Here is a 56,535-nt window from a genome sequence, read left to right as displayed (position 1 = left end):
GCTGCTTTAACTTTCGATCCCCGACTGATTTGGGATAACACGGAGTCGGATGACGACCATGAGTGACCTGCCAACGGCTAAAACCCGCCCAGCTTCGAACTGGTCGGCCATCTGGATACTGCCTTTGATCGCCTTGATGATCGGTGGCTGGCTGGCCTGGCAGGCTTACCGTGATGCCGGGGTGGAAATTGAAGTCCGCTTCGAGTCGGGTGAGGGGATCGTCGCCAACAAGACCGAGGTTATCTACAAGGGCATGCCGGTTGGCAAGGTGACCCGTCTGGTCCTGGACGCCAAGGGCGAGAACCAGGGGGTGATCGCCACCATCGAGATGAACAAGGCTGCCGAGCCCCACCTGACCAAGGGCACGCGCTTCTGGCTGGTGAAGCCAAGTGTCAGCCTGGCGGGTATTTCCGGTCTTGAGACATTGGTGTCAGGCAATTACATCGCCGTCAGCCCGGGGGAGGGTGAACGTACCAAGCGCTTCACCGCGTTGAAAGTGGCACCGCCGCTATCGGACACCGAGCCAGGCCTGCACCTGACCCTCAAGGCCGACCGGCTGGGCTCGCTCAACCGTGACAGCCCGGTGTTCTACAAGCAGATCCAGGTCGGCCGGGTGAAAAGCTATCGCCTTTCCGACGACCAGAGCACCGTCGAAATCAAAGTTTTCATCGAGCCGGCATACGCCAGCCTGGTGCGTAAGCACACACGGTTCTGGAACGCCAGCGGCGTCAGCATCGATGCGTCGCTTTCGGGGGTGAAGGTGCGCAGCGAGTCGCTGTCCAGCATCGTCGCCGGTGGCATCGCCTTTGCCACGCCGGAACACCGCAAGGACAGCCCGCCCACCGACTCCAGCCTGCCGTTTCGCCTGTATGAAGACTTCGACGCGGCCCAGGCCGGTATCCGGGTGAAGCTGAAGCTGAGCGACTATGAAGGCCTGCAGGCGGGTCGTACGCCCGTGATGTACAAGGGTATCCAGGTCGGTTCGCTGAAAACCCTGAAGATGGAAGACAACCTGGCCAGTGCATCGGCCGAATTGACGCTGGACCCATTGACCGAGGACTACCTGGTCGAGGGCACGCAGTTCTGGGTGGTCAAACCATCGATTTCGCTGGCGGGCATCACCGGCCTGGAAGCGCTGGTCAAAGGCAACTACATCGCTATCCGACCCGGCGAGAAAGGCGCACGGCCCGAGCGTGAGTTCGAGGCCCGTGCCAAGGCCCCGCCACTCGATCTGAAGGCGCCTGGCCTACACATGGTGTTGTTCGCCGACACCCTGGGCTCGCTGGAGATCGGTAGCCCGGTGATGTATCGCCAGGTGAAGGTGGGTAGCGTGCAGAGCTACCAGTTTGCGCGTAACAGCAACCGCATCCTGATTGGTGTGCATATCGAGAAGGAATACGAAAAGCTGGTCAACGGCTCGTCGCGCTTCTGGAACGTCAGTGGTATCACGCTGAGCGGCGGCCTGTCCGGCATCAAGATCAAGAGTGAGTCGCTGCAGACGCTGATGGCCGGTGGTATTGCCTTCGACACGCCGCGACCCGATGTGGCGCTCAAACGCCATATTCCGCGCTTCCGTCTGCATGACAGCCAGGAAGCAGCCAACCGCGCGGGTACGTTGGTCACCATCCGCGTCGACCGTGCCGATGGTTTGAAGCCGGGTACGGCTATCCGCTTCCGTGGCCTGGATGTAGGCAGCATCGAGAGCGTCGACCTCACGGATGACCTGCAGGCGGTATTGCTGCGGGCACGTATTACCGAAGCCGCAGACCGTATTGCCCGGGTCGGCACGCAGTTCTGGGTGGTCAAGCCGGCCTTTGGCCTGGTGCGCACCCAGAATCTCGACACCCTGGTAGGCGGGCAATACCTGGAAGTGCAGCCGGCAGCCAAGGATCGTGGCCCGCAGCGTGACTTCATTGCACTGGCCGAGGCCCCGCAAGTGGCTGGACCGGAAGTGGGTCTGCCGTTGACGCTAAGCGCGCCGCGCCGTGGCTCGATCAAGCCGGGCGTGCCGGTGACCTACCGCGAAGTCACGGTGGGCAAGGTGACAGGCTTCGAACTGGGCCAGAGTGCGGACCGCGTGCTGATTCATATCCTGATCGAACCGCGCTATGCGGCACTGGTGCGCAGTGGCAGTCGCTTCTGGAACAGCAGTGGCTTCGGTTTCGACTGGGGGCTGTTCAAGGGGGCTACGGTGCGTACCGAGTCGGTGGAGACGCTGATCGACGGCGGTATCGCCTTTGCCACGCCGGATGGCGAACAGATGGGGAGCCCGGCGCGGCCACAGCAGACCTTTGCCCTGTTCGACCAGGCCGAGGAAGAATGGCTGAAGTGGGCGCCGAAGATTCAGATAGCCAAGTAATGCCGGCAAGCACTGGCTTGCTTCTTTGTAGGAGTGGCAGTGTGTCGCGAACGGGCTGCAACGCAGCCCGATCGCAACGCAAGGCCGCACCTGCGAGAAACGGTGCGGCGATGGGGTAGTGCTGAAGCATAAATCGCAGGCAACAAAAAACCGACCCTAGGGTCGGTTTTTCGACTAGCGCGTCGCTTAGGCAGCTGCAGCTTCTTTCAGCGCCTTGATGTGGCCATTCAGACGGCCTTTGTGACGAGCAGCCTTGTTCTTGTGGATGATGCCCTTGTCGGCCATACGGTCGATTACAGGCACAGCCAGAACGTAAGCGGCTTGCGCTTTTTCGGCGTCTTTTGCGTCGATGGCTTTGACTACATTCTTGATGTAGGTGCGGACCATGGAACGCAGGCTGGCGTTGTGGCTGCGACGCTTCTCAGCCTGTTTTGCACGTTTCTTGGCGGAAGGTGTGTTGGCCACCGTCGAGCTCCTCGAAAGACTTTAGGTAAATAGCAAACAAAATAGGCCGCGAATCATGCCGATCAGTCGAACGGATGTCAAGGCCACCTGCAAGGTTCCGCCGAGCGGTGCGCCAACAGGATGGAAAGATTCCTTTCTGCTGCGCGACCTGTAAACTCGGGAATTTTTGGCTCCCCTGCGAAGGCGCGGGAGTATCGCACATTCGGACGCTGTCTGGCAGCGTCCTCTGCCCCTGGCGTGAATCTTTTCGATGAACCTGCTCAAATCCCTGGCTGCGGTAAGCTCGATCACCATGATTTCGCGGGTGCTGGGCTTTGTCCGCGACACTATCCTGGCGCGTATCTTTGGTGCCGGCATCGCCACCGATGCCTTCTTCATCGCGTTCAAACTGCCCAACCTGCTGCGGCGCATTTTCGCCGAAGGCGCATTTTCCCAGGCCTTCGTGCCGATCCTGGCGGAATACAAGACCCAGCAAGGCGAGGAGGCCACCCGAACCTTCGTCGCCTACGTCAGCGGCCTGCTGACCCTGGTCCTGGCGCTGGTGACCGCCATCGGCATCCTGGCTGCGCCGTGGGTGGTCTGGGCCACCGCGCCAGGCTTTGTCGACAGTGCCGAAAAGTACCAGCTGACCACCGCCCTGTTGCGGGTGACATTTCCTTATATATTGCTGATCTCGCTGTCTTCGCTGGTCGGGGCCATCCTCAATACCTGGAACCGCTTCTCGGTACCGGCCTTCACCCCGACCCTGTTGAACGTGGCGATGATCGCCTTCGCCGTGCTGCTCACGCCGTACTTCGACCCGCCGATCATGGCCCTGGCCTGGGGTGTGCTGGCCGGAGGCCTGGCGCAGCTGCTGTACCAGCTGCCAGCGCTGAAGCGGATCGGCATGCTCGTGCTGCCGCGCCTGAACCTGCGCGACACCGGAGTGTGGCGGGTGCTCAAGCAGATGCTGCCGGCGATCCTCGGGGTGTCGGTGAGCCAGATCTCGCTGATCATCAACACCATCTTCGCCTCGTTCCTGGTGGCCGGTTCGGTGTCGTGGATGTACTACGCCGACCGCCTCATGGAGCTGCCTTCAGGTGTGCTGGGCGTGGCCTTGGGTACCATCCTCCTGCCGACCCTGGCCAAGACTTACGCCAACAAGGACCGCGAAGAGTACTCGCGGATCCTCGACTGGGGCCTGCGCCTGTGTTTCCTGCTGGTACTACCTTGCACCCTGGCCCTGGCCATCCTCGCCGAGCCGCTGACCGTGGCGCTGTTCCAGTACGGCAAGTTTACCGCCACCGACGCGGCCATGACCCAGCGGGCGTTGATTGCCTATTCGGTGGGCCTGCTGGCGATCATTCTGGTCAAGGTACTGGCCCCGGGCTTCTATGCGCAGCAGAATATCCGCACGCCGGTGAGGATCGCGGTGTTCACCCTGGTCTGCACCCAGCTGTTCAACCTGGCCCTGATCGGCCCGCTGGCTCATGCCGGCCTGGCACTGGCGATCAGCCTGGGAGCCTGCCTGAATGCCGGCCTGCTGTTCTGGAAGCTGCGTAGCCAGCAACTGTTCCAGCCGCAGCCAGGCTGGGCGATGTTCCTGTTCAAGCTGCTGCTGGCAGTAGGGCTGATGTCGGCGGTGTTGCTGGCTGGCATGCACTTCCTGCCGGCCTGGGAGCAAGGCAGCATGCTGGAGCGCCTGGTACGCCTGGGCGTGCTGGTACTGGCCGGCGTCGTGAGCTACTTCGGCTGCCTGTACCTGTGCGGCTTCCGGCCCCGGCATTTCGCCCGCAAGGCCTTGCACTGAGGCAGCGGGTGGGTCAGGCGTCGGTTTTTCGCATTCCATGCCGCCCTTGGGCGCTGCTGCCTGTCACCGGCGCCCGGGTGTGGTTATAATCGGCCACTTTATGAGCAAGAAGCGCGTTATGCAGCTGGTTCGAGGTCTTCACAACCTGCGCCCCGAGCACCGGGGCTGTGTCGCCACCATTGGCAACTTCGACGGGGTTCACCGCGGCCACCAGGCGATCCTGGCGCGCCTGCGCGAGCGCGGCCAGGCCTTGGGCCTGCCAACCTGCGTGGTGATCTTCGAACCCCAACCACGCGAGTTCTTCGCCCCCGACACCGCGCCGGCACGCCTGGCCCGCCTGCGCGACAAGATCGAGCTACTGGCAGCCGAAGGCATCGACCTGGTGCTGTGCCTGGCATTCAACCAGCGCCTGAGCCAGCTCGGCGCCGATGCCTTCGTCAAGGCCATCCTCGTCGACGGCCTGGGGGTACACCACCTCGAAGTGGGCGATGACTTCCGCTTTGGCTGCGATCGCGCTGGCGACTTTGCCTTCCTGGTCGATGCCGGCAAGCAGTACGGTTTCACCGTCGAGGCTGCCAACACGGTGATCCAGGACGGCCTGCGGGTCAGCAGCACCGAAGTGCGCAAGGCGCTGTCCGAAGGCAACTTCGAACTCGCCGAGCACCTGCTGGGCCGCCCGTACCGCATCAGCGGCCGCGTGCTGCACGGCCAGAAGCTGGCCCGCCAGCTCGGTACACCGACGGCCAACATCCAGCTCAAGCGCCGCCGCGTGCCGCTGTCCGGGGTCTACCTGGCCAGCATCGAGATCGACGGCAAGGCCTGGCCGGGTGTCGGCAATATCGGCGTGCGCCCCACCGTTGCCGGTGACGGGCGCCCGCACCTGGAGATTCATCTGCTGGATTATGCCGGCGACCTGTATGGCCGGCGCCTGACGGTGGAGTTCCACCACAAGCTGCGCGAAGAGCAGCGTTTCGCCTCCCTGGAGGCGCTGAAGTCGGCGATCGATGCGGATATCGCCGCCGCACGTGCACATTGGCACGCTCAACCGCTAACGAAGAGCCTGAAATGACCGACTACAAAGCCACGCTAAACCTTCCGGACACCGCCTTCCCCATGAAGGCCGGCCTGCCTCAGCGCGAACCGCAGATCCTGCAGCGCTGGGACAGCATTGGCCTGTACCAGAAGCTGCGCGAAATTGGCAAGGATCGTCCCAAGTTCGTCCTGCACGACGGCCCGCCCTATGCCAACGGCAAGATTCACATCGGTCATGCGCTGAACAAGATCCTCAAGGACATGATCGTCCGTTCCAAGACCCTGGCCGGCTTCGATGCGCCGTATGTACCGGGCTGGGACTGCCATGGCCTGCCGATCGAGCACAAGGTCGAGGTCACCCATGGCAAGCACCTGTCTGCCGACCGCACCCGCGAGCTGTGCCGCGAGTATGCCGCCGAGCAGATCGAAGGGCAGAAGACCGAGTTCATCCGCCTGGGTGTGCTGGGTGACTGGGACAACCCGTACAAGACCATGAACTTTGCCAACGAGGCCGGTGAAATCCGCGCCCTGGCCGAGATGGTCAAGCAAGGCTTCGTGTTCAAGGGCCTGAAACCGGTGAACTGGTGCTTCGATTGCGGTTCGGCGCTGGCCGAAGCCGAAGTCGAGTACGCCGACAAGAAATCGCAGACCATCGATGTGGCCTTCCCGGTTGCCGATGAGGCCAAGCTGGCTGCCGCGTTCGGCCTTGATGCGCTGGCCAAGCCGGCCGCCATCGTGATCTGGACCACCACCCCGTGGACCATCCCGGCCAACCAGGCGCTGAACATCCACCCGGAGTTCAAGTACGCCCTGGTGGATACCGGTGAACGCCTGCTGGTGCTGGCCGAAGAACTGGTCGAATCGTGCCTGAAGCGCTACAACCTGGAAGGCTCGGTCATCGCCACCGCCCAGGGTTCGGCGCTGGAGCTGATCAACTTCCGTCACCCGTTCTACGACCGCCTGTCGCCGGTGTACCTGGCCGACTACGTCGAGCTGGGCGCCGGTACCGGCGTGGTGCACTCCTCGCCAGCATATGGTGAAGACGACTTCGTAACCTGCAAGCGCTACGGCATGGTCAACGACGACATCCTCACCCCGGTGCAGAGCAACGGCGTGTATGTGGATTCGCTGCCATTCTTCGGCGGCCAGTTCATCTGGAAGGCCAACCCGGCCATCGTCGACAAGCTGAGCGAAGTCGGTGCGCTGATGCACACCGAAACCATCAGCCACAGCTACATGCACTGCTGGCGCCACAAGACCCCGTTGATCTACCGCGCCACCGCGCAGTGGTTCGTGGGCATGGACAAGCAGCCGTCCACTGGCGAGCCGCTGCGTGAGCGCGCGCTGAAGGCCATCGAGGACACCAAGTTCGTACCCGCCTGGGGCCAGGCGCGCCTGCACGCGATGATCGCCAACCGCCCGGACTGGTGCATCTCGCGTCAGCGCAACTGGGGCGTGCCGATCCCGTTCTTCCTGCACAAGCAGACCGGCGAACTGCACCCGCGCACCGTCGAGCTGATGGAAGAAGTGGCCAAGCGCGTCGAGCAGCAAGGTATCGAGGCCTGGTTCAAGCTGGACGCTGCCGAACTGCTGGGCGCCGAGGCCGAGCAATACGACAAGATCGCCGACACCCTCGACGTGTGGTTCGACTCGGGGACCACCCACTGGCATGTGCTGCGTGGTTCGCACGACATCGGCCACGCCACCGGCCCACGTGCCGACCTGTACCTGGAAGGTTCCGACCAGCACCGCGGCTGGTTCCACTCGTCCTTGCTGACCGGCTGCGCCATCGACGGCCATGCGCCGTACCGCGAACTGCTGACCCACGGCTTCACCGTCGACGAGAACGGCCGCAAGATGTCCAAGTCGCTGGGTAACACCATCGAGCCGGAAAAGGTCAACAACACCCTGGGTGCCGACATCCTGCGCCTGTGGGTCGCTGCCACCGACTACTCCGGTGAGATGGCCGTTTCCGAGCAGATCCTGCAGCGTAGCGCCGACGCCTACCGTCGTATCCGCAATACCGCACGCTTCCTGCTGTCCAACCTGTCCGGCTTCGACCCGGCGCGCGACCTGCTGGCCCCGCAAGACATGCTGGCGCTGGACCGCTGGGCAGTCGACCGCACCCTGCTGCTGCAGCGCGAGCTGGAAGAGCACTACAGCGAGTACCGTTTCTGGAACGTGTATTCCAAGGTGCACAACTTCTGCGTGCAGGAACTTGGCGGCTTCTACCTCGACATCATCAAGGACCGCCAGTACACCACCGGCGCCAACAGTGTCGCTCGCCGTTCCTGCCAGACCGCGCTGTACCACATCAGCGAGGCGCTGGTGCGCTGGATCGCCCCGATCCTGGCGTTTACCGCTGACGAAATCTGGCAGTACCTGCCGGGTGAGCGCAACGAGTCGGTGATGCTCAATGGCTGGTACGAGGGCCTGAGCGAGTTGCCGGAAGGCACCGAGCTGGACCGCGCCTACTGGGACCGCGTGATGGCAGTGAAGGCATCGGTCAACAAGGAGCTGGAAAACCAGCGTACCGCCAAGGTCATCGGCGGCAACCTGCAGGCCGAAGTCACCCTGTACGCCGACGAAGGCCTGAGCGCCGACCTGGGCAAGCTGGGCGACGAACTGCGCTTCGTGCTGATCACTTCGGCCGCCAGCGTGGTGCCGTTCGCCCAGGCGCCGGCCGAAGCCGTGGCCACCGAAGTCGAAGGCCTCAAGCTGAAGGTGGTCAAGTCCGGCCACGCCAAGTGCGGCCGGTGCTGGCACTTCCGCGCCGACGTCGGCAGCCATCCGGAGCACCCGGAAATCTGCAGCCGTTGCGTCGACAACCTGAGCGGTTCGGGTGAGGTGCGCCACTATGCCTAACCCTGCAGCGGGGCGCTTCGGGCGCCTTGCATGGCTTTGGTTGAGCCTGCTGGTCCTGGTCCTCGACCAGGCCACCAAGCTGTATTTCAACAATGCCCTGAGCATGTACCAGCAGATCGTCGTGATTCCCGACTACTTCAGCTGGACCCTGGCCTACAACACCGGCGCGGCCTTCAGCTTCCTGGCGGAAAGCTCCGGCTGGCAGCGCTGGCTGTTCGCCCTGATCGCCGTGGTGGTCAGCGCTGTGCTGGTGGTGTGGCTCAAGCGCCTGGGGCGCAACGAGACCTGGCTGGCGGTGGCGCTGGCGCTGGTACTGGGTGGTGCGATCGGCAACCTGTACGACCGGGTGGTGCTCGGCCATGTGGTCGACTTCATCCTGGTGCACTGGCAGAACCGCCATTACTTCCCGGCCTTCAACCTGGCCGACAGCGCCATCACCGTTGGTGCGGTGATGCTGGCGCTGGATATGTTCAAGAGCAAGAAGTCCGAGGATCCGGTCCATGACTGACACCCGTATCGGCCAGAACACCGAAGTCACCTTGCACTTCGCGCTGCACCTGGAAAACGGCGACACTGTCGACAGCACGTTCGACAAGGCCCCGGCCACCTTCAAGGTGGGCGATGGCAACCTGCTGCCAGGTTTCGAGAACGCCCTGTTCGGCTTCAAGGCCGGTGACAAGCGCAACGTGGTAGTGGCCCCGGAGAACGCCTTCGGCCAGCCCAACCCACAGAACGTGCAAGTCATGCCGCGGTCCCAGTTCGAGGGCATGGAACTGTCCGAAGGATTGCTGATCATCTTCAACGATGCCGCCAACACCGAGCTGCCGGGGGTGGTCAAAGCGTTCGATGATGACCAGGTGACCATCGACTTCAATCACCCACTGGCTGGCAAGACCCTGACCTTCGAGGTGGAGATCCTCGAGGTCAAGGCCCTGTAAGCCTGGAGCCGAGCATGCAAATCAAACTCGCCAACCCTCGCGGCTTCTGCGCGGGGGTCGACCGGGCGATCGAGATCGTCAACCGCGCGCTGGAAGTCTTCGGCCCGCCGATCTATGTGCGTCACGAAGTGGTGCACAACAAGTTCGTGGTGGAAGACCTGCGCAACCGTGGAGCCATCTTCGTCGAGGAACTGGACCAGGTGCCGGACGACGTCATTGTCATCTTCAGCGCCCACGGGGTTTCCCAGGCCGTGCGCCAGGAAGCCGCTGGCCGTGGCCTGAAAGTGTTCGACGCCACCTGCCCGCTGGTGACCAAGGTACACATCGAAGTGGCCAAGTACAGCCGCGATGGCCGTGAGTGCATCCTCATCGGCCACGAAGGGCACCCGGAGGTCGAAGGCACCATGGGCCAGTACGACGCCAGCAACGGTGGCGCCATCTATCTCGTCGAGGACGAGGAGGATGTTGCCAACCTGCAGGTGAAAGACCCGGACCACCTGGCCTTCGTCACCCAGACCACGCTGTCGATGGACGACACCAGCCGCGTCATCGACGCCCTGCGCGCACGTTTCCCGAACATCGGCGGCCCGCGCAAGGACGACATCTGCTACGCCACCCAGAACCGCCAGGATGCGGTGAAGCAACTGGCGGACGAGTGCGACGTGGTACTGGTGGTCGGCAGCCCGAACAGCTCCAACTCCAACCGCCTGCGCGAACTGGCCGAGCGCATGGGCACCCCGGCCTACCTGATCGACGGCGCCGAAGACCTGCAACGTGGCTGGTTCGAGCAGAAGGCGCGAATCGGCATTACCGCCGGCGCTTCGGCCCCGGAAGTGCTGGTGCGTGGCGTGATCGAGCAGCTCAAGGCCTGGGGCGCTACGGGCGCCGAAGAGCTGGATGGGCGGGAAGAGAACATCACCTTCTCCATGCCCAAAGAGCTGCGGGTTCGTTCGCTGATCTGACGTGACCCTGTCCCGTCCTCATCGCTGGCAGGCCAGCCCCCACGGGTAGCGCACAAGCCTTGGACGCTGTGGCTGCCGGTGGGGGCTAGCTTGCCGGCAATAGGTGGCTACGACCGGTTCAGCGCTGGGCAGCCGGACACTGGGTGTCCGGGCCGGCCTCTGTATCCAGCCTGATTCTGCCGGTCGATGCCAGCACCACCTTATAGCGGCTATCGCCTGACGACCGTTCACAAACACGCAGCGTGGCAGCCAGCAACTGGTTGCCTGGGCCCAGCGGAACCCCCAGCGCGCTGAATTTCACCTGCCCGTCACGATTGCCAGCAATCTCCAGCGGCCGTGAAAGACGCTGTTCACGCAGCACTTGCTGGTTATGTTCCAGCAGCACCCGCCAACCGTTCCCCCACTTACCGTCCAACGGCTGCACCAGCACCGGCTGGCTTTGCAACATGGCATGGCTGCGCGCACTGCGCAGGGCCTGCGCCAGGTCGCGGGCGGCAGCTGCCCTGTGCAAGTCATCGCTCAACCGGGCGTAGGCCGGCATGCCGAGCTGGGTCAGCAGAGCTGCCACTGCCAAGGCCGACAACATTTGAATCAGTGTTACGCCGCGTTGCTTCACCGTGCATTCCTCCCTGGAAGTGCTTGGCTATAGCTTCTCGGTCGTTGGACAGGAGCACCAGTCGCCCGAGTTCAAGGTGATTGCAGGAAAAGTCTCAGGAGGTGCAGGGATGCACGCAGTTCAACGCGGCATGACACTGCTGGAGGTGCTTTTGGCGGTGGTGGTAGTGGCAGTGGGCCTGTTCGCAGCGGCAAGCCTGCAACTGCAGGCATTGCAGACGGTGGAAGGCGCGCGCCGCGATGGGCAGGGAGCAATGGCGGCGCACAGCGAGCAAGAACGGAGGCGGCAGTGAAGCGCATCCAGCGTGGGTTTGGTCTGCATGAGGTGATGATGGCCCTGGCGCTCGGCCTGATGCTGCTGGCGGCGGCTAGCCAGGTCTTCGTCTCGGCACATCAGAGCTGGCAACTGCAGAGTACGGCAGCTCACATGCAGGACGAGGCGCGCTTGGCACTGCTGCGCATGGCGCAGGATATCCGCATGGCGGGCATGTTCGGCTGCTTGCGTCTGCAGCCTGGTGATTTCGGCGATGTGGCAGCACGGCAGGCATTCGCCCGCCCGCTGGAAATCGAAGGCACCACCCTCAGCCTGGTGGTGGCAGAGTTGCCCGGCCAGGCCGGGGCGCCAGACTGGTTCTTGCATACCGACTGTCTCAGCACAGTGTTCGTGGAGGCGCAGCGAAAGGCGGGCTATCCAGTGGTGCATCCAGTCAGCAGGTATACCTATCAGCTGCAAGGCACCAAGCTGAGGTTCAAGCGCGGTGAAAGCGCGTTCCAGCCGCTGCTCGAGAACGTGCAGGCGATGCGTCTCGAGCGTGTGCAAATGCCGAAGGGAGAGCGGATAGACATTGCCCTGACGCTGTACGAACCGAAGCTCGGGCTCGAACAGCGGCATGAGCTGAGCGTGGCAATCCGCAACCCGGTGCCTGCCTCATGAACCGCCAGCGTGGCCTGGTCCTGTTGCTGGCACTGCTATTGAGCATGCTGTCAGGCCTGCTGGCAACTTCTGCCCTGCGCGCGGCGCTGGTGGAAACACGAATGGCCGGCTACCTGAGCGATGGCCTGCTGGCGCTGGAGCAGGCCGAGGAAACCTTGCTGGCAGGGGAGGGCGAGGTGCATCGGGCGCCGCCTGCCCCTTGTGATGCGTGCTCGCCCCCGGTCCGCCCGCATGATCTGGCTGGGCAATGGCAGCGCACGCGCATGGGCTATTTCCAGTTGCAGAATCTTGGGCCGAGCAGCCGCGCTGCGCACATGCCGGAAGGGCAGCAGGTCGTCCTGTTCAGGGTTACCGCTGTCAGCCTGCAGGCCCAGCCACGCTATGTACTGGAGGCGGTCTACGCCGTGGCCGGCGACAGCGCACGGCGCATTGCCTGGCGGCAAAGATTGCAAGGAGACTGACATGCAGCAAGGCTTGAGCCTGATTGAGTTGTTGATTGTGCTGGCGGTCACCGGCATTCTGGCAGCCATTGCCTACCCCAGTTACAACGACCAGCTCCGGCGCGCTGCACGCAGCGAGGTAGTCGGCCTGCTGCACGATGCCGCCCTGCGCCTGGAGCGCCATCGCGTGCTCACCGGCCAGTACGCCGAGGGCGAGCCGGCCTTGCCCGTGGGTAACCGCTACTACCGCCTGCAGGTCCAGCGCGACAGCGACACTTTCAAGCTGCGCGCCCGGCGGCTGCCGGGCGCACTGATGGCGCAGGATCGCTGTGGTGATTTCCAGCTCGACCAGGCCGGTGTGCGGAGCAATCCGGGCGCCGTTGGCGACAGCGAACACTGCTGGGGAAGCTGAAGGTTGAATGATGCCGAGTGCATCGCGTAATTACTTCAGATGTTGGATCGACAGATGAGCAAGCGAGTAGTGGTGGTCGGCGGCGGGGTGATCGGCCTGCTGACGGCGTTCAACCTGGCCGCGAAGGTCGGGCAGGTGGTGGTGTGTGACCAGGGCGAGGTCGGCCGCGAGTCGTCCTGGGCCGGTGGAGGCATCGTTTCGCCTTTGTACCCGTGGCGCTACAGCCCGGCAGTGACGGCCCTGGCGCACTGGTCTCAGGACTTTTATCCACAGCTGGGCGAGCGTCTGTTCGCCAGTACTGGCGTCGACCCTGAAGTGCATACCACCGGCCTGTACTGGCTCGACCTCGACGACGAAGCCGAAGCGCTGGCCTGGGCCGCGCGCGAACAGCGGCCGCTGAGTGCGGTGGACATTTCTGCGGCCTATGATGCGGTACCGGTACTGGGCCCAGGCTTCTGCCGGGCCATCTACATGGCCGGCGTGGCCAACGTGCGCAATCCGCGCCTGGTGAAGTCACTCAAGGCGGCATTGCTGGCGCTGCCCAACGTGACCTTGCGTGAGCATTGCCAGATTACCGGCTTCGTCGAGCGCGACGGGCGGGTGACCGGTGTGCAGACGGGCGACGACGTGCTGGCGGCGGATGAGGTGGTACTCAGCGCCGGGGCCTGGAGTGGCGAGCTGCTGCGCACGCTTGGCCTCGCACTGCCGGTGGAGCCGGTGAAAGGACAGATGATCCTGTTCAAGTGTGCCGAAGACTTCCTGCCGAGCATGGTGCTGGCCAAAGGGCGCTATGCGATTCCGCGGCGTGACGGGCATATTCTGGTCGGCAGCACGCTGGAGCATGCCGGTTATGACAAGACCCCCACCGTTGACGCCCTGGAAAGCCTGCGGGCGTCGGCCGTGGAATTGTTGCCAGGGCTCGAAGGGGCAGAGGTGGTGGCGCATTGGGCTGGGCTGCGACCGGGTTCTCCGGAAGGCATCCCGTATATCGGGCCGGTGCCCGGGCATGCAGGGTTGTGGCTGAACTGCGGGCATTACCGTAATGGCCTGGTGCTGGCGCCAGCCTCGTGCCAGTTGTTCACCGATCTGCTAACCGGGGCCGAGCCGATCATCGACCCGGCGCCGTATGCGCCAGCGGGGCGGTTGGGCTGACATTATCGGGGCTGCCCCGGCCCCTGCTGCAGGTGCGCCTGGCTGCAGTACCACTCGTTGTCCCGCTGCAGTGCCCGGTCATTGGGCAGGTGCACACCGCAATGGGCGCAGCGCACCATCTTCAGCGGTGCATCCAGCTTGGCCTCGGGGTGCGACTGCTGGCTGACTTTGAATTTGCGCCACAGCCAGAACGCGGCGGCGATCAGGGCGATCCAGAAAAGTAGGCGAACCATGGTGTCCAGCTTGTCGGTTGAAGAAGTCGACAGTCTAGGACGCGGCCAATAAAAAAGGGAGGCCCAAGGCCTCCCTTTCACCTACCGCAGCAGATCAGTCGAACAGGCCAAAGGTCATGTAGCTGAACCACGAGCGGTCTTGCTCGGCTTCTTTCGGCCCTTCCGGCACGATCGGGTCGCCATTCTCGTCCTTCGGCAGCAGCTCTTGCGGCATCTCGTCGCGCGCGTCCTGGAACTGCTTGACCACATCCTGGTTGGCGCGGGTTTCGCCCGGCGGCAGCGGGGTGTCGGTTTCGATCAGGCCCAAGGTGGCTTTGGACAGCCAGCCGCGGCCGTCGGACTCGGTCTGCTTGGGCTGGAACTCACCATCCACCAGGCTCGGGTGGTCCGGGTAGTTGAGCTTGAGGGTTTCCAGGCTGGTAGCCGCCAGTTCGTCCAGGTGCATCTTCTGGTACGACTCCACCATCACCGCCAGGCCATCACCGACCGACGGGGTTTCCTGGAAGTTTTCCACCACGTAGCGGCCACGGTTGGCAGCGGCGACATAGGCCTGGCGGCTCAGGTAGTAGTCGGCCACATGGATTTCGTACGCGGCCAGCAGGTTGCGCAGGTAGATCATGCGCTGCTTGGCATCAGGCGCGTAGCGGCTGTTGGGGAAACGGCTGGTCAGCTGGGCGAACTCGTTGTACGAGTCGCGGGCGGCACCCGGGTCACGCTTGGTCATGTCCAGCGGCAGGAAGCGCGCCAGCAGGCCACGGTCCTGGTCGAACGAGGTCAGGCCCTTGAGGTAGTAGGCGTAGTCGACGTTCGGGTGCTGCGGGTGCAGGCGGATGAAGCGCTCGGCGGCCGACTTGGCGGCCTCGGGCTCCGAGTTCTTGTAGTTGGCGTAGATCAGCTCGAGCTGCGCCTGGTCGGCATAGCGGCCGAACGGGTAGCGCGACTCCAGGGCCTTGAGCTTGTTCACGGCGCTGGTGTAGCTGGAGTTGTCCAGGTCAGCCTGCGCCTGCTGGTACAGCTCGGCTTCGCTGAGGTTCTCGTCAATGACTTCCTTATTGGAGGAACAGGCCGCGGTGAGCCCGAGGATGGCGATCAGCAGCAGGTGTTTCACTTGCATGGCGGCTTGCGTCCCTTTGACGGCCGCTGTCTTGGGCGGTGCCGTCCTGTTATGATGAGCGCCCCGGCCAACCCCGGGACAAAAGAAGCCGTATTTAACCACAAGCTCGCAGCCGAAACCAAAGGCTGTGCGCCCGCCGAATCGAGCATGTCCGAGATCATTCAACTTAGCGCAGAGGTGCCGTCCGAACTGGGCGGTCAACGCCTCGACCAGGTCGCCGCCCAATTGTTCGCCGAGTACTCGCGTTCGCGGCTAACTTCGTGGATCAAAGAGGGCCGCCTGACGGTCGATGGCGCGGTGGTGCGCCCTCGAGACCTCGTCCATGGTGGCTCGCAGCTTATCCTGGAGGCCGAGCAAGAGGCCCAGGGTGAGTGGGTCGCAGAAGATATCGAACTGGATATCGTCTACGAGGACGACCACATCATGGTGATCAACAAGCCTGCCGGGCTGGTTGTGCACCCAGCCGCCGGGCATGCCAGTGGCACCCTGCTCAATGCCTTGCTGCACCACGTGCCGGACATCGTCAACGTACCGCGCGCCGGTATCGTTCACCGCCTGGACAAGGACACCACCGGCCTGATGGTGGTGGCCAAGACCTTGCAGGCGCAGACCAGGCTGGTCGAGCAGATGCAGGCGCGCAAGGTCAGCCGCATCTACGAGTGCATCGTGATTGGCGTGGTGACAGCTGGCGGCAAGATCGATGCCCCGATCGGTCGCCATGGCGGCATGCGCCAGCGCATGGCCGTCACCGACGGCGGCAAGCCAGCGGTCAGCCACTACCGTGTGCTCAAGCGCTTCCGCTCGCACACCCACGTGCGGGTCAAGCTGGAAACCGGTCGTACCCACCAGATTCGCGTGCATATGGCGCATGTGGGTTTCCCGCTGGTCGGCGACCAGACGTACGGTGGCCGCTTCCGTATTCCGCCGGCTGCCAGCCCTACCATGGTCGAGGCAGTGAAAACCTTCCCGCGTCAGGCGCTGCATGCGCGCTTCCTCGCATTGGCCCACCCGATTACCGGTGAAGTCATGAAGTGGGAATCGCCACTGCCGGACGACTTCGTCTGGTTGCTGTCGCTGCTGAACCAGGACCGCGAGAGCTTTATCGGATGAGTGGCCTGACGCAGACGCTGCTGTTTCCCGACTGGCCGGCCCCGGCCTCGGTGCGGGCCTGCGTCACCACTCGCCAGGGCGGCGTCAGCCTGCCGCCCTATGAAACCTTCAACCTTGGCGACCACGTTGGCGATGACCCGGCTGCTGTGGCCGAGAACCGTCGCCGCCTGAGCGACGAGTTCGCCATCCAGCCGGCCTGGCTCAAGCAGGTACATGGCCGGGTGGTGGCCGATGCCGACCCGGCCGTGGTGGCCGAGGCCGACGCCAGCTGGACCGACCAGCCGGGCATTGCCTGCTCGGTGATGACTGCCGATTGCCTGCCGGCGCTGTTCTGCGACCGTGCCGGTACCCGCGTGGCGGCGGCGCATGCCGGCTGGCGCGGGCTGGCCGGGGGTGTACTGGAAGCCACGCTCGACCGCCTGGCATTGCCGCCTGAAGAGGTGCTGGTGTGGTTGGGGCCGGCAATCGGGCCGCAGGCCTTCGAAGTTGGCCTGGAGGTGCGCGATGCCTTTACCGCGGTGCACCCCGAAGCGGCGCGGGCTTTTGTCGCTGGCGAGCGGCCGGGCAAGCTGATGGCCGACATCTATGAGCTGGCGCGCATTCGCCTGGCGGGGCGTGGGGTAACGGCCGTTTATGGCGGTGGCTGGTGCACGGTCAGCGACGAGCGGTTCTTCTCTTATCGGCGCACCCCGCAGGGTGGGCGCTTCGCCTCGCTGGTCTGGCTGGACCCACGTTAGCCTGGCCTCTGGCGGATAAATCCGCTCCTACAAGGGAGCGCGAAACCTGTAGGAGCGGATTTATCCGCGATTGCCCCACCACCAATCCAACAGGTTGACTTTGGTCAACCCCGCTACGCTTGAATCTTCCACAATCAGCCTTATCTATAAGGTCATCTCAGGCAGGTTTCTTCATCAACAGGCGCTGTCCATCGCTCCGACCTGCCCTTTAAAGGAAGGTATCCCATGCGAATAGACCGTTTGACCAGCAAGCTGCAGCTTGCCATATCCGATGCCCAGTCCCTGGCCGTTGGCATGGACCACCCAGCCATCGAGCCCGTGCACCTGCTGCAGGCGCTGCTCGAGCAGCAGGGTGGTTCGATCAAGCCGCTGCTGATGCAGGTAGGCTTCGACATCAACAGCCTGCGCCAGGCACTGGTGAAAGAACTCGACCATCTACCGAAAATCCAGAACCCGACCGGCGACGTGAACATGTCGCAGGACCTGGCGCGTCTGCTCAACCAGGCCGACCGCCTGGCCCAGCAGAAGGGTGACCAATTCATTTCCAGCGAGCTGGTGTTGCTGGCTGCCATGGACGAGAACAGCAAGCTCGGCAAGTTGCTGCTCGGCCAGGGCGTCAGCAAGAAGGCCCTGGAAAACGCCATCAACAACCTGCGCGGCGGTGCGGCAGTCAACGATGCCAACGCCGAGGAATCGCGCCAGGCGCTGGACAAGTACACCGTCGACCTGACCAAGCGCGCCGAGGAAGGCAAGCTGGACCCGGTGATCGGCCGTGACGACGAGATCCGCCGTACCGTGCAGGTGCTGCAACGCCGGACCAAGAACAACCCGGTGCTGATCGGCGAACCTGGCGTCGGCAAGACCGCCATCGCCGAAGGCCTGGCACAGCGCATCATCAACGGTGAAGTGCCTGACGGCCTCAAGGGCAAGCGCCTGCTGGCGCTGGACATGGGCGCGCTGATCGCCGGTGCCAAATACCGCGGCGAGTTCGAAGAGCGCCTCAAAGGCCTGCTCAATGAACTGTCCAAGCAGGAAGGCCAGATCATCCTGTTCATCGACGAACTGCACACCATGGTCGGTGCTGGCAAGGGCGAGGGCGCCATGGACGCCGGCAACATGCTCAAGCCGGCCCTGGCGCGTGGCGAACTGCACTGTGTGGGCGCCACCACGCTCAACGAGTACCGCCAGTTCATCGAGAAGGACGCTGCCCTGGAGCGGCGCTTCCAGAAGGTGCTGGTCGAGGAACCGAGCGAGGAAGACACCATCGCCATCCTGCGTGGGCTGAAGGAGCGCTATGAGGTGCACCACAAGGTGGCCATCACCGACGGCGCCATCATCGCTGCGGCCAAGCTCAGCCACCGCTACATCACCGACCGCCAGCTGCCGGACAAGGCCATCGACCTGATCGACGAAGCGGCCAGCCGTATCCGCATGGAAATCGACTCCAAGCCGGAAGTGCTAGACCGCCTCGACCGTCGCCTGATCCAGCTCAAGGTGGAATCGCAGGCGCTGAAGAAGGAAGAAGACGAAGCCGCGAAAAAACGCCTGGAGAAGCTCACCGAGGAAATTACCCGGCTGGAGCGTGAATACGCCGACCTGGAAGAAATCTGGGCGTCCGAGAAGGCCGAGGTGCAGGGCTCGGCGCAGATCCAGCAAAAGATCGAGCAGGCCCGCCAGGAACTGGAAGCAGCCCGTCGCAAAGGCGACCTGAGCCGCATGGCCGAGCTGCAGTACGGGGTGATCCCGGACCTGGAGCGTAGCCTGCAGATGGTCGACCAGCATGGCAAGGCCGACAACCAATTGCTGCGCAACAAGGTGACCGAGGAAGAAATTGCCGAAGTGGTGTCCAAGTGGACCGGCATCCCGGTGGCCAAGATGCTCGAAGGCGAGCGTGAGAAGCTGCTGAAGATGGAAGAGCTGCTGCACCAGCGCGTGATTGGCCAGGGCGAGGCGGTAACCGCCGTGTCCAACGCCGTGCGCCGCTCGCGTGCCGGGCTGTCCGACCCGAACCGGCCCAGTGGCTCGTTCCTGTTCCTCGGCCCGACCGGTGTGGGCAAGACCGAGCTGTGCAAGGCGCTGGCCGAGTTCCTGTTCGACACCGAAGAGGCCATGGTGCGTATCGACATGTCTGAATTCATGGAGAAGCACTCCGTGGCTCGCCTGATCGGTGCCCCGCCAGGCTATGTCGGCTATGAAGAGGGCGGTTACCTGACCGAGGCGGTACGGCGCAAGCCTTACTCGGTGGTGCTGCTGGACGAGGTGGAAAAGGCTCACCCGGATGTGTTCAACGTGCTGCTGCAGGTGCTGGAAGACGGCCGCCTGACCGACAGCCACGGACGCACCGTGGACTTCCGCAACACGGTGATCGTGATGACGTCCAACCTGGGCTCGGCGCAGATCCAGGAACTGGTGGGTGACCGCGAGGCACAGCGTGCAGCGGTGATGGATGCGGTGGGTTCGCACTTCCGCCCGGAATTCATCAACCGTATCGACGAAGTGGTGGTGTTCGAGCCGCTGGGCCGCGAGCAGATTGCCGGTATTACCGAAATCCAGCTGGGCCGCCTGCGCAGCCGCCTGCAGGAGCGCGAACTGTCGCTGAGCCTGAGCACGGAAGCCCTCGACAAGCTGATTGCCGTGGGTTACGACCCGGTGTATGGCGCACGGCCGCTGAAGCGCGCCATCCAGCGCTGGATCGAGAACCCGCTGGCGCAGCTGATCCTGGCAGGCAAGTTCATGCCTGGTACGGCGATTACCGCCAAGGTGGAAGGCGAGGAGATCGTCTTCGCCTGACCCGAAAGCCCCGCTACGGCGGGGCTTTTTTCATCCCGGCGCAGGTGCGGTGATAAGTTTCTGAAAATTTTGAAATTTTTGCTTGCATCTAAAATCGAGTGCCCCTAATATACGCCGCGTTGTCAGGCACTAAGCGAATCACCAGCAACATCGGGGATCGCAAAACAACTTACAAATCAGTAAGTTGAACGAAAAAAAGTGGTTGACAAGCAAAACGAAGAATGTAGAATAGCCGGCCTCAGCAGCGACAACGCGAAAGCGGATAGCCAAAGAGACCGAAGCTAACACAAGCTTCGAAGTAGTAAAGGTTGTACCGAAGTTCAGTTCCGCGATAGCTCAGTCGGTAGAGCAAATGACTGTTAATCATTGGGTCCCTGGTTCGAGTCCAGGTCGCGGAGCCAATCTCGGGGTGTAGCGCAGTCCGGTAGCGCGCCTGCTTTGGGAGCAGGATGTCAGGAGTTCGAATCCCCTCACCCCGACCATTTTCCGGGTCGTTAGCTCAGTTGGTAGAGCAGTTGGCTTTTAACCAATTGGTCGTAGGTTCGAATCCTACACGACCCACCATGTAAAAAGGGCATCTCGAATGAGATGCCCTTTTTCTTTTGCCTTGAATTTTTCTCCAGCGTATCGGCTGTCCGGTTCATCTCGACGATTGCCTTGTGAGAGGGCTACCGGCGCTATCGCCGGCAAGCCAGCTACCACAGGTACAGCACAGGACTCGGCGTCCGTGAGTACATTGTGGCAGCCGGCTTGCCGGCGATGGGGCTAGTACAGGCAACCGTTATGGCATGCCTGTCAGTGCAACTTCAGGCGCGGCTCGGTACCGCGGCCAATCTTGCTGCCGAGCATCATCAGCGCAGTGCGGAAGAAACCGTACAGCGCCATCTGGTGCATCCGGTACAACGACACATAGAACATGCGCGCCAGCCAGCCCTCCAGTTTCACGCTGCCCATCAGGTTACCCATCAGGTTGCCCACCGCCGAGAAGCGCGACAGCGACACCAGCGAACCGTAGTCCTTGTACGCGTAGGTCGGCAGCGCCTTGTTCTCCAGCCGCGCCTTCAGGCTCTGCGCCAGCATCGAAGCCTGCTGGTGCGCGGCCTGCGCCCGTGGCGGCACGTTGCGGTCGCTGCCAGGTTGCGGGCAGGCGGCGCAGTCGCCGAAGGCAAAGATGTTGTCGTCGCGCGTGGTCTGCAGCGTCGGGCGTACCACCAGCTGATTGATGCGGTTGGTTTCCAGGCCATCGATGTCCTTGAGGAAGGCAGGTGCACGGATACCCGCCGCCCACACCTTCAGGCTGGCCTTGATCACTTCGCCATCCTTGGTCTTCAGGCCATCTTCGGTCACTTCACTGACGGCGGCATTGGTCATCACCTTGACCCCGAGTTTTTCCAGGGTCTTGTGCACTGGCACGCTGATGCGCTCGGGCAGTGCCGGCAGCACGCGCGGGCCTGCTTCGATCAGGGTGATGTGCATGTCCTTGGGCTGGATACGGTCCAGGCCATAGGCTGCCAGTTCGTGGGCCGCGTGGTGCAGCTCGGCCGCCAGCTCCACACCGGTGGCACCCGCGCCGACGATGGCCACGCTGATTTTCTCGCTGGCCACGTCACCGGCATGGGCACGCAGGTAGTGGTTGAGCAATTGCTGGTGGAAACGCTCGGCCTGCTTGCGGGTGTCGAGAAACAGGCAGTGCTGCGCTGCGCCCAGGGTGCCGAAGTCGTTGGTATTGGAACCCACGGCAATCACCAGGGTGTCGTAGCCCAAGGTACGCGCAGGCAGCAGCTCGCGGCCCTCTTCGTCGAGGGTGGCGGCCAGCTGGATCTGTTTGCCTTCACGGTCCAGGCCGCTCATGCGCCCCAGCTGGAAGTTGAAGTGGTTCCACTTGGCCTGGGCCACGTAGTTCAGTTCGTCTTCCGAGGAGTTCAGCGAGCCGGCGGCCACTTCGTGCAGCAGCGGTTTCCAGATATGCGTGAGGTTGGCGTCGACCAGGGTGATCTCGGCCTGCTTGCGCTTGCCCAGGCTTTTACCCAGGCGGGTCGCCAGTTCCAGGCCGCCGGCGCCGCCGCCGACAATCACGATGCGATGAGTCATGGGAATATCTCATAAGGTTTACGGAATTCGTGGCCCAAGGGGCCTGCCGCAAACTGCGCGAGGGGAGGGCGAGCGCGAAGCAGCTCATAGCACCAGCCCACTCAGCAGGCGGCTGATGAGGCCCAACCCGATGGTCACGGCCACCACCAGCACAAGGAGCAGCCACGGCCGGAAGGGCCTGCGCTCGACTTGGTGCTGGGGGGCTCGCAGATACTCATCGACACGACGCTGATCTTCCGGATTCAGGCGGCTGGTCATGGTGGGGCCTCGTCAGGTAGACGTTTGTGACTGCGCAAACGCTACAGCGTTCACGTAGGCGCTTGAAACAAATGATAATGCTTTCTATCTCTGACGCCGAGTGTACGCCATCGCAAACACTCGCTGCACTGGATCAAAGACTGATGCCCACGTCGAACACGATGCTGCGCCCCAGGTTGCCGCGCAGGAAGTCCGGCGCATCGGGGTGAGCGAACAGCACCCGGGCGAAGGTTGGCCCGACCAGCGACAGCGAGCGCCAGCCCTGGCGCAGGTATTCGGTGGGTGGCGGGAAGTGCGTGTTGAGGTCGAGCACTTCGCGCTTGAGGCTGGCGAAGGCGATGATGTCCAGCTCGTTCAGCTCCAGCCCGCGTTCGCGGTAGTTGTGTGCCTTCTTGCGCAAGGTCGGCGCCAGGCGCCCCAGCAGTTCGCTGGCACTGATGCGCCGCGGGCGCGCTTCGCGGCGCACCAGTTGCGCCAGGGAAAACGCACTGCGGCGGCGCTGCAGCTCTTCGCGCCATTCATCGTTCAACCGGCGGCCCTCGTCGAGCACGAAAAAGACCTCGAAGGCGGCATCGCGAAACAGCACATCCGGCGGCTCCTGGCCGGCCGGGGTGAAGTCCTCGCTGCGATAGGGGATGTTCAGCCCCTGCAACAGGCGTTGGCACACCCAACGCTCCCGTTCCCACTTGCGGGCGTTGGAGAGAAAGGCATTGGCTTGTTCGGCCTGGATAGTAAGCAGGCGCAGGTAGTCTGAGTCATCCATGGGACAAGCTTAGACGCTAATCGATGACGGTAAGATGCTGTTTGTGCGTATAAATCAGCGCAGCATTGGCCCCTGCTGCACGCCCTGCGAATTCACCAGGCCAAAGCCCCGCGCGGCGCTGATGGCGAGGAGCGTTGCTGCCCGCAGCCGAATGAAATGGAGAATAGGTGTAGACTCGGCCTTGTCCACAGGAAGCCAGGGGGCATTGTTCAGGTGATCAGCGCGCAGGTATTGTCCGGCACCACCCTTACCCTTGGCTGGCTGGGTTACGTACCGTTGCTGACCTGGGCAGCCAGCCAGGTGCGCTGGGTAGAGCTGTTCACCGACCGGCGCCGCCAGCACCTGCTGTTCGGCACGGTGTTCTGCCTGTTCGCCCTGTGGCTGGTAAGGCGCGATTTCGATACTGGCGTGTCGTACCACTTCATCGGCATGACGGCGGTGACGTTGTTGCTCGACTGGCCGCTGGCCGTGCTGGGCGGTTTCATGGCTCAGATCGGCTTGCTGATACTCGGGCGCCAGGACCTGGCCGCGCTGGGGATCAATGGCTTGTTGCTGGTTGGCTTGCCGGTACTGGTTGCCGAGGCGTGTGCGATAGGGGTCGAGCGTGCCCAACCCAGAAACCTGTTCGTGTATATCTTCTGTTCCGGCTTCTTTCCCGCAGCGCTGACGGTACTGGCCTGCCTGTCGGCCGGGTTGGGCTTGCTGTGGCTGAACGGGCGCTTCGCCATGCCGGAGTGGCTTGGCGACTTTGTTGGCTACCTGTGGCTGATGATGTTCCCCGAGGCATTCATCAACGGCACGGTGATCAGTGCGTTGGTGGTGTTCTGCCCGGAGTGGCTGGAAACCTTCAACCGCACGCGGTATCTGCAGGCGCCGTGGAAGGAGGACGAGCGATAGCTTAACCAGGCCTGCGCAACCCGCCCCCTGTAGGAGCAGTCGGCAGGCTCAGTGCCGCGGCTCCAGATCCCCCGAATACAGCTCATCCTCGGACTCATCCGAACCCGGGATCTTGTGTTCCTCCGCCGCCCAGGCGCCCAGGTCGATCAGCTTGCAACGGTCCGAGCAAAACGGCCGGAACGGGCTTTTCTCGTTCCATTCCACAGGTGCGCCACAGGTCGGGCAATCGACGGTCAATGGCTGGCTCATGGCTGGCCTCCTCGTAAAGTCAGGTAAAAGTGGTGCAGGCGGTCAATCTGTTCATGCAACGCGGCGAGGTCGCCGTCGTTGACCACCACATCGTCGGCATGGCGCAGGCGCTCCTCACGCGCCAGCTGGGCCTTGAGTATGGCCTGCACCTGCTCGGTGCTGGCGTTGTCCCGTGCCAGGGTTCGCGCCATCTGCAGCTCCTGTGGCGCATCGATTACCAGCACCCGTTGGGTTTTCTGGTATTGCCCCGATTCGATCAACAGCGGTGAGACATACACCGCATACGGCGACTCGGCCTTGGCCAGGTAGCTGAAGATCTCCTGGCCGATCAGCGGGTGCAGCAATTGTTCCAGCCATTTGCGTTGCGCCGGGTCGGCGAAGATCAGCTGGCGCAGGGCCGAGCGGTCGAGCTGGCCGTCCGCTTGCAGCACACCAGGGCCGAAGCGCTCGACGATGCTGGCCAGCGCCGGGCGGCCAGGTTCGACCACCCAGCGCGCCGCCTGGTCGGCATCGACCAGGTGCACGCCAAGCTCGACGAAGCGCTCGGCAGCGGCGCTCTTGCCGCTGCCGATGCCGCCGGTCAGGCCGAGAATCCAGGGGGTAAAGGCCGCAGTGGTCATCAGAATCCAAGCAGTTGCAGGTATGAGGCGTATATTTCATCACCCCAGAGCACGGCAATCCACCCCGCAATCGCCAGATAGGGCCCAAACGGCATCGCCGTGCCCAAGCCATGCCGGCGCAAGCGCAGCAAACACAGCCCCACCAGCGCCCCGACCAGCGACGACAGCAGCAGCGTCAACGGCAATACCTGCCAGCCACCCCAGGCCCCGATCAGCGCCATCAGCTTGAAGTCGCCATAGCCCATGCCCTCCTTGCCGGTGACCAGCTTGAACAGCCAGTACACCGTCCACAGGCTGAGGTAGCCGACCACCGCCCCCCACAACGCACTGGGCAGGGGGACATAGAGGCCGAAGGCGTTGACGATCAGCCCCAGCCACAGCATCGGCAGCACCAGCACATCCGGCAACAGCTGATGCCTGGCATCGATCAGGCTCAGGGCCAGCAGGCACCAGGTCAGCGGCAGCGCCAGCAAGGCCTCGGGCGAAGTGCCAAGATGCCAGGCCACCCCCAGCGAAAGCAGCGCGCTGGCGACCTCCACCAACGGATAGCGCGGGCTGATGCGGGTTTTGCAGGCTGAACAACGGCCGCGCAAGGCCAGGTAGCTGATGACCGGAATGTTCTCCCATGCGCGGATTCGATGTCCGCAATGCGGACAACGCGAGGCCGGTAGCCACAGGTCGAAGCGCTCGTGCGCCGTGGTCGGCAGCCCCAGTACCTCCTGCGCCTCACGCTGCCATTGCTGCTCCAGCATGATCGGCAGGCGGTACACCAGCACATTGAGGAAACTGCCCACCAGCAGGCCGAGCAGCGTGGCCAGGGTGAGGAAGTAGGCTGGCTGCTCCGCCAGCAAAGTCCATGAAGTCATGTTCAGATCAAGCTACCCAACTGGAAGATCGGCAGGTACATCGCCACCACCAGGCCGCCTACCAGCACGCCCAGGATCAGCACGATGGCTGGCTCCAGCAGGCTGGTCAACTGGTCCAGCGCCTGGCTGACCTGTTCCTCGTAATGGCTGGCGGCTTTCTCCAGCATCTGGTCCAGCGTACCGCTGTTTTCACCGATCGCCGTCAGTTGCACCAGCAACGGCGGAAACAGCGGCTCGGCGGCCATCGCCTGGTGCAACCCCTGACCATTGGCCATGCCCTGGCGCAACCGCAAAACTGCCTGTTCGTGCAAGTCGCCACCACTCACCCGCGCCACCGTACCCAATGCATCCAGCAACGGCACTCCGGCCGCATAGGCCGTAGCCAGGCTGCGGGCAAACCGCGCCAGCGCCGCCTGCCCCAGCAACCTGCCGAACACCGGCAAGCCCAGCACTTGTCGGGATAGCCACAGGCGCGTTGGCGCATGCTGCCGGTAAAGCCGGCGCATGGCGAAACCGAGCGCAGCGCTCAGCACCACCAACAGCGGCGCAAACCGGCTCAGCAGCGTGGACAAGTCGATCACCCATTGAGTGTACGCTGGCAGTGCCGCGCCCATGCCTGAAAACAGCTTCTCGAATTCGGGTATCACCTCCAGCAGCAGAATCGCCGACACCCCCAACCCGGTCAGCAACAGCAGCAGCGGGTAGATCATCGCCTTGCGCACCTTCCTGTGCAGCGCCTGGCGTTGTTCCAGCATGGTTGCCAACTGTTCCAGCTGCCGGTCGAGCGTGCCGGATTGCTCACCCACCCGCACCAGGTTGCAGTACAGCGCGTCGAACCAGCCTGGGTGGCGCTGCAACGCGTCCGCCAGCCCGAGGCCCGAGGCCACATCCTGTTTCAATCTGTCCAGCAGCGCCGCCTGTGCCGCATCGCAGCCACTGCGCCCCATCACCTCGAACGCCTGCAGCAGCGCTACCCCGGCCTTGAGCAAGGTCGCCAATTGCCGGCTGAATCCCGCCGAGTCGGCTTTCACCTGGCGTTTCGGCAAGCTGAAGGCCAGCCCGCCGGCGGGCCGCAAACCTGCCACCTTGATGCCCTGGCGAATCAATCCGGCCCGCACATGGGCCGGGCTGCGCCCAGGCGTCTGGCCGCTGACCGGCTGGCCGTTGGCGTCGGTGCCATGCCAGGTGTAGAGAGGGGGCGATGGGTTCATGCGAAGGTCCTTTTTTCTGCCCGTGCGACAAGCTTCGAAACAGCTTGCCGCGTCCATGCCAGGGCGTGCGTCCATGATGCTCACTAGAGTAGTTCAGCGAAGATGACGCCCAAGCGGGCAGGGGTGACAAAAGGTGTCTGTTCAGGCCTACTGCGCCGCTGCCGGTTGGGGCGAGACAGACCTCAACGAGTACGCGTATCAAAAAGGAAAACGTTCATGAAAGGGCAACGCGGTATCACCCTGATCGAACTGATGATCGTCGTCGCGATCATCGGCATTCTGGCGACCATCGCCTTACCGATGTACACCAACCACCAGTCCCGCTCGAAGGCTGCGGCCGGGTTGCTGGAGATCAGCGCGCTGAAGACGGCGATGGACTTGCGCCTGAATGACGGCAAGGACGTGGCGACGGTGGCCGAGCTGGGTGGGCAGCCGGCTACGGCGCATTGTGCGATCACGGCCAGCGGCAAGGCGGCGGACGGTACCGGGAGCATCGTTTGTACCCTGGTGGATGCGCCGGCTACCGTGCTCGGCAAGGCCATTACCCTGACGCGCGCGGCGGCTGGCTGGGCGTGTACGACCGACATTGAAGAAGACCTGGCACCGAAGGGGTGCAAGGCGCCTTGAGGGCGGGGTAATAAGGTAGGCGAAACAGGGGTTTGCGTAACGGGTGCGAGCAGTGGTACGTTGCGCTACACGCCGGTGTAGCTCAGTCGGTAGAGCAGCGCACTCGTAACGCGAAGGTCGCAGGTTCGATTCCTGTCTCCGGCACCACATCCAGCTCCACTGCATTCCGCTGAATGCTTTGGAAGCCCTCTAAACCGGCCTTCTGGCCGGTTTTTCGTTTCCACGACCCTCCGTCGGGAACCAACTAAATCCCCAATAACCGGGGGTATTTTTGGGGTACAGCGTCTTTCCTGAATGGAGAACGTACCCCTATGCCACGCCTAGCCACTCCGCTCAGCGACCTCAAATGCCGCACGGCAAAACCGCGTGATCGGGCCTACAAATTGTTCGACGGCGGGGGCATGTACCTGTACGTCGCGCCCAGTGGCTCGAAGACTTGGCGGCTGCGGTATTTCAAACCCAACGGCAAGGAAGGCACGCTGATCATCGGTAAGTACCCCATCGTTTCATTGGCCGTCGCGAGGACCAAGCGCGATGAGGCCAAGGCTCTGTTGCTCGATAACCTTGATCCGATGGAAGAAAAGCAGAAGGCCAAGATCGCAGCTCAGCGGGCAAGTCTTCTGTTTGAAACCGTCGCTCTGGAGTGGCACGTCGAAATGTCCCGACGGTGGACTGAGGGCCATGCCAAGACGGTGCTGAGCAGGTTGCGCACCCATGTGTTTCCGCTGATTGGTCAGCGGCCTATCGCTGAACTCGATACCCATGATCTCCTTGAGGTCACCCAGCGAATCAAGGATCGCGGCACCATGGATGTAGCGCTGCGTGTGCAGAACTATCTATCCACGATCATGCGGGGTGCGAAGCGGGCGCGGCAGATTACTCACAATCCGGCGCTCGATCTGGCCGGCTCGATTCAAGCGCCGCGCACCGTGCACCGTCCTGCACTTTCGTTGAACCGCCTTCCTGAACTGTTGGATCGAATCGACAATTATACCGGTCGCGAACTGACCCGGCTCGCAGTGCTACTGACGCTGCATGTGTTCGTGCGCTCCAGTGAACTGCGCTTTGCCCGGTGGGATGAATTCGATCTGCAACGTGCGATGTGGGAGATCCCCGACACCCGTAAGCCGATTGAAGGTGTCCGCTATTCCACGCGCGGGACCAAGATGAGTGGGGACATTCAGATAGTGCCGCTGTCGCCTCAAGTCATCGAGATCCTTGAGCAGCTGCACAGCTTGAATCGCTTCTCTGAACTCGTCTTGCCCGGTGATCACAGGTACTGTAAACCCTTGTCGGAGAATACGGTTAACCAGGTGCTGCGCAATATGGGGTACGACACCACCAAGGACGTGTGCGGGCATGGTTTCAGGACCATGGCTTGTAGTGCCTTGCTCGAATCAGGGCTGTGGACGGATGCAGCGATTGAGCGGCAGATGAGCCATCAGGAGCGTAACCGCGTGCGCGCCGCGTATATCCACAAGGCCCAGTTTCTGGAGCAGCGTCGGTTGATCATGGCGTGGTGGAGTAACTACATCGATGCCAACAGATCGGGCCATATCACTCCGCATGAGTTTGCCCATCCGGTAGGCGATAACGTCACCGCCTTGCCAAATGGTTATGGCGCATTCGATCGCGGGTGAGTCTGCAAGATCGGCGCTGGCTGCTCTTTCACGCGGGTCCATCCAAACAGGGCTGCAAAGCCGCCCTGTTTGGACGGACCTCACTTTGAAAAGCTAGAAGCCAAGACGTTGTCCGGGATTTACCACTCAATTCCATCGGTGGATAACCGCTTTTCACGTCCCCAGTAGCGCTGAGCTTCGACCCTTGACCGGGTTTATCCACAGGCGTAGAACTGGCCGTGCAAGCGCTGTCGATGACAGCACCCCAGGTGACCCGAACCTTCAAGGTCACGCCGCTCCCGCGGTGGTTCTCCCCCCAAATGGCGATTCGCGTCCGGCAGCTCGCCCGGTCACCTCCCCGGTGATGGATGCCTACTTCAGATCATGGCCCTTTGTGCGCCAGACAATACCTCGTACTTCGCTGCCCTGCAGCAACCTACCCGCATGGCCATTTCGCATGCGCCAACCTGCGCCCGTCTCTTTCACTGGAAAGAGACGGGCGCGTCTAACACTGCTGCAGCCCTCATCGCATTTGGCTTTGTGGCAACTTCACCCGTGACAATCGGCGTGACAAACGTCGATGTCATCAGCAACAGCGCTGTAGATGATGGTGCCGCAGACCACGGAGTGGACTGCACCTGACTGACAGTCAGGCATGCCCCGGTCATCGCATTGCTGCTTGCACCTGGCTCAGGATCTCGCGGCACTGGTCTCGTCAGCCAATGCAGCCCCCACCCGCCCACCGGTAACGGTGCTCAGGAGGCCAGATCATGAGATGCCCTTGCTCCCGGACGTAAGGAGCCGCCAGTCCCGCGTTAGAGGACATCCCCACAGGCCGCAGGGGCCTTGATCCCTGATAACACTCAGCATTCTTGGCGGGATGACGTGGGGCGAGGGTCAGAGAACGGCAGATGAGGTGATCGACATGGCATTGATAGGTAGACGCGATGGCCGCAATTTCGGTTACGGCAGACAATTGAGCTATGCAGGACCGCAGGCGCTAAAAAACATGTTTGGCAGTGGCCACTACGGCACGGTCAAGGCGCACTGCGATCGGTGGCAGGCCTTCGTGAAGTGGTGCCGCTCCGAACAGGGGCCAGGTATTAGTGATGCGCGGCAGATTGATCGGAAGGTATTGGCCGACTATGCGGCGTATCTGTGCGACGTGGTTAGGCGCGGTGACCTCGCTGTCAGCACCGCACAAAACCGGCTATCCAGCGTTAACAGAACCATGGCAGCGCTTCGCGGTGATCAATACGTGAAGTTGCCAAGCCCGAGCAAGGCATTGGGTATGCAGCGCAGCGGGGTTCGTCAATTGGCCCCACAAGGCCAGGACCGCGAACAGGTTAAGCAAATCGTTGATGCGCTTTGCCGCCATGATCAGCAGCGGGTCGCCGCGATCGTTCTGTTGGCGCGAGCCACCGGCATGCGCTTGCGTGAGGCCATCTTGGCTGACCTGCCACGGCTGAGCCGTGAGGCTAACGAATTTAGCAGGATCAACATTCAGGATGGCACTAAAGGCGGTCGCTCCGGAGCCTCGGCGCCACGTTGGATTGCGGTGAACGGTCATGTTCGCGAGGCGCTTGGGTTTGCATTGCAGGTGTCGCCTGGGGGTAGCCGCAACCTGATTGCTCCGCACGAAAGCTATCTGAATTTTTTACGAGAAATCACCTGCCATGCGCGGACCATCCTGCATGTCTACAACCTCAAGGGCTTCCATGAGCTGCGAGCGGCTTATGCATGTGAGCGCTATGAGCAGATCACCCAGCACCGCTCGCCTATCAATGGCGATGAATGTCGCAAGATGGATCGGTGCCTTGATCGTAAGGCCCGAAGGCAAATCAGCTATGAGCTTGGGCACGGTAGGATCGATGTGGTCGCGGCCTATATTGGCGGACGGACATGAACAAGCCATTCGATATGGAGCTGTTCTTGGCTGGCGTGCTGACCGGATCCTACGCGACGCGGCAACGCCATTTGCGGCAGGCAAAGGTTATCCAAGCTGCAATCGCTGAGCGTTGGCAACGAGAAACGCCTTGGGTTTGGCAGAGAAAGCATGTCGCTTGGTTCCTAGATCATCGCCTACGCGAACGCAGTGACGCAACGCGTTATTACTACCTGCTGACCGTGCAGCTGCTAGTTCATCGTTTAGAAAAAACATGGTTCTTCAAGTGCCAAGCGAAGATCTGATTGATAGTAGCGACCGACCGCTTTCGAGCCAAAACAGCCCTTTGTGAAGGGCTGTTTTTGGAAGGAGCAGATTGTCCGATCAAGTAATAAATACGTCTTATTTCTATTTGGGTGAATGAAGTGGTATTCGATATGGCAGATTTTGACCTCCAGGATGGATGGCCGCAGATTGCCATTACTGCCAGGTATCGCTACGCTCAGTATTTTTACGGACTCACAATCGACATAGACAACAGCTGATAATCCCTCCAAAAAAAACGTATGGAGCATGCATATGTCAGAACTCTCCGGGAACTCATCGTCTAGAGCTATTGGAAGCGTTTATAAAGAGAATAAAAGATTTGTTGTAATTGGTTTGACAGGAAGAACAGGTTCAGGCTGCTCTACATCAGCAGAGATTCTTTGTAGTACCGCCATTGAGCTTCCAGAGAACGCATATGTCGGAATCTCCAATAATGAGCTAAGAAAACACCGAATAATTAAGAAGTTCATTGAGCATCGATGGCAGCCATTTAAGTGCCTTCAAGTTAGAACGGTTATAACTAGATTCATCCTTGCATTAAATTTTTCAGAGTTTTGTCGATTTGTTTCAGATGTTATGGCTAGAGATATACATAATGCCTCAGAGGCCATGAGGGAGATAAAAGAAGAATATGATATTCTACACGTCGAAATATCGGACTACCTTAGGAGTCCTGAAAGCACGCTAGATGAAATAGAAGAAAAGCAAGAATTTGCTTTTGATCTGTACTTCAATCGGTTGCCGGCCTTCTCGGATAAAATACGAGAAGGTCTAAAAAATATTTCGCTTGATGCATACACAAAAATATACCAGGCCGCAGGCGATAACATACGAGCTTCCGGTCAAGCAAATAGTTCTAGGTTTGATGATTCAAAGGTTTTTCATTTCCCTAGGACTATAAATAAAATAATAAAGTCTGCGCACCATTTGGCTCGAAAGAATAATGAGTCCTGTTTCATTGTGATTGATGCTATTAGGAATCCATACGAAGCAATATTTTTCAAAGAGCGTTACGCTGGTTTCTATCTGGTATCAATAAACACAGAAAATGAAAACAGGCTAGCCCACCTCCGCAGTACACACAAATTTTCTGAATCTCAAATAAAAGATCTTGATGAAAAAGAGTACCCAAGAAAGCTTTCTGGGTATAATAAATTTATATCGCAGAACATTCAAAAATGTATTGAGATATCCGATATACACATACACAATCCTAGAAAAGAGCAGTTCAATAATGTTGAGCTTAAGTGTCAGCTTGCCTGGTATGTTTCTCTAGTGCAACATCCAGGCTTGGTGATGCCAACATCTCTGGAAAACTGCATGCAAATTGCTTACACGGTCAAGCAAAGTTCAGGCTGTATATCAAGACAAGTGGGGGCGGTTGTAACGGATGAGGAGTTCTCAGTAAAATCAGTTGGGTGGAACAACACGCCACAGGGACAGGTGCCATGCCTTCTCAGAAATGCCGAAGATTTACTGCTTGGTCAAGACACCTCTGCATATAGTGAGTATGAAAGAAATGATATTAAATTCAGAGAAGTTTTGCATGAGAAATTTGATGGGCTAAGAAAATCAACCTTGTTGGAAGGTCGTAATTTATCCTTCTGCTTTAAAGACATGCAAAATGAAATAGACGGTGAAAAAAACCAAGTTCACACACGTTCACTGCACGCCGAAGAGAATGCGTTTCTTCAGATTTCAAAGCATGGTGGAATGAAGCTTAGGAATGGAGTGCTATTTACGACAGCCAGTCCATGCGAACTTTGTTCCAAGAAAGCTTACCAGCTTGGCATAAGTAAAATTGTATACATTGACCCATACCCTGGAATTGCCACCAGGCATACTCTATTGGTCGGAAGCAGCAGGCCAGAGTTACAGCTTTACAGGGGCGCAGTTGGTAGGGCATATCACCAGCTTTATCAGCCAATAATGCCATACAAGGATGAGCTTGAAACGCTGCTATCTATACCCGGTAGCGCAAACAAAAAAGCTATTCGGGCAAAAATGCTAGAAAAAGAAAATCTCGAACTAAGAGAAGAGCTTGCTCGACTGAAAAAACAGCTAGATGAGCTTAATAATAAATGATAAGCCGCCTATGTATATGGGGCATCGATGTCCTGAGTAGATCGATAAGAGTCGGCTTTGATCCTGCCAATTTCTTATGACTGACCACACGCTTATCCTTTGCAGAGACTCTAGGATGCGTGTTATTTGTCGGAGTGTCTTTCGGGAAACGACCGTAATGGGTCGATGGCCGCCAGTTAAGGCTGAACGCTATCGACCCATAGCTGCCTCTCGCGAAGGGCAGTAATCGACCAGAAGCGGACATTAATAGACTGAAGCGCTTAGCCCATGATTGAGCACAGACAAACTGCTGATGAATTTGTATTCTCGGACAAGCTCCGAAAGATTCGGGCTATTTCCATCTCCCAATTGGTAAGTTAAGTTTTTATCGAGCGGCTAAAATGCATATGGAAGGCATATATGAAGCATTGGACTGAGCCAAATGGAATATTTTTAATTCAAATTCCAATTGATTGGCAGTACCTTAATTCAGGCCTTAGCGACTATGAAGAGAAGTCGCCTTACGGGTTTCAACCTTATGAAGACCCCATAGGCTGTTTTCAGATAAGTTGTTATCCGTTGAGCGAGCTTGCTCCTAGTATCGCCAAAGCCAATCCAAACGGAGTCAGAAATTTAAGCTGGAAGGCGTCCAGGGAAGATAATTCCGAATTTTGCACACATCTGTTTTTCGGCGCTTATTATGATCAAGCATTGATAGGTAAATATATATACGATGTGGGTCTTGAAGGCGATAAGAGGATTGCAAAACAGCTTGGGATTGCCATTAAAATTCTGAACTCGGTTGTGATAGTCCCAGAGAGTGATCGTAAACTGGCTGCTGATTTCGATAAGTTTGATCGGTTCACAGGGTCTCTTGCGGCGTCACATGATCTCCTATGTGCAGCAATTGATGCAGGGGCATGTATTGAGATAATTGCAATTGCAGCGAATCAAATAGATGCATATTTAAGATTGAGTCTGGTGATTGCAAGGCAACTAGATGAGAAGACGAACAATATCGAAACTAGATACTTGTTCCAAGCAGATGGAGAGAAGGGGATTATGGAAAGGAAGGTCTTCGAAGATGCTTTAAAATTTAAAATAATTGATCAGGAGGCTTTTAATTGTTTGAGTGAGCTCTACAGCTTGAGGAATCGCGTTATTCACCGATACATAATCTCAGATATAAAGTCGCGTGATCTCGTAGAAATTGCTGGGAAATATTTGAGCGCTTTGGAAAGAACACGTCTAACCCTTCGCGACTTCGAGCAGAAACAAGCAGTTGTGCCTTATGGGTTATACGGAACGAAGTTTGGTAAAGCCCTTGTTACGGACGACGCTATAAGGCGGTTACATGCAAGCGCAAATGACAAGCATCTTCTTGAAAAATATAAGAGAAGCGTTAGTGACAGAAGACGCTAGGCTCTGTACGAAATCCCGAGAAACTTAATCGCCGCCCCTCAGCAGCGGAGACTTTATAGAGTCCCCACCATCACCCGAAAGGAATTCTGTGATGGAAATGCTTTAGGAACATTGAGGCCTAGAATGTACTCGCCGATCTCTTCACTGAAACCCACGGCTGTGCCTGAGCGATCGCCTAATGCTCGATGGGGTGCTCTGGGTACTCTGTTCGGGCGCTGCATGGCGAGACATGGCGGATCGCTTTGGACCGTGGTCAAACGGTGTATCAACGATTTCGAGGCTGGCGAAACCAAGGGACTTTCGATCAGATGCTCAGCCCCGCTGGACGAAGTCAGCATTCCATCCAGCCAATGTGGCCGCCCGCGTAAACGCTGCAAATGGTTACTTGCCGACAAGGGCTATGACGCCGAAGTGCTATGCCGCAACTGCGATCAATATAGAATGCAACCCGTATCCCGCTGCGCTCGATGAAGCGCAAACCCAAGCCTGGCTTACCCTGAATGTTTGATCGACCCAAATACCGACAGCACAATATCATCGAGCGCATGTTTGGCTGGCTGAAAGAGAACCGGACCGTGACACGTTCGCCAAGCTCGCGAAAAGCAATGCAGCCATTGTCTCGCTGGCTTGTTCCAAACTCAAAGGGGAAAGATTAATTTTTTGATTGAAATAGGGGGCAGACCACGATTTCGTTCCTCGAATTTATTCAATCGAGGGGGCTTGAAGGCTTCTTGCCATAGAGCCCTGAAATGATAAAACGTAGTCCGTCCCATATTGCCGTGTCCCTTATTGTTACTATATCGTTCGTGAGTGGCTTTTTGGGTCATTGCTGCGACCAAAACAGCATCTACGAGCGTCGTAGGCAACGCTCGTAGCTCTCAGCTCGCTACGTAATCAGTGCCTTTTCGCACAGCCTAGAGCCATTGCAGGATGTCATGACAATTGGGTTGGCTGAGGTCATCGGGTAAATACCCCGCCCTAAAATCTAAAAACCTCTTCTCCTAGCGACGAAAGCAAGGCAAAATTTCTCCCTTTTATGCTAGAGGCCAAAATGGAAAAACTCATTGCGTCGATTCAAGATTTTCCTGTGATTGTCCAGGGGGCTATGGGGTCCGCACTATTTGCATTGCTGACCTACATGGGGCAAAGAATTGCTGCCTACTGCTTCGATAGCTTTCGCGCAAACTCAAAAAAAACACGAATCAGACAGCTAAAAGAGCAACTTGTACGCCTGCGAGCACTTAGGGCTGAAGACGATGCTGAGAAGGCTTATTATACGTCACTGCTTTGGTTGAGGGCATCGCGCCACATTGTTAAAGCGTTGATATGGATCACATTTGGTTTGGCATTTGAATCTGTGGCTGGGACGTTTAGTGCTGTAGGATACATAGGCGCATTTTATTATTTGTTTTTAGCCCTAAACATTGTTAAACCCATTGGCTATGATGGTGATATCGACAAAAAAATTAAAGAGATTCGAGCAGAAATTGAGGGCTTGACTGACAGCTATTTGGCGCTTGAGAAAGCGGAAATAAGGGAAAAAACGAAATAGTGAAACAGGCGAAGTAGGAGGCAGACCACGATTTCACTTCTCGAATTTATTTAATCGAGGTGGCTTGACGGCTTCTTGCCATAGAGCCCTAAAATGTTGTCTGTCCCCTATGGTCAATTCAAGCTAAGCTTGCCGCTAGCGCGTGATAGGGTAGCTTCGGTGATAATAGGTCTGTCCCAATTTCCCTATTTTGTTGGAATGGGATTACCATTGAAAATGCTGCTGATCTAGCTTGAGCAACGCACGTACTCGTCGGACTGTTACATCTGCGCTATCAGGAACAACCACTGAAATTCCCAAATAGTGCTCAAGGTGCAAGGTAAGCGTCTGCTCGTCTACCAATAGATCCCAGTAGCGCTGGTCCAATTCATCAATTTTTCAGTCCAGCAACCGCCCAAGCACTTGGGCCACGTCCTCGAATAGCTTCCAGTTAGCGTTCTTTGATATCTCGATCGTCGCCATACGTCACTTCACCCAGCATACACAGATTTTCGTGGCCCCCGCGAACGACTGCAATGGATCGTTTTCTATCGTTCCCCAATCTAGCATTTGAGGTAGCTGGGCGTAGCTCTCACTGGGCCTTCCGCAATTCCCGATTCGATTCCACTGAAAGCCATAACTAGCTGATTTGTTTATAGATACCCTATGAGGTACATCAAAAAATCCACCAAATTCCAGCCCCGCGAAAACCGGGCCCCCACGGCCAACAACCGTCCGTCTGTCTCCACCACAATCAGTTTCCAGAAGTCTATGACTGTCTACGAAACACCCAGCAAAGCCCGCACTAGGCGGGCTTTGTTGTTTCTATATGTCTGAGCATCTGCGCTCGGTTCGACAAGGAAGCTACAAGAACAGTTGGAAATAAATGTAACTGGCGCCTCCAAGAATTACAATGGGACACATGCATGCAAGTATTTCTGAGCCTCCAGTGTCTTGAATGATTTGTTCAATTTGTGCGATAAGACGCCTTTTATTGATCTCATTGCTATCACTTGAATACTGCTCCAGAAGAGACGACATCATTGTCTTCTCGCTGGTGATCGCGAATGACATTTTTGCAATAAATCTCCGAAAGTCTTCTGGTTGCTCTATTTTGCTGACTAGCTCAGGATCTTCCTTAATTCTTCTTCTCAGTGCTTTGTGTTGACGATACTCTCTAAACATTGGAACGGAGAAGAGCGCAAAAGCAATAACAAAAAAGCCAATCGGGTAGACGGTCCATGGTAATTGTTTTTTTACCGGAGAATATTCGGGTCGAGCATCAATGAATTCAATTTTTTTCAAACCCTTGATCCTTGCTGTAACATTAGGTAAAGAAGGATTGGAGTCCTTTAAATACACCGAAAAACGAATGTAATCAGTAGGATTCAACATGCCTGGATCTATTGTTACAGAGTTTTCCTGCCTTGCTGGTGTTATTTTTGCATTGACATCTGATGGGTCAGAAGAAGTAATTTTTGAAAAAAGAACCTTCGATTCTTGATCAAAATGAAGAGTGGGTGCAGCAACTATCTCGGAGGATGATATTGATTTTTCGCCGTTATTCAGTATCAAGAAATCTAGCCTAGAAATTCCAGGTACCGGTTCCCCCAGGTACAATACCTGGATGTCTCCGCCTAACATAGGGTCCTCTTGAAGTAAGGATATGGAGGACTCCATACTTACCTGTAGTGACATTTTTTCTGAGAAAAATATTTGGTAGACTGCTATGAGGCACCCTACAAGAGTAGCTATAAAAGACATTGCTTCAAATAAATTGAATTTTCTTAAAGCGCTCATGGTAGTCCTTTGGCTAGTTTGCTTGGTTTGATATGTGTAAAATGTTTGCTATTTAGTAGTGGCATTATGCCATGCATTTGTCATTTGCACCACTGTCAATTAGCTATGATTGTAGTAGTGCCTGGAGTGAATGGTCTCATCTTTACATATGGGAAAGCTTCCTGTTTTCCCTCGCCGTAGAGGATTGTTTTATCACTGCGCACGATTGCACTATTTGTACTAAATAAGCAGGCGTCTTCACGCTTTAAGATTAATTGTGTATAAGCACAACTGAGCGTAAAACCTCGGCCAGCGAGCACGGATGCTACGCTTGCTTAATTAGGGCGTGGTTGCTGTGCTCATATGAAGGTAGTTACAAGTCAATTTACCATAGGCTACCTTGGCTGGTACGTTGAAAGTCTGGGAGGAATGATGTTTGTGATTTGCCATTGCAGCTGAATGCTAAGAAAACCAATGCAATCATTTTAAATCGTATTGACTTCATGTGCGTAATCAATTGGCGCCCGAACGTCTGCCCCACCCGCTGCCCATCCCTTCTAGCGGTAACTGGCATTTTCATTTCTCGCGCCATAGATAAGCTGTTCTATATCCAGTGACGCTTAAACGACACCTTTCGATCGAGTCCCTGAAAAATTGATGCCGCGAGCTTGCTCAAGTGATCAAGTCAGAATACTTAGATCAACTTTCCGCTGCGGAATAGGCACCTAGAGCAATTTCTCCAGATGCGCTTTCTGCGGCATGCTTATGTCGGTACAAGTCCTGCTGGAGCCCGTGGTGCTGGTACTCAAACCAAAGATCCTTCAATGGCTAGCATCCTGTGCTGACAGATTTGGCTGCTATCGAAAAATCTACCTGAGCAATACGACGGTCAAGCATTGATTGAAATGGTACAAGAACGAGGCCCTCATGATGGACCCAGCTTCTGATTCGACTCCATCAAAAGCCATGACTAGCTAATTTATTTATAGGTACCTTATGAGATAGAGCTGAAGATCCAACAAATACCATCACCGCGAGAACATGGCCCTCACGGCCAACAACCGTCCGTATGTCTCCGCACCGGAGAGCAGTTTTCAGAAAATCTACGACTGCTTACGAAACACCCCGCAAAGCCTGTCTTGTGAGCTTTGTTGCTCCTATCTGTATCGTGCTGCGGTCGGCTCGCACATCATCACCGCTGATACCTCATGCCCCAACACTCCGGCGGAGAACCTGCAGTACCTATTGACACCAACCCCCCACCGTTGCTTAATCGATTCGCCCTTCGCGGCCTGGCAGGCCCAGATCCCTGTAGTACCTGCCCCAGCCCATCGCAATTCCTGCCCGTCGCGTATTCCCGGTTTCATATAACAATAAGGGTAGTACCGTTCATCTGCCGATTACGTTATGTCCTGATTGAGTAATCCAACCAAGGAATGGCCATGAAAAGGAAATCGAGCGCCCTTGATTCAGTGGACCTGCAAATCCTGTCCATCATGCAGTCCGATTGCCGGACGACCCTCTCCAAATTGAGTGAAAAGATCGCCCTGAGCGAGACGCCTTGTTGGCGGCGGCTCAAGCGGCTGGAAGACGACGGCTATATCAAGCGCTACCAGGCGATCCTCGACAAGCAAGTGCTGGGCTTCGACATCACGGCGTTCATCCAGCTGTCGGTGGATTCCCATACCCCCGAATGCACCCGTGACCTCGAACAGCGGCTGACCGCCTCGCCCGAAGTGATGGCGCTGTACAACGTCACCGGCGACTTCGATTTCCTGGTCCACATCGTCTGCCCGAACATGGAGATCTACTCGCAGTTCGTCGAGCTGACGTTGCGCTCGCTGAAATGCATCAAACAGATCAAGACTTCAGTCAGCCTGCGGGAGATCCGCGCCAGCAACGACCTGCCGATCTTCTCGATATCCGCTTGAGTCAGTTCACGTGGTGGAAGGCTGGGCGTATACGTCCGGGCGGTGGAGTTGCCACAGGTAGTTGGGCCGGTTGACCGGCGTGAAGCCGATCTTTTCGTACAGCCAGGGAGCGGTGGTGGTGGCCAGGAGGATGCGCCGGAGCGAAAGGACCTCGGGTACTTCGAGCAACGTTTCCGACAAGCGCCGCCCCAGGCCCCGCCCCCGGTACGCTTCGTCGACGAAGACGTCGCACAGGTAACCGAACGTCGCGTAATCCGTGACCAGCCGAGCGAAGCCTACCTGCCTGTCCCCGTCGTAGGCACCCACGCACAGGCTGTTGTTGATGCTGGTTTCCACGCGCTCCTGGGAGATGCCGGCGGCCCAGGTCGAGGTGGTGAGGAAGCCGTGGACGTACGGGATGTCCAGGCGGGTCTTGTCCAGCGTCAGCGTGATGGTGTCGGTTTCAGTGATGGTGTCCATGAAGCCCTTCCTTGAATGCCGGGTTGTCTTGTTTGCGGTAGAGGGCGACCAGGGCCACCGCCAGTGCCGCAAGCGCGCAGTTAACATACCAGAACAGGGTGAAGTCGCCTGCGGCGACGAAGCGGCTGGCGACCGCATTGCCTGCCACTGCGCCCAGCAGCCCCATCAGGCCCAGCACACCGAAGCCCACCGGGAGCAGGTCGACCGCCAGGCCTTTGCTGAGCAACGCGTCGATCGCCGGGTCGATGGTGATTTCGCCAAGGGTGAACAGCAACACGCCGATCAAGAACAGTGGCCGGCCAGCCGACTCGGCCAGCAGCCAGAAGGCCAGCAACATGCAGGCGAAGCCCAGGGCCAGGGTGAAATACACCGACAGTCGCTGCGACAGCCATGTGTTGAGGGGAATCTGCAGCGCCATCACCGCGGCGGCGTTCACCCAGAATACGTGGGCCACGGCATCGGTCCCCCACGCACTGTCGGCGACCAGGGGCAGGGCATACTCCAACTGGATGTAATGGAACTGGTAGCACAGGGTGACGATCATCAGGACCACGGCCAGTGGCATGCTGACCACCGCGCGTACGGCCTTGCCGAAGGCTGGTTTCGGCCGGGCAATGCGTTCGGGTGCCGTCGCGGGCGCGCGTACGGCCCGAAGCACCACCAGCGCCACCACCTGGATGCACGCTGCGAACAGGAAGAAGGCGAATGCCGTCTGGTCGATGAGCGCAGCCCCCAGGGCACTGCCCACCGCTACACCGAGGTTGTTGACGGTACTTCGGAAGGAAAACAGCAGGTAGTGATTGTCACCCGGCGTCAGGGCGACCAGGGCGGCCTTCGCCGCGGGGGTAAAGAACGCCTTGCTCACGCCCAGCGCCAGGCTCAGCGCGCAGAGTGCGGGTGCGGCGGACACACCCGTGGCGAACAGGGCGTAGGTGGCGATCTGCAACACCAGGCCGACCTTCATCGTTAACAACGGGTTGGTCCGGTGGCTCAGGTAGGCCCCGGCAAACGATGCCACGTATTGCCCCGTGAGGAACAGCGTGAGCTGCCCTGCGGCGAAGGCCGGGGACTGCCCGAGCACCTTGACCAGGTACACCACGAAGAAGGGAATGACCGAAAAGTAACCCAGTGCCGTCAGGAACTGGACCAGCACGGCGCGCCGTGCGTCGCTCGGCATGGTAACCAGCAGGGTGCGTAGGTTCATGGGGCGACGATGACCTCGATGTGGTCGATTTCCAGGTTCAGCCGTTCGTCCAGTAGAGGGCGATCGGGCGCCGAGACGATGATGCCGCCATGACGGTGGAACGAGTCGGTCATGCCCTCGATTCGGTCGCCGGGTGCAAGCTTCATTTCCAGCCAATGCACATGACTGGCCCTGTTCTCGGGCAGGTGGATCGACCGTACGGTACCGGCAGGGAAGTCGAAATAGCGGATGGCGGCGCAACCCCGGCGAGCGATTGCCACTTTCACTGGCTCGCCGAGTAGCAGCCGGGCGTGGGCGCTGACCATGTCGAACCCGGTCGCGATCTCCACCAGATGCCAGATGCGGTCGCCACCTGGCCGGTTATGGCACTCAATGATCTCGATCGCTTCGCCGTCGACCTTGAACTCCAGGTGGCCCGGCCCGTCGCTGAGGCCGATGGCATCCAGGCAGCGGCTGATGTAGCGCCATTGGTTGGTGGACAAGCCGGATGAATCGGGATCGACCACGTGGCCGAGTTCCACCAGCCCGCTTAGCCCACCCAGGCGTTTCTCCGTCACGGCCAGCAAATGGTGGGCGCCGGCGATGCTGAAGGTCTCGCAACTGAATTCCCTGCCTGGCACCCAGGTTTCGACGATGTAGCGCCGGTTTGCCGCGAGGGTCACGCTGGCACCGGGTTCGACCCGCTGCACGTCGTGGCTGCCGGTGCCGTCCACAGGCTTGACCACCAGCGTATCGCCGCCTTCGTTGTGCAGCGCAGTCGCGCAAGTGCCGGTCTGCCGCTCGAAGAAGGCGACCTGGGTGAGCCCATGCTCGCGCAGCGCCTCGCGCGTCAACAGCTTGTCCCGCGTGACCAGGGAGGCATGCAGCGGCGGGGCCACGATACCGAGGACCCGGCCGATGATTGCCGCCGGCACGGTACCGAGCTCGGTGAACGACAGCACCGCTCGCAACGGCGCGGATGCGTCGATGACGGTAGCCTTGAACAGCAGGCCAGGTATGTCGTTGAAGTCCGCCAGGTGGATTTCGCACGGTGCCGTGCGTTGCCAAGGGGTCAGCCGGTGCGGCTCGGTCAGCACGATGACCGACGGCGCCACGGCCATGACCTTGCGCAGGTAGTCGTCTGTGGGGCCGAGCAATAGCAGGCTCATCGATCACCCTTGCAAGTCGAGGGTCAGTTCGGAAAACACCTGCAGGAACTCGTCCAGTGAGTCCTGGCTGACGGTCAGCGGCACGATCAGCTTCAGCACAGCGGGATCATGCGAGCAGGTCGTGGTGCAGACCTGATTGAGAAACAGCGAGTGCCACAGGTTGAAGCAGGTCTGTGCATCCCGCGCGCGGATGAAGAAGCAAGCGCCGAGTGCGGTAACCTCCTCGATCACGCCCGGGCAGCTTGCCGCGCAGGCGCGCAGTTGCCCGGCAAAGTGCGTCAATGGGGCCATTGCATTGTCCGCTCGAAGGTACTCGTCGAGCAGGTCCAACACAGCGCTGGCCAGATTCAGCGCCAGGTTGTTGTTGGCGAAGGTGCTGCCGAGGATCTTCTGGCAACCGGGCCGGGCGAACAGCTTGTCGAACAGCGGCGTACGCAGCAGCAATTGGGCACTGGGTATCATGCCCCCGGTCAGCGCCTTGGCCAGCAACAGCACGTCGGGCCGTTCGCGCCAGCCCAGGGCCTGCATTGCCGAATAGGCGCCGCAGCGGCCCAGCCCGGAGAACACCTCGTCGACGATGCTGACTGTGCCGAACTCCCGGCACGCCAGGAGCAAGCGGTCTGCCTCGTCGGCCGCGCAGCAACGGCCACCGCCCATGGCCTGGACAGGCTCGATGAGCAGCGCGGCAATATCTTCACGGGCGACCAACGCCAGTGCCTGGTCGATCTCCTCGAAAAACACCACGTCCAGGTCGGGGCGCAGCGCCTCGAAACCCACGCGATGGGCTGGCTGATCGCTCAGGTGAAGGGTAAAGGCACTGTTGCCATGGAAGCAGCGCTGGCGGACCAGCACCTTGCGCCGCGAGGTGTGGAACAGTGCGGCCTTGACCGCGCCTTCCACCGCTTCGGTGCCCGTGGTCAGAGTACACAACTTCCACGAGCCGGGCAGTTCGATACGCTTGATCAGCCGCTCCGCCAGGGGCGCGGCCCCGGTACAGATACCCAGTGGCGCCCCGGTGGGCAGGTCTTGGCCGAGCAGCGCCACCAGGCGCTGCTGGACCATTTCATGGTTGTGCCCGAGGACCGAAGCGCCGTAGTGCCCGACGAAGTCCAGCCAGCGTTTGTCTTCGTTATCGTACAAGAACTCGCCCTTGGCCCGGATGAATACCGGGGCCTCGCCCAGTTGCTGCAACAGGGCTGCCCAGTGCGGGTTGACCAGTGCCTGGTATCGCTCCATAGCCGTCGTCGGGCTCACAGGAAGTCGTCCATGGCGTAGTTCAGCGGCGGGCGGCGGTTGACGACATGCAGCCGGTGCAGTTCCTCCCAGGCACGGTGGGTCAGCTCCAGCAGCAGGGCGTAGGCCGTGGCGGTCGAGCGCTGTTGTGCCACGCTCAGTTCGCCCACCTCGGACAGCATGATCCGCGAGATGTACTGGTGGGCCAGTTTGTCGTTCAACTGCTCATGCTTGCGCGAAGGGCGGTTGTTGAACAGGGGGGTGCTGCTGAATTCCGCAGACAGGGCGTTGAGCAGGTTTTCCTGGCCTGGCAGCCCTTCGGTGATGGTGGCTGCGGCGAAGTACGACACCACGTCACGGGTCGCAAAATAGGTGTAGAAGTCGCACAACAACTGGGCGAAGGGGGTCGGTAGCGCGGTGTGCAATGCCTCTTCGCTCATGCCCAGCGATTTGCAGGTCTTGAGCTCGTAAAGCTCATGCCCGGCCTCTTCCATGTAGTAGCGGCGTGCGAGCTTCTTCAGCGGCCGGGGCAGCCGCTGGGCGATGGCCGGGCAGATCAGGTCGATGAACCGGTCTGTGATGTAGTACTCCTGGGCGTAGCTCGCGGCGATCAGCGCGTCGCGGCGATCGTTGTCGTTGCTGAACGAGGTGCGGTACTGGCTGCTGCCTTGCTCGGCGAGGAAATCCAGCCCCCAGCGCTCCAGGCGAATGGCCAGGTTGAGGCCCAAGTCCTCGGCATCAACGGCCAGCACGCTCGTGCAGAGCTTATGCGCGCCCGGCTGTTGGCTGCGTACCAGCAACCAGGTCAGTACCGACAGGCATTTGCGCACTTCGCTCACCCAGAACGCGCTGAACTCCACGGTGACTTCGCGCGGCGGCTCGCCCAGCAGCCGCTCAAGCAGCGCGGCGGCTGCGGGCACCGCGGGCGGGCAGATGACCGCCCAGCTCTGCAGGGCTACGCGGGCATAGACCAGATAGACGTTCGAGCTGCTGGCGTACAAGGCGTCGAAAGGGCGCGACGAGGTGTCGGCGATGCAGTCCAGTAATTCACGGGCAGCGTCGCGGTCGGCGAAACGCTGCCCTTGCAAGGCCGACCAGGCCTCTTCAAGGGCCTGCTGCAACAGTTGCTGTTTCTTCACCAGGGTGTGTTCGGGCGCCGACTCCCTGATCAGGCCGGCATCGTCGAGCACCGCGACGATGTCCTGCAACTGCGGGTCGGCGGTTTTCTGCCGCAGCGCCGGCCAATGCTCGCTGTCGTCGCGCATCAGGCCTTTCAATGTCGCGTCGAGCAACGCCATGGATTCGGAAGACAAGGCGAACTCGGAATCCTTTTCGCCGATCTCGACCGTGCCACTGGCCGCGTTCGAATGGAAATAGCCAACGTCGAGGAACGGTTTGCGGTAGCTGCCAATGGACCACTTTTCCATGTCGGGTTCCTCAGCTGAACAAGCGAAGTTTGACGGTCGTCTCGTAGTACGAGCAGATCTGGCTGTCCCAGCGTCCCATCAGTTCGAGCAGAGAACAGGTGTGGACCAGCGTCACTCGGGCTTCCTCGTCCGAGATCGCCGGGAAGTGGCCGAGTAATTCGTTGGTGATGTTGCCGTGGCCTTCGGACTCGTTGACGTTGGAGTGCCCGATGATCGGGCCCCAGAACGCCTTGGGCATGTCCAGGCGCTGGCAGGACTCGATGAACAGCTGGTTGAATTCCGGGTAGGGCTCTTCGAACAGGAACAGCGCGCTGATGAACGACAACAGGTGCTGGCGGGCATACACACCGAGCGAGGAATAGATGGAGAAGGTCGAATCCAGTGGCGCCACCTGGCCGAGCTTGTGCTTGTCGATCCCCACCGCATGCAGCGCATCGGCCAGCAGTGATTCATGGTCATGCTCTTCCAGGAACAGCTTCTTGATCCCCTGATACACCTCAGGGCTGGTGTGGTGCGCCATCGCCGGCGAGATGACTTTCGGCGCCTGCTTGACGATGTGGTAGTACTCGACGGCGAAGCCGATGAGCTGAGCGCGCGTGACACTCTGCTCCTTCATGCGCGTATACAGCGGCGAGTCGCCCTGTTTCCGGTGGAAGCTGGCGATAGTGGCGTTGAGCTTGCGCGTGAATTCCTTGCCTGAAACTACCCCGACTGGTTTGTGGTAGCGGCCTTCTGTCAGCAGGTAGTGCTTGTCCAGGTCGGCGATGAGCGCGGCTATCGATTCCGCCTCGAAGCGCGCCTCATGCTTGCGGTAGAGTTCGTCGGTGCTGAGGCAACCTTCTTTCAGATCGGCCAGCAGTTCTACCAGGCTGGTGTCTTGCGGATCCTCCAGCACCACGCTCTGCAGCCGATAGTCCAGGTGATGGCTGTCACCGACCTGTGTGTGCAGGACGCCCGCCCGGAACTTGGGATAACGAAATCGTTGGCTATGGGTTTGCATGCGGGCGCCCCTTATGGATTGACTGGCCGGAGAAGGGTGTCGGTGGTCGAGTAGAAGTCCCAGACGGCGGAGTGGAAGTTGTCGTACAGCTCGACGAACACATGGGTGTTGGCTTTCATGCTGCGCAACTGGTCCGCTGTGACTACGGGTATTTCGGCGAACAGCTCCCGGGTCAGTACGCCGTGCTCGGCGCCGATGTTGATGTTGGCGTGGGCCAGGATCGGGTCGATGAAGGCTTTGTCGACCTTCCCGCTGGCCTGCATCGCCAGGATGTAGCTGTCGACCTCGATGTCCTTGCCTTCGAGAATGCCCATGGTGGTGAAGAAGAACAGCGGATCGGTCGCGGCCCAATAGGCCAGTGCATTGCACAGGGCGAGGGTCTCCGGCAGCGGCACCGATGCGCGTATCTGCTGCTGGGTGATGCCGAGCGTGCTCAGCGCCTTGAAGATAAGCTCATCGTGTCCGTACTCTTCACCGTAGAACTCATTCATCTTCAACCGGGCTTTTTCCGACGCCACATAATTGAGCACGGGCGAATCGAACCAACTTTCGCGGTAAAGGAAGTTGAAGTTCTCGATGGCCATGCCGTAATAAACATTTACCGGCACTTGCTCCGGCGTCTGCAAGGCGCGCCAGAACTTGTTTGCATAGAGCGTCTTGTGCAGCAACTCCGCCTGCAGGTCCTCGATGACGAGTATGGCTTCATCACCGGTCATGTACCGCTCGCCGGAGTCGACGCGGTAGGCCAGGTTGCTCTCGGCAAGAGCGTTCAGGAATTCCCCCACCTCCTGGCTGGGCAGGGCGCTGTTGAGCGCACAGACTTCATCCAGCGTTCTGGAGCCGTCACATAGCGCGAGCACCTGGTTCCACTGGGCGGTGTCGCCTGTCAAACCGCTTATTTCATGCTCGCTGCCTGAAAACAGAAACGTTTTTACTGCAGGGTCATGACCCTCTTCGAACCGGCCAAATGCGACAAAAGACTCGCTCATCCCAATGCTCCTGGTCGAAAGAAATAGCCGGGCATTACGCCCGGCCAGTGACGCCTTGTTACAGGTGAGCAGCCATCAGGATCGGGCGCTGGTTCTTGGCCTTGATCACGATTTTCTTGCTGGAGGTTTCAACTTTCTTTTCCGATTTGGCAACGGTAGTCGACATAGCTTTATCCCTTCAGTAATGGGTGGTGCCGGTCCGGTCCGATACATGCCGTGCATGCACTTAAACATCGAGATGTCTAAACCCGGCGGAAACTATTCAAACACCCGCTGGAGGAAAAAAAATTGCTTTTTCGAAGCTGCGCTGGCGCCAGGTTTGGAAGATTTTCCCAAAGTGGGTGCTGTTGCTCGGGGCATGTCTGAGGAGCGGCTGCAGGCGGTCAAGTGCGGTAGGGGCTTGGGGCGTCAAGCGGCTGGTGTTCGCCCAGGCCGCTCAAGCGCGCGCGGTGGAATCGGGGTCGACATCACGATGGACGTTCGCGTCTCCCCATAGTGGTTGATCTTTTCAATCAGTCGCTCCAGATCACTCATGCTGGCGGCGACGACCCGGAAGATGTAGGAGTCTGCACCGGTTATGTGGTGACACTCCAAAACTTCCGGTATCGCTTCGAGAACCTTGAGAAACTTCGCCTTGGCCGGCTGGGGCACGGTCATCGCTAACATAGCGCCAACCAGGTAGCCCGCAGCTATCGGGTTGACCCGAGCCGCATAGCCCTCAATCACCCCCTCTTCTTCAAGGCGCTTGACGCGCTCGGTTACCGCTGGCACCGATAGATGCACATGCCGCGCAAGCTCGGTGTAGGTCATGCGGCCATTGCCTTGAAGGCGCTCGAGGATTCTCCAGTCAATATCATCCATATGCCTTAATTCCTTAGGTAGATTTTATTTTTTCCTTGGAAAATCCATTCTGCACAATCGCCGCTGTGCCTACCATTCTCCCGAGATCAATGCGTATCGTCTGGAGCCCCTCATGCTGCTCGCCAAATCTCTGGTTATTGGCTTTTCGATTGCTGCGCCTGTTGGCCCGATTGGACTGCTGTGCGTTCAGCGAAGCCTGAAAAACGGCTTCCGCTCAGGGCTTGCGACCGGGCTAGGGGCGGCCAGCGCAGATACTGTCTATGGGTTTCTCGGAGCGCTGGGCATTACCGGGATAATCCTTTCTGCACCTTCGCTGGCAGTTTTTCTCAAAGTGGTGGGTGGTGCGTTTCTGCTGTGGTTGGCGTGGAGCATTGCCCGAGATGCGCTGAAACCCAGGCAGGCAGCGGCAGTGGCCGCTTCTGCGTCTGTGACGCGCGACTTTCTGACAGCGTTTGGGTTAACCCTGTCAAACCCGATGACCATATTGGCGTTCATCGCCATTTTTGCCGCGCTTGATCCGTTGGCCAGCCAGCGACAGCAGAGCGATAGCGCAATGTGGTTCGCCACCTTCTCGATGCTCACCGGGGTGTTTTTGGGGTCCGCTCTCTGGTGGCTCTGCTTGAGCGGGTTTACCGCAGCACTGCGCAAGAAAATGCCCGTTTCCTTCATGCGCATCATTTCTGCCGTTTCCGCAGTCGCCATCGGCACTTTTGGGTTTGCCCAGGTGTTCACCGAATTGTCGCAGGTCGTTCCTCGTTGAGCAGGTGGCAAGCCTCGAAGGGGCTGTGAATCGCCCCTGGTTTCAAACCCGCACCCAATGCACCACCAGGCCAAGCACGGCACAGCCAACCAGCACCTGAATCACCCCCCGCTTGAAGCGGAACAAGGCGACCGCCGCAGCAAGCGCAATCACTGCCGAAGGCCAGTCGAACGCGCCACCGAACCCTTTCGGCCAAAGCACGTGATAACCAAAGAACATCGCCAGGTTCAGGATCACCCCTACAACCGCCGCCGTAATCCCGGTCAGCGGCGCAGTGAACTTCACTTCGTCATGCGTCGACTCCACCAACGGCCCTCCGCCGAGAATAAACAGGAACGACGGCAGGAACGTAAACCAGGTGACCAGGCTGGCCGCGACCGCACCAGCGAGGAACGGGTGTTCCGCGCCAAACATCGGGTGCACATACCCCCCCACGAAGCCGACAAAGGCCACCACCATGATCAGCGGCCCTGGTGTGGTTTCGCCCAGGGCGAGCCCGTCGATCATCTGCGCCGGTGACAGCCAGCCGTAGTGCCCGACAGCGCCCTGGTAGACATAGGGCAACACAGCGTAGGCCCCGCCAAAGGTCAACAACGCGGCCTTGGTAAAGAACCAGCCCATCTGGGTCAGGGTCGCACCCCAGCCAAACGTCAGGGTCAGCAGCCCCATGGGCAGGCACCACAGCGCAGCACCGACCAGCAGCAGGCGCAGCAGATGGCCCCAGCTGAAACGGGCATGCTCGGGCGTTGGCGTGTCGTCATCGATCAGCGCCGGGCCATAGCTGCTCTTCGCGGCCCCATGGCCACCACCGATCACGAACTTGTCGGGGGCGAAGCGGCCGCCCGCATAGCCGATCAGGGCGGCGGCCAGCACGATCAGCGGGAATGGCACGTTGAGCGCGAAGATGGCCACGAACGAGGCCGCGGCCATGGCCCACAGCCAGCCGTTCTTCAACGCTCGCGAGCCGATCCGGTGGGCCGCGTGAACGACGATGGCGGTGACCGCCGGCTTGATGCCATAGAAGATGCCTGCGACCACCGGCACATCGCCGAAGACGATGTAGACCCACGACAAGCCAATCAGGATGAACAGCGAAGGCAGCACGAACAACGCGCCGGCAATCACGCCGCCCCAGGTGCGATGCATGAGCCAACCGATGTACGTGGCGAGTTGCTGGGCCTCGGGGCCGGGCAGCAGCATGCAGTAGTTAAGCGCGTGCAGAAAGCGCTTTTCGCTGACCCACCGGCGTCGCTCTACCAGCTCCTGATGCATGATCGAAATCTGCCCGGCGGGCCCGCCAAAGCTGATGAAACCCAGCTTGAGCCAGAACAGGAAGGCCTCGAACAAGCTGACCGGCCGCAAGGCTGCGTGCGGCTTTGGCTGTTCGTCCACGGCGGAGGGGGTACCAACCATTTTCGATTTCCTCACTTGCAAAAGCCGTCAGCAGCCTATTGATTGCGCCCGGCAACTGTAGTCAGTCGGTTGTGATTGCCAATGCTTTCTCACAAGCTTGCGAGGATACGCTCGATACTGGGTACCTCGGAAGGTTGGTTATCTTCAGGGCTATCGGTTTGCATGAGGCAGAAGCGACGGCCAGCGATGGTACGTTCTGAACAACAGGTGTCGCGTTGACCCGCTTTCCGAGGGGGGATAGCATCGCCAGCGAAATGTCTCGCTGGTGGGGCCCCCCAAGGCGATCGGTCGGCCCTCAAATTCAAGCTAGTCACCAGGTACCAGTAGCGCTTTGTTCGAACTCACCAGCTACCTCGGGCTGTTCCTGGCCGCGTTTGCAGCGGCGACCTTGTTACCCATGCAATCGGAAGCGGCGCTGGTCGCGATGCTGGTGTCCGGGCATTACCTGCCGGAGGCGCTTGTCGCGGTGGCCACCGTCGGCAACGTGCTTGGCTCAGTGGCGAACTGGGTGCTTGGCCGGGGTATCGAACATTTCCGCCACAAGCGCTGGTTCCCGGTCAGCGAGGCCAAACTGGAGAAGGCGCAGGCCATTTACCGGCGCTATGGGTTCTGGTCATTGCTACTGAGTTGGGTGCCCCTCATAGGCGATCCGATCACCTTGGTGGCCGGAGTCATGCGCGAACCGTTCTGGCGTCTCTTGCTGCTGGTCACCCTGGCCAAGGGGGGACGCTATGTGCTGCTGGCGCTTGTGGTTCTTGGCGGCATGGCATGACGGCAGAGCGGCTCCCGTGCTCAGCCCCGTGCCGAATCGGAGGCTGGCAGGCTGTTTCGAGGCGTATTGGCACGCCCGGCCTCATTGTCTCGACCGAGCAAGAAGAACGCCGCCCCCGCCGACAATACGGTGAAGCCGATCAGGACCACCATCAAGGCGCTGAAGCCTTCCACATACGCGGTCTTGAGCAGCAACGGATCGATGCCCTGGACCTGGCTCAGGTCGCCCATCACCAGGCGCTGCGCCAGTTCGCGGTAGTTGCCCGCAGGCAGCACGCGCCCGAGACCGTTGCCGACCAAGGCGCTGAGCAGAGCGATGGTGATCGCCAGGGCGACGCCCTCGCCCGCCACCCGGGTGGTGTTGAAGATACCGGCGGCCATGCCCGCCTGCTCCTTGGGAATCACGCTGACCGCCAGCCCGTCCATCAACCCCCAGGGGAAGCCGGTGCCGATACCAATCACCAGCATTGCCAGCACCAGTTGCTGGTGATCGCCTATGGCGGTATTGGCCAACATACACAACCCCGCGGCCGCCGTCAGGAAGCCTGCGGCCGACAGCATGCCGGCACTTACCCAGCGGGTCAGCCAGGCGGCCAGCAACGGGACCACCAGCATCGGCGCCGACAGCGCCAGCAGGATCAGGCCGCAGCGCAGCGGGGCGATGCCTTCCACGCCGATCAGGCGAAACGGCAACAGTACGACCAGCACGATATAGCAGTAACAGGTGCCGATCGGCAGCATCTGCACCCCGACGAAGCGCGGGTATTTCAGCAGGCCCAGCGCGAGCATCGGCTGCCTGGCGCGCAGTTCGATCATCACGAACGCCAGCAGGCTCAGCGCCGCGCCGCCGAAAAGGCCCAGGATCAGCGGCGAACGCCAGCCGGCCTGGGGGCCCAGGATGATCGCAGTGGTGGACAGCGCGAGCATACTCGAGAAGCCAAGCACTCCGGGCAGGTCGAGTTCATGCGCTGCGGGGTTACGGCTTTCGCGCATCCGTGCCAACGCCGCCAGCAGCGAGATCGCCGCAAGGATCGCGCTGCTGACGAAGATCGAGCGCCAGCCGAACTGCTCGATCAACAGGCCGCTGAGCATCGGCCCGAACGCCAGGCCCAGGCCGAACGTGGTGCCCAGCAGGCTGAACGCGCGTGTGCGGGCCAGGCCCTCGAACTCCTGGGCCAAGGCGGCGGAACCGCTGGCCAGGGCAGCGGCGGCGGCAACTCCCTGTACCGCCCGCAGGGCATCTAGCCAGACGATGTTGGAGACGTTCGCCAGCAGGATGCTGACGAAACCGAACAGGGCCAGGCCCAGGGTGAACAGGCGCTTTCGCCCATAAAGGTCCGACAGGCTCCCGGCCGCCATCAGCAGGCTGCCGAAGCTGAGCATGAAGGCGTTGGTGATCCACGTGAGCGCGGCTGGATCGGCATCGAAGGCCTTACCGATGGCAGGCGTGGCCACGGCCCCGCCGGTGAAGCTCAGCGGTAGCACCAGGGCAGCCAGGCAGATGGCAATCAGAACGTAATAACGGTCCGTGTGCGGAGTGTGGTCGGTAGCCCGGTCCATTGTGCTGTCCCTTCTGTCGTAGCATCGTGTGCGTTAAATCTAGAATGGCCACAATGTTGAATAAACAGGCTGGAACTCCACTCATAATGGACATAAAGGATGTAATGCCATGGAAAGCCTGAACGGCATCCTCGCCTTCGTAAAAACTGCCGAGTCGCTGAGTTTCGTCAACGCAGCGAGGGCGATGGGCATTTCCGCATCGGCGGTCGGCAAGAACGTTGCCCGCCTGGAGGCTTCCTTGAACGTGCGGCTGTTCCAGCGCAGCACGCGCAAGGTCAGCCTGACGGCCGAAGGCCAGCTGTTCTACGAGCGCTGCCGACGCATCCTCGACGACCTCCAGGAGGCCGAGGCCATGCTGTGCCATGCGATACAGGCGCCGCGTGGTCGCCTGCGGGTCAGCCTGCCGACCATCGGCTACCGTTTTCTGCTGCCACTGATGCCGGCGTTTCGCGAGGCGTACCCGGAGATCGAGCTGGAGATGGACTTCAACGACCATCTGGTCGACCTGATCGACGATGGCTTCGATGTGGTGATCCGTAGTGGTGCGCTCGCCGATTCAAGACTGATGTCACGCAAGCTCGGGCCGTTCCGCTTCGTCCTCTGCGCAGCGCCCGCTTACCTGGCACGCAAGGGGCGCCCGCAGACGCTAGCCGACCTGGAGCGTCACGATTGCCTGCGCTATCGCTTCGTCACCACCGGCAAGATCATGGACTGGAGCCTCAGCACCGATCCCGAGTTCACCCAACTGCGCCTACCGACGGTACTGACGCTGAACAACATGGAGGCGGTGCTGATGGCCGCGGTGGATGGCCATGGCATCGCTTACATGCCGGACTTTCTGGTACGTGAATCGGTGAGGGCTGGCGCAGTGGAAAGCCTGCTTGATGCCCACACCTCCGACCAGGGCCAGTTCTGGGCGCTGTGGCCATCGAGCCGCCACCTGTCGCCGAAGATCCGCGTATTCGTCGACTTCATCGCCGAGCGTCTGTGCAAGGCATAGCCCGGTGCAGCGGATTGGCCTGTGCCCACTGCTCGGCAGTCGTCACCTACCGTTCTGGCAGCAACTCAATGGCTTTGCGTTGGTTGTCGCAAATAATCACCAATAAATTAATTATTCGTGCAATGTTCAATTGCATGAATCGCTATTGCGAAGAAAAACGCAATCCCGGGCAACATCATTCGGCATAAATTGGATCCAATATCTGAGTTTGGTCGTCGTCTCGTCGGCGGCCATCACGATCCGCGCAGCCAAGGAGAACGCCGCCATGATGTTGAAGGACCCTTCCACCAAGTACCGCCATTTCGCCACCGTGGATCTCCCGGACCGCACATGGCCGGGCAGGGTACAAAAAGTGGCGCCCACTTGGTGCAGTGTCGATATGCGAGACGGCAACCAGGCGCTGATAGAGCCGATGAATGCCGAGCGCAAACGCCGCTTCTTCGATCTTTTGGTCAAGGTAGGCTTCAAGCAGATCGAAGTAGGCTTCCCGGCGGCCTCGCAGACCGACTTCGATTACCTGCGCGAGTTGATCGAAAGCGGTGCAATCCCTGACGACGTCACCATCCAGGTCATGACCCAGGCCCGTACCCACCTGATCGAACGTACCTTCGAAGCGCTCAAGGGCGTGCCGCGGGCGATCGTGCATGTCTACAATGCCACCGCTCCGGTATTCCGCGAGGTCGTGTTCGGTGTCGATCGCGCCGGGTGCATCGGTATCGCCACCCAGGCCACCCGCGAGATCAAGGCGCTGATGCAGGCCAACCCGCAAACTCAGTGGACCTATCAGTATTCGCCGGAAACCTTCTGTTTCACCGAGCTGGATTTCGGCCTGGAAATCTGTGAAGCGGTCATCGACGAGTTTCAGCCAACACCGTGCAACAAGATGATCCTCAACCTGCCCACTACCGTCGAGGTCGCCACCGCCAATGTGTTCGCCGATCAGATCGAGTGGTTCTGCCGCCACGTGAAAAAACGCGACAGCGTGATCATCAGCGTGCACCCGCATAATGACCGTGGCACCGGGGTCGCTACCGCCGAACAGGCCTGCCTGGCGGGCGCCGAACGGGTCGAAGGGACGTTGTTCGGTAACGGTGAGCGCACCGGTAACGTCGATATCCTGACCTTGGCCATGAACCTGTATACCAGCGGTATCAGCCCCGAGCTGGACTTTTCGGACATCATCCATGTCCAGCGCGAAGTCGAGTATTGCAACCAGCTGCCCACCCATCCGCGTCATCCCTACGCCGGTGAACTGGTTTTCACCGCCTTCTCCGGGTCCCACCAGGACGCCATCAAGAAGGGCTTTGCCCGTCGACGTGACAACCCTGACGGCTACTGGGAAATTCCCTACCTGCCGATCGATCCGGCCGATATGGGGCGCAACTACGAGGCCGTGATCCGCGTCAACAGCCAGTCTGGCAAAGGTGGGGTCGCTTACTTGCTGGAGCAGCAGGGCATCGTGCTGCCGCGTCGCCTGCAAATGGAATTCAGCGGCCTGGTTCAGCGCGTCGCCGACGCCAAGGGCCAGGAAGTGACCAGCGAGATGATCCTGTCCAGCTTTACCAATGACTATCTGCAGCGGGGCAAACCCTACACGCTGACCCAGCCTGTGATCACCACTGGCGATGCTGGCACCTGCATCAGTGCGCAACTGGCATTCGAGGGTGGGCGGGTGACGCTCGCCGGCAAAGGTAACGGGCCGCTGGCCGGGTTGGCCAATGCATTTGCCGCACAGGGGCTGAGTTTCGACATTGCCGACTACCACGAGCATGCGGTGCGTGATGGTGCCGAGGCCGAAGCCATTGCCTACGTGGAAATTCGCGTCCACGGCCAGTTGCTGTTTGGCGTCGGCAGGGACAACAGCAGTTTGCAGGCCTCGCTGCAGGCGGTGGTCAGCGCCGTGTGCAGGGCGACTCGCCAGGGGCTGCTGGAGCCGATAGGGGACGCGGTTGCGGTCCTCAACTGAGTACGCAACGGGCAACATGATCGTCGGCTGATGTGGCCTTTTTGCCTCAACCGGCAATACTCCTTCTATACGCAGGCGTGTTCCTGGTGGCGCGCGCCGCTGGGAGGTGTCAGGTGAACAAACTGTCAATCGTAGGCGCCGGCATTGTCGGCGAGGCGGCGGCCCAGATCATTGCCCGCGACGAGTTGTGCCGTGAACTGGTGCTGATGGACGTGCAGGGTGACATGGCCAAGGGCAAGGCGCTGGACGTGTGGCAAGCTGCAGTCGAAGCTGGTTCCGATACCCGTGTGCATGGCGGCGGCAACGCCGAATTGCTGCAGGGTTCCGAGCTGGTGGTGATCACCGCAGGCGTGCCGCGCAAGCCGGGCCAGTCGCGTCAGGATGTACTCGCTACCAACCTGCCCATCCTCGACGGCATCATGGCCGGCATCGAGCAACATGCGCCGGCTGCCACAGTGCTGGTAGTGTCCAATCCGGTCGATGTGCTCACCTACCGCGCCTGGAGCCTCAGCGGGCAGGGGCGCAACAAGGTGTTCGGCCAGGCAGGGGTGCTGGATACCGCGCGGATGAAATGTTTCATCGCCGAACAGACCGGTTTCTCCGCCCGTGATATCACCGCGTTGGTGCTGGGCGGGCATGGCGACAGCATGGTGCCGC

The 56,535-nt window shown here is 59.8% G+C and carries 53 protein-coding genes and 4 tRNA genes (2 of these 57 running past the window's edge); 35 read left to right on the top strand and 22 right to left on the bottom strand.

All coding sequences use genetic code 11. The features are described 5' to 3' along the window. Window positions 1–66: the 3' portion of a paraquat-inducible protein A gene (locus HU760_RS21305; RefSeq protein WP_186674035.1), read on the top strand. 558 nt of this gene lie to the left of the window's left edge; the window shows 66 of its 624 coding nt (coding positions 559–624); its start codon lies beyond the left edge, outside the window; the stop codon is at window positions 64–66. Further along, a complete protein-coding gene (locus HU760_RS21300; protein ID WP_186674034.1) occupies window positions 59–2,359 on the top strand; it encodes a PqiB family protein in 2,301 nt (766 codons plus the stop codon). Before HU760_RS21305 ends, HU760_RS21300 begins: the two co-directional genes overlap by 8 nt. Window positions 2,360–2,545: 186 nt before the next feature. Here the strand turns inward: HU760_RS21300 and rpsT are convergent, their stop codons facing one another. Further along, on the bottom strand, window positions 2,546–2,824 hold the full coding sequence (gene rpsT, locus HU760_RS21295; RefSeq protein ID WP_003247625.1) for a 30S ribosomal protein S20: 279 nt from the start codon (window positions 2,822–2,824) through the stop codon (window positions 2,546–2,548). A gap of 250 nt (window positions 2,825–3,074) precedes the next feature. Between rpsT and murJ the strand changes: the two genes are divergently transcribed. The 6 genes from murJ to ispH all read left to right on the top strand — a co-directional run bounded on the left by murJ (window position 3,075) and on the right by ispH (window position 10,410). Next, window positions 3,075–4,613 (top strand): murein biosynthesis integral membrane protein MurJ, encoded by a 1,539-nt coding sequence (murJ, locus tag HU760_RS21290; RefSeq protein ID WP_186674033.1) that lies wholly within the window; start codon window positions 3,075–3,077, stop codon window positions 4,611–4,613. 118 nt (window positions 4,614–4,731) lie between these two features. Further along, window positions 4,732–5,682, top strand: coding sequence for a bifunctional riboflavin kinase/FAD synthetase (ribF, locus tag HU760_RS21285; RefSeq protein WP_186674032.1), 951 nt, complete (start codon window positions 4,732–4,734; stop codon window positions 5,680–5,682). Further along, window positions 5,679–8,510 (top strand): isoleucine--tRNA ligase, encoded by a 2,832-nt coding sequence (gene ileS, locus HU760_RS21280; RefSeq protein ID WP_186674031.1) that lies wholly within the window; start codon window positions 5,679–5,681, stop codon window positions 8,508–8,510. Before ribF ends, ileS begins: the two co-directional genes overlap by 4 nt. Beyond that, window positions 8,503–9,018 (top strand): signal peptidase II, encoded by a 516-nt coding sequence (gene lspA, locus HU760_RS21275; protein ID WP_186674030.1) that lies wholly within the window; start codon window positions 8,503–8,505, stop codon window positions 9,016–9,018. Before ileS ends, lspA begins: the two co-directional genes overlap by 8 nt. Next, a complete protein-coding gene (fkpB, locus tag HU760_RS21270) occupies window positions 9,011–9,448 on the top strand; it encodes an FKBP-type peptidyl-prolyl cis-trans isomerase (RefSeq protein WP_186674028.1) in 438 nt (145 codons plus the stop codon). Before lspA ends, fkpB begins: the two co-directional genes overlap by 8 nt. A 14-nt stretch (window positions 9,449–9,462) precedes the next feature. Continuing rightward, window positions 9,463–10,410: a 4-hydroxy-3-methylbut-2-enyl diphosphate reductase gene (gene ispH / locus HU760_RS21265; protein WP_186674026.1), complete on the top strand. Its 948-nt coding sequence runs from the start codon at window positions 9,463–9,465 to the stop codon at window positions 10,408–10,410. A gap of 118 nt (window positions 10,411–10,528) precedes the next feature. On the opposite strand, the gene HU760_RS21260 is transcribed toward ispH, so the two are convergent. Next, window positions 10,529–11,026 (bottom strand): GspH/FimT family protein, encoded by a 498-nt coding sequence (locus HU760_RS21260; RefSeq protein WP_186674025.1) that lies wholly within the window; start codon window positions 11,024–11,026, stop codon window positions 10,529–10,531. Between the two features lie 109 nt (window positions 11,027–11,135). Here HU760_RS21260 and HU760_RS21255 point away from each other — a divergent pair, with 109 nt between their 5' ends. Genes HU760_RS21255 through thiO form a run of 5 tightly spaced genes read left to right on the top strand, consistent with a single transcriptional unit; the run spans window position 11,136 to window position 13,963 of the window. Beyond that, complete coding sequence (locus tag HU760_RS21255) at window positions 11,136–11,318, top strand: prepilin-type N-terminal cleavage/methylation domain-containing protein (protein ID WP_186674023.1); 183 nt, start codon at window positions 11,136–11,138, stop codon at window positions 11,316–11,318. Next, window positions 11,315–11,959: a PilW family protein gene (locus HU760_RS21250; protein WP_186674021.1), complete on the top strand. Its 645-nt coding sequence runs from the start codon at window positions 11,315–11,317 to the stop codon at window positions 11,957–11,959. Before HU760_RS21255 ends, HU760_RS21250 begins: the two co-directional genes overlap by 4 nt. Then, complete coding sequence (locus tag HU760_RS21245) at window positions 11,956–12,420, top strand: hypothetical protein (RefSeq protein WP_186674019.1); 465 nt, start codon at window positions 11,956–11,958, stop codon at window positions 12,418–12,420. The genes HU760_RS21250 and HU760_RS21245 overlap by 4 nt, the downstream gene beginning before the upstream one ends. A gap of 1 nt (window position 12,421) precedes the next feature. Next, window positions 12,422–12,811 carry a type IV pilin protein gene (locus tag HU760_RS21240; RefSeq protein WP_186674018.1) on the top strand — a complete coding sequence of 130 codons (390 nt, stop codon included), beginning with the start codon at window positions 12,422–12,424 and terminating at the stop codon, window positions 12,809–12,811. Window positions 12,812–12,865: 54 nt separating this feature from the next. After that, window positions 12,866–13,963 carry a glycine oxidase ThiO gene (gene thiO / locus HU760_RS21235; RefSeq protein ID WP_186674016.1) on the top strand — a complete coding sequence of 366 codons (1,098 nt, stop codon included), beginning with the start codon at window positions 12,866–12,868 and terminating at the stop codon, window positions 13,961–13,963. Window positions 13,964–13,965: 2 nt separating this feature from the next. Here thiO and HU760_RS21230 read toward each other — a convergent pair whose 3' ends face one another. Both HU760_RS21230 and HU760_RS21225 read right to left on the bottom strand, forming a co-directional pair. Next, window positions 13,966–14,196 (bottom strand): PP0621 family protein, encoded by a 231-nt coding sequence (locus HU760_RS21230; RefSeq protein WP_186674009.1) that lies wholly within the window; start codon window positions 14,194–14,196, stop codon window positions 13,966–13,968. Window positions 14,197–14,290: 94 nt separating this feature from the next. After that, a complete protein-coding gene (locus HU760_RS21225) occupies window positions 14,291–15,310 on the bottom strand; it encodes an outer membrane protein assembly factor BamD (protein ID WP_186674008.1) in 1,020 nt (339 codons plus the stop codon). 147 nt (window positions 15,311–15,457) lie between these two features. Here HU760_RS21225 and rluD point away from each other — a divergent pair, with 147 nt between their 5' ends. The 6 genes from rluD (at window position 15,458) to HU760_RS21195 (ending at window position 20,511) form a co-directional block, all read left to right on the top strand. After that, window positions 15,458–16,420, top strand: a complete 963-nt coding sequence (gene rluD, locus HU760_RS21220; RefSeq protein WP_170028155.1) for a 23S rRNA pseudouridine(1911/1915/1917) synthase RluD — start codon at window positions 15,458–15,460, stop codon at window positions 16,418–16,420. Further along, window positions 16,417–17,157, top strand: a complete 741-nt coding sequence (pgeF, locus tag HU760_RS21215; protein ID WP_186674006.1) for a peptidoglycan editing factor PgeF — start codon at window positions 16,417–16,419, stop codon at window positions 17,155–17,157. The genes rluD and pgeF overlap by 4 nt, the downstream gene beginning before the upstream one ends. A 225-nt stretch (window positions 17,158–17,382) precedes the next feature. Then, entirely contained in the window at window positions 17,383–19,947 is a 2,565-nt protein-coding gene (gene clpB / locus HU760_RS21210; protein ID WP_186673997.1) for an ATP-dependent chaperone ClpB, read from the top strand. Between the two features lie 325 nt (window positions 19,948–20,272). Beyond that, window positions 20,273–20,348, top strand: a tRNA-Asn gene (locus HU760_RS21205). Window positions 20,349–20,352: 4 nt separating this feature from the next. Next, window positions 20,353–20,429 (top strand) — tRNA-Pro (locus tag HU760_RS21200). Window positions 20,430–20,435: 6 nt separating this feature from the next. Beyond that, window positions 20,436–20,511, top strand: a tRNA-Lys gene (locus HU760_RS21195). A 231-nt stretch (window positions 20,512–20,742) separates the two neighbouring features. On the opposite strand, the gene HU760_RS21190 is transcribed toward HU760_RS21195, so the two are convergent. The 3 genes from HU760_RS21190 to HU760_RS21180 form a co-directional block, all read right to left on the bottom strand. Next, entirely contained in the window at window positions 20,743–22,038 is a 1,296-nt protein-coding gene (locus tag HU760_RS21190) for an NAD(P)/FAD-dependent oxidoreductase (RefSeq protein ID WP_186673995.1), read from the bottom strand. Between the two features lie 84 nt (window positions 22,039–22,122). Then, entirely contained in the window at window positions 22,123–22,296 is a 174-nt protein-coding gene (locus HU760_RS21185) for a DUF3094 family protein (RefSeq protein ID WP_013970765.1), read from the bottom strand. Window positions 22,297–22,429: 133 nt separating this feature from the next. Further along, window positions 22,430–23,059, bottom strand: a complete 630-nt coding sequence (locus HU760_RS21180) for a DUF1780 domain-containing protein (RefSeq protein ID WP_186673993.1) — start codon at window positions 23,057–23,059, stop codon at window positions 22,430–22,432. A 156-nt stretch (window positions 23,060–23,215) separates the two neighbouring features. Between HU760_RS21180 and HU760_RS21175 the strand changes: the two genes are divergently transcribed. Beyond that, window positions 23,216–23,956 (top strand): energy-coupling factor ABC transporter permease, encoded by a 741-nt coding sequence (locus HU760_RS21175; protein WP_186673991.1) that lies wholly within the window; start codon window positions 23,216–23,218, stop codon window positions 23,954–23,956. 48 nt (window positions 23,957–24,004) lie between these two features. On the opposite strand, the gene yacG is transcribed toward HU760_RS21175, so the two are convergent. From yacG to HU760_RS21155, 4 genes are read right to left on the bottom strand one after another with little or no spacing between them, the layout of a single operon-like run. After that, a complete protein-coding gene (gene yacG, locus HU760_RS21170; RefSeq protein WP_170028160.1) occupies window positions 24,005–24,205 on the bottom strand; it encodes a DNA gyrase inhibitor YacG in 201 nt (66 codons plus the stop codon). Next, window positions 24,202–24,825 carry a dephospho-CoA kinase gene (gene coaE / locus HU760_RS21165; RefSeq protein ID WP_186673984.1) on the bottom strand — a complete coding sequence of 208 codons (624 nt, stop codon included), beginning with the start codon at window positions 24,823–24,825 and terminating at the stop codon, window positions 24,202–24,204. The genes yacG and coaE overlap by 4 nt, the downstream gene beginning before the upstream one ends. Next, the gene (locus HU760_RS21160; protein WP_186673982.1) at window positions 24,825–25,691 is read right to left on the bottom strand and encodes a prepilin peptidase; all 867 of its coding nucleotides are present in this window, start codon (window positions 25,689–25,691) and stop codon (window positions 24,825–24,827) included. The genes coaE and HU760_RS21160 overlap by 1 nt, the downstream gene beginning before the upstream one ends. Before the next feature lie 2 nt (window positions 25,692–25,693). Further along, window positions 25,694–26,902 (bottom strand): type II secretion system F family protein, encoded by a 1,209-nt coding sequence (locus tag HU760_RS21155; protein WP_186673981.1) that lies wholly within the window; start codon window positions 26,900–26,902, stop codon window positions 25,694–25,696. Window positions 26,903–27,118: 216 nt separating this feature from the next. Here HU760_RS21155 and HU760_RS21150 point away from each other — a divergent pair, with 216 nt between their 5' ends. The 9 genes from HU760_RS21150 to HU760_RS21110 all read left to right on the top strand — a co-directional run bounded on the left by HU760_RS21150 (window position 27,119) and on the right by HU760_RS21110 (window position 36,398). Next, complete coding sequence (locus HU760_RS21150) at window positions 27,119–27,529, top strand: pilin (RefSeq protein ID WP_186673979.1); 411 nt, start codon at window positions 27,119–27,121, stop codon at window positions 27,527–27,529. A 71-nt stretch (window positions 27,530–27,600) separates the two neighbouring features. Continuing rightward, a tRNA-Thr gene (locus HU760_RS21145) sits at window positions 27,601–27,676 on the top strand. 164 nt (window positions 27,677–27,840) lie between these two features. Beyond that, window positions 27,841–29,169: a tyrosine-type recombinase/integrase gene (locus HU760_RS21140; protein ID WP_186673977.1), complete on the top strand. Its 1,329-nt coding sequence runs from the start codon at window positions 27,841–27,843 to the stop codon at window positions 29,167–29,169. 904 nt (window positions 29,170–30,073) lie between these two features. Next, window positions 30,074–31,054, top strand: coding sequence for an integrase domain-containing protein (locus tag HU760_RS21135; protein ID WP_186673975.1), 981 nt, complete (start codon window positions 30,074–30,076; stop codon window positions 31,052–31,054). Continuing rightward, window positions 31,051–31,338, top strand: a complete 288-nt coding sequence (locus HU760_RS21130) for a hypothetical protein (protein WP_119368769.1) — start codon at window positions 31,051–31,053, stop codon at window positions 31,336–31,338. Before HU760_RS21135 ends, HU760_RS21130 begins: the two co-directional genes overlap by 4 nt. Window positions 31,339–31,612: 274 nt before the next feature. Next, on the top strand, window positions 31,613–33,445 hold the full coding sequence (locus HU760_RS21125; protein WP_186673974.1) for a hypothetical protein: 1,833 nt from the start codon (window positions 31,613–31,615) through the stop codon (window positions 33,443–33,445). Between the two features lie 399 nt (window positions 33,446–33,844). Beyond that, window positions 33,845–34,846 carry a hypothetical protein gene (locus tag HU760_RS21120; RefSeq protein ID WP_186673972.1) on the top strand — a complete coding sequence of 334 codons (1,002 nt, stop codon included), beginning with the start codon at window positions 33,845–33,847 and terminating at the stop codon, window positions 34,844–34,846. A gap of 178 nt (window positions 34,847–35,024) precedes the next feature. Then, window positions 35,025–35,354 carry a hypothetical protein gene (locus HU760_RS21115; RefSeq protein WP_367615799.1) on the top strand — a complete coding sequence of 110 codons (330 nt, stop codon included), beginning with the start codon at window positions 35,025–35,027 and terminating at the stop codon, window positions 35,352–35,354. Window positions 35,355–35,897: 543 nt separating this feature from the next. After that, window positions 35,898–36,398, top strand: coding sequence for a hypothetical protein (locus tag HU760_RS21110; RefSeq protein ID WP_186673970.1), 501 nt, complete (start codon window positions 35,898–35,900; stop codon window positions 36,396–36,398). Window positions 36,399–37,241: 843 nt separating this feature from the next. On the opposite strand, the gene HU760_RS21105 is transcribed toward HU760_RS21110, so the two are convergent. Then, window positions 37,242–38,177, bottom strand: a complete 936-nt coding sequence (locus HU760_RS21105) for a hypothetical protein (protein ID WP_186673969.1) — start codon at window positions 38,175–38,177, stop codon at window positions 37,242–37,244. Between the two features lie 1,421 nt (window positions 38,178–39,598). Between HU760_RS21105 and HU760_RS21100 the strand changes: the two genes are divergently transcribed. Then, entirely contained in the window at window positions 39,599–40,087 is a 489-nt protein-coding gene (locus tag HU760_RS21100; RefSeq protein ID WP_186673967.1) for an Lrp/AsnC family transcriptional regulator, read from the top strand. Between the two features lie 6 nt (window positions 40,088–40,093). Here the strand turns inward: HU760_RS21100 and HU760_RS21095 are convergent, their stop codons facing one another. The 8 genes from HU760_RS21095 to HU760_RS21060 all read right to left on the bottom strand — a co-directional run bounded on the left by HU760_RS21095 (window position 40,094) and on the right by HU760_RS21060 (window position 48,408). Next, the gene (locus HU760_RS21095; RefSeq protein ID WP_186673965.1) at window positions 40,094–40,546 is read right to left on the bottom strand and encodes a GNAT family N-acetyltransferase; all 453 of its coding nucleotides are present in this window, start codon (window positions 40,544–40,546) and stop codon (window positions 40,094–40,096) included. Beyond that, window positions 40,530–41,750: an MFS transporter gene (locus HU760_RS21090; protein ID WP_186673963.1), complete on the bottom strand. Its 1,221-nt coding sequence runs from the start codon at window positions 41,748–41,750 to the stop codon at window positions 40,530–40,532. Before HU760_RS21090 ends, HU760_RS21095 begins: the two co-directional genes overlap by 17 nt. Beyond that, a complete protein-coding gene (locus tag HU760_RS21085; protein WP_186673961.1) occupies window positions 41,747–42,898 on the bottom strand; it encodes an ATP-grasp domain-containing protein in 1,152 nt (383 codons plus the stop codon). Before HU760_RS21085 ends, HU760_RS21090 begins: the two co-directional genes overlap by 4 nt. Before the next feature lie 3 nt (window positions 42,899–42,901). After that, window positions 42,902–44,134 carry an aminotransferase class III-fold pyridoxal phosphate-dependent enzyme gene (locus HU760_RS21080; RefSeq protein ID WP_186673960.1) on the bottom strand — a complete coding sequence of 411 codons (1,233 nt, stop codon included), beginning with the start codon at window positions 44,132–44,134 and terminating at the stop codon, window positions 42,902–42,904. A gap of 14 nt (window positions 44,135–44,148) precedes the next feature. Continuing rightward, complete coding sequence (locus tag HU760_RS21075) at window positions 44,149–45,558, bottom strand: hypothetical protein (RefSeq protein WP_186673958.1); 1,410 nt, start codon at window positions 45,556–45,558, stop codon at window positions 44,149–44,151. A 10-nt stretch (window positions 45,559–45,568) separates the two neighbouring features. Next, on the bottom strand, window positions 45,569–46,558 hold the full coding sequence (locus HU760_RS21070) for an iron-containing redox enzyme family protein (protein ID WP_186673956.1): 990 nt from the start codon (window positions 46,556–46,558) through the stop codon (window positions 45,569–45,571). Between the two features lie 11 nt (window positions 46,559–46,569). Beyond that, window positions 46,570–47,547, bottom strand: coding sequence for an iron-containing redox enzyme family protein (locus HU760_RS21065; protein ID WP_186673944.1), 978 nt, complete (start codon window positions 47,545–47,547; stop codon window positions 46,570–46,572). A 408-nt stretch (window positions 47,548–47,955) separates the two neighbouring features. Continuing rightward, window positions 47,956–48,408 (bottom strand): Lrp/AsnC family transcriptional regulator, encoded by a 453-nt coding sequence (locus HU760_RS21060; protein ID WP_186673942.1) that lies wholly within the window; start codon window positions 48,406–48,408, stop codon window positions 47,956–47,958. Window positions 48,409–48,520: 112 nt separating this feature from the next. Between HU760_RS21060 and HU760_RS21055 the strand changes: the two genes are divergently transcribed. After that, entirely contained in the window at window positions 48,521–49,168 is a 648-nt protein-coding gene (locus HU760_RS21055; protein WP_186673940.1) for a LysE family translocator, read from the top strand. 42 nt (window positions 49,169–49,210) lie between these two features. On the opposite strand, the gene chrA is transcribed toward HU760_RS21055, so the two are convergent. Beyond that, window positions 49,211–50,581, bottom strand: coding sequence for a chromate efflux transporter (gene chrA, locus HU760_RS21050; RefSeq protein ID WP_186673932.1), 1,371 nt, complete (start codon window positions 50,579–50,581; stop codon window positions 49,211–49,213). 331 nt (window positions 50,582–50,912) lie between these two features. Between chrA and HU760_RS21045 the strand changes: the two genes are divergently transcribed. Beyond that, complete coding sequence (locus HU760_RS21045) at window positions 50,913–51,353, top strand: YqaA family protein (protein WP_186673925.1); 441 nt, start codon at window positions 50,913–50,915, stop codon at window positions 51,351–51,353. 20 nt (window positions 51,354–51,373) lie between these two features. Here the strand turns inward: HU760_RS21045 and HU760_RS21040 are convergent, their stop codons facing one another. Beyond that, window positions 51,374–52,912 carry an MFS transporter gene (locus tag HU760_RS21040; protein ID WP_186673923.1) on the bottom strand — a complete coding sequence of 513 codons (1,539 nt, stop codon included), beginning with the start codon at window positions 52,910–52,912 and terminating at the stop codon, window positions 51,374–51,376. A 109-nt stretch (window positions 52,913–53,021) separates the two neighbouring features. Between HU760_RS21040 and HU760_RS21035 the strand changes: the two genes are divergently transcribed. From HU760_RS21035 to HU760_RS21025, 3 genes are all read left to right on the top strand, one after another. Further along, entirely contained in the window at window positions 53,022–53,912 is an 891-nt protein-coding gene (locus HU760_RS21035; protein WP_186673921.1) for a LysR family transcriptional regulator, read from the top strand. A 265-nt stretch (window positions 53,913–54,177) separates the two neighbouring features. Beyond that, window positions 54,178–55,878 (top strand): 2-isopropylmalate synthase, encoded by a 1,701-nt coding sequence (gene leuA / locus HU760_RS21030; protein WP_186673919.1) that lies wholly within the window; start codon window positions 54,178–54,180, stop codon window positions 55,876–55,878. 113 nt (window positions 55,879–55,991) lie between these two features. Next, on the top strand, window positions 55,992–56,535 hold the 5' portion of the coding sequence (locus HU760_RS21025; RefSeq protein ID WP_186673917.1) for a malate dehydrogenase. Its footprint extends 386 nt past the window's final position; 544 of the gene's 930 nt are visible here — the first part of the coding sequence; it begins with the start codon at window positions 55,992–55,994; its stop codon lies off the right edge, out of view.

The sequence above is a fragment of the Pseudomonas oryzicola genome (assembly GCF_014269185.2).
GTDB lineage: Bacteria > Pseudomonadota > Gammaproteobacteria > Pseudomonadales > Pseudomonadaceae > Aquipseudomonas > Aquipseudomonas oryzicola.
The sequence above is the reverse complement of the archived record's forward strand: the minus strand, read 5'-3'. Positions and strand labels throughout refer to the sequence as shown.

Coding starts and splice junctions, on each gene's coding strand:
- HU760_RS21300 (WP_186674034.1), top strand. CDS start 59: ATGAGTGACCTGCCAACGGCTAAAACCCGCCCAGCTTCGAACTGGTCG.
- murJ (WP_186674033.1), top strand. CDS start 3,075: ATGAACCTGCTCAAATCCCTGGCTGCGGTAAGCTCGATCACCATGATT.
- ribF (WP_186674032.1), top strand. CDS start 4,732: ATGCAGCTGGTTCGAGGTCTTCACAACCTGCGCCCCGAGCACCGGGGC.
- ileS (WP_186674031.1), top strand. CDS start 5,679: ATGACCGACTACAAAGCCACGCTAAACCTTCCGGACACCGCCTTCCCC.
- lspA (WP_186674030.1), top strand. CDS start 8,503: ATGCCTAACCCTGCAGCGGGGCGCTTCGGGCGCCTTGCATGGCTTTGG.
- fkpB (WP_186674028.1), top strand. CDS start 9,011: ATGACTGACACCCGTATCGGCCAGAACACCGAAGTCACCTTGCACTTC.
- ispH (WP_186674026.1), top strand. CDS start 9,463: ATGCAAATCAAACTCGCCAACCCTCGCGGCTTCTGCGCGGGGGTCGAC.
- HU760_RS21255 (WP_186674023.1), top strand. CDS start 11,136: ATGCACGCAGTTCAACGCGGCATGACACTGCTGGAGGTGCTTTTGGCG.
- HU760_RS21245 (WP_186674019.1), top strand. CDS start 11,956: ATGAACCGCCAGCGTGGCCTGGTCCTGTTGCTGGCACTGCTATTGAGC.
- HU760_RS21240 (WP_186674018.1), top strand. CDS start 12,422: ATGCAGCAAGGCTTGAGCCTGATTGAGTTGTTGATTGTGCTGGCGGTC.
- thiO (WP_186674016.1), top strand. CDS start 12,866: ATGAGCAAGCGAGTAGTGGTGGTCGGCGGCGGGGTGATCGGCCTGCTG.
- HU760_RS21230 (WP_186674009.1), bottom strand. CDS start 14,196: ATGGTTCGCCTACTTTTCTGGATCGCCCTGATCGCCGCCGCGTTCTGG.
- HU760_RS21225 (WP_186674008.1), bottom strand. CDS start 15,310: ATGCAAGTGAAACACCTGCTGCTGATCGCCATCCTCGGGCTCACCGCG.
- rluD (WP_170028155.1), top strand. CDS start 15,458: ATGTCCGAGATCATTCAACTTAGCGCAGAGGTGCCGTCCGAACTGGGC.
- pgeF (WP_186674006.1), top strand. CDS start 16,417: ATGAGTGGCCTGACGCAGACGCTGCTGTTTCCCGACTGGCCGGCCCCG.
- clpB (WP_186673997.1), top strand. CDS start 17,383: ATGCGAATAGACCGTTTGACCAGCAAGCTGCAGCTTGCCATATCCGAT.
- HU760_RS21190 (WP_186673995.1), bottom strand. CDS start 22,038: ATGACTCATCGCATCGTGATTGTCGGCGGCGGCGCCGGCGGCCTGGAA.
- HU760_RS21185 (WP_013970765.1), bottom strand. CDS start 22,296: ATGACCAGCCGCCTGAATCCGGAAGATCAGCGTCGTGTCGATGAGTAT.
- HU760_RS21180 (WP_186673993.1), bottom strand. CDS start 23,059: ATGGATGACTCAGACTACCTGCGCCTGCTTACTATCCAGGCCGAACAA.
- HU760_RS21175 (WP_186673991.1), top strand. CDS start 23,216: ATGGAGAATAGGTGTAGACTCGGCCTTGTCCACAGGAAGCCAGGGGGC.
- yacG (WP_170028160.1), bottom strand. CDS start 24,205: ATGAGCCAGCCATTGACCGTCGATTGCCCGACCTGTGGCGCACCTGTG.
- coaE (WP_186673984.1), bottom strand. CDS start 24,825: ATGACCACTGCGGCCTTTACCCCCTGGATTCTCGGCCTGACCGGCGGC.
- HU760_RS21160 (WP_186673982.1), bottom strand. CDS start 25,691: ATGACTTCATGGACTTTGCTGGCGGAGCAGCCAGCCTACTTCCTCACC.
- HU760_RS21155 (WP_186673981.1), bottom strand. CDS start 26,902: ATGAACCCATCGCCCCCTCTCTACACCTGGCATGGCACCGACGCCAAC.
- HU760_RS21150 (WP_186673979.1), top strand. CDS start 27,119: ATGAAAGGGCAACGCGGTATCACCCTGATCGAACTGATGATCGTCGTC.
- HU760_RS21140 (WP_186673977.1), top strand. CDS start 27,841: ATGCCACGCCTAGCCACTCCGCTCAGCGACCTCAAATGCCGCACGGCA.
- HU760_RS21135 (WP_186673975.1), top strand. CDS start 30,074: ATGGCATTGATAGGTAGACGCGATGGCCGCAATTTCGGTTACGGCAGA.
- HU760_RS21130 (WP_119368769.1), top strand. CDS start 31,051: ATGAACAAGCCATTCGATATGGAGCTGTTCTTGGCTGGCGTGCTGACC.
- HU760_RS21125 (WP_186673974.1), top strand. CDS start 31,613: ATGTCAGAACTCTCCGGGAACTCATCGTCTAGAGCTATTGGAAGCGTT.
- HU760_RS21120 (WP_186673972.1), top strand. CDS start 33,845: ATGAAGCATTGGACTGAGCCAAATGGAATATTTTTAATTCAAATTCCA.
- HU760_RS21115 (WP_367615799.1), top strand. CDS start 35,025: ATGCTCGATGGGGTGCTCTGGGTACTCTGTTCGGGCGCTGCATGGCGA.
- HU760_RS21110 (WP_186673970.1), top strand. CDS start 35,898: ATGGAAAAACTCATTGCGTCGATTCAAGATTTTCCTGTGATTGTCCAG.
- HU760_RS21105 (WP_186673969.1), bottom strand. CDS start 38,177: ATGAGCGCTTTAAGAAAATTCAATTTATTTGAAGCAATGTCTTTTATA.
- HU760_RS21100 (WP_186673967.1), top strand. CDS start 39,599: ATGAAAAGGAAATCGAGCGCCCTTGATTCAGTGGACCTGCAAATCCTG.
- HU760_RS21095 (WP_186673965.1), bottom strand. CDS start 40,546: ATGGACACCATCACTGAAACCGACACCATCACGCTGACGCTGGACAAG.
- HU760_RS21090 (WP_186673963.1), bottom strand. CDS start 41,750: ATGAACCTACGCACCCTGCTGGTTACCATGCCGAGCGACGCACGGCGC.
- HU760_RS21085 (WP_186673961.1), bottom strand. CDS start 42,898: ATGAGCCTGCTATTGCTCGGCCCCACAGACGACTACCTGCGCAAGGTC.
- HU760_RS21080 (WP_186673960.1), bottom strand. CDS start 44,134: ATGGAGCGATACCAGGCACTGGTCAACCCGCACTGGGCAGCCCTGTTG.
- HU760_RS21075 (WP_186673958.1), bottom strand. CDS start 45,558: ATGGAAAAGTGGTCCATTGGCAGCTACCGCAAACCGTTCCTCGACGTT.
- HU760_RS21070 (WP_186673956.1), bottom strand. CDS start 46,558: ATGCAAACCCATAGCCAACGATTTCGTTATCCCAAGTTCCGGGCGGGC.
- HU760_RS21065 (WP_186673944.1), bottom strand. CDS start 47,547: ATGAGCGAGTCTTTTGTCGCATTTGGCCGGTTCGAAGAGGGTCATGAC.
- HU760_RS21060 (WP_186673942.1), bottom strand. CDS start 48,408: ATGGATGATATTGACTGGAGAATCCTCGAGCGCCTTCAAGGCAATGGC.
- HU760_RS21055 (WP_186673940.1), top strand. CDS start 48,521: ATGCTGCTCGCCAAATCTCTGGTTATTGGCTTTTCGATTGCTGCGCCT.
- chrA (WP_186673932.1), bottom strand. CDS start 50,581: ATGGTTGGTACCCCCTCCGCCGTGGACGAACAGCCAAAGCCGCACGCA.
- HU760_RS21040 (WP_186673923.1), bottom strand. CDS start 52,912: ATGGACCGGGCTACCGACCACACTCCGCACACGGACCGTTATTACGTT.
- HU760_RS21035 (WP_186673921.1), top strand. CDS start 53,022: ATGGAAAGCCTGAACGGCATCCTCGCCTTCGTAAAAACTGCCGAGTCG.
- leuA (WP_186673919.1), top strand. CDS start 54,178: ATGATGTTGAAGGACCCTTCCACCAAGTACCGCCATTTCGCCACCGTG.